55 protein-coding genes (1 of these 55 cut by a window edge) are annotated in these 55,268 nt (G+C 73.4%); 24 read left to right on the forward strand and 31 right to left on the reverse strand.

The window, feature by feature from the left end:
- Positions 1-34: 34 nt before the first annotated feature.
- Together IT780_RS02955 and IT780_RS02960 are read right to left on the reverse strand one after the other, a co-directional pair.
- Positions 35-913 (reverse strand): hypothetical protein, encoded by an 879-nt coding sequence (locus IT780_RS02955; protein WP_199509784.1) that lies wholly within the window; start codon positions 911-913, stop codon positions 35-37.
- On the reverse strand, positions 910-1,254 hold the full coding sequence (locus IT780_RS02960; RefSeq protein ID WP_199509785.1) for a PadR family transcriptional regulator: 345 nt from the start codon (positions 1,252-1,254) through the stop codon (positions 910-912). Before IT780_RS02960 ends, IT780_RS02955 begins: the two co-directional genes overlap by 4 nt.
- A 218-nt stretch (positions 1,255-1,472) precedes the next feature.
- Here IT780_RS02960 and IT780_RS41520 point away from each other — a divergent pair, with 218 nt between their 5' ends.
- Both IT780_RS41520 and IT780_RS02970 read left to right on the forward strand, forming a co-directional pair.
- Entirely contained in the window at positions 1,473-2,987 is a 1,515-nt protein-coding gene (locus tag IT780_RS41520) for a GAF domain-containing protein (protein WP_199509786.1), read from the forward strand.
- Between the two features lie 53 nt (positions 2,988-3,040).
- A complete protein-coding gene (locus IT780_RS02970) occupies positions 3,041-3,922 on the forward strand; it encodes an LLM class F420-dependent oxidoreductase (RefSeq protein ID WP_199509787.1) in 882 nt (293 codons plus the stop codon).
- Between the two features lie 44 nt (positions 3,923-3,966).
- On the opposite strand, the gene IT780_RS02975 is transcribed toward IT780_RS02970, so the two are convergent.
- Together IT780_RS02975 and IT780_RS02980 are read right to left on the reverse strand one after the other, a co-directional pair.
- A complete protein-coding gene (locus IT780_RS02975) occupies positions 3,967-4,659 on the reverse strand; it encodes a DivIVA domain-containing protein (RefSeq protein ID WP_199509788.1) in 693 nt (230 codons plus the stop codon).
- A gap of 136 nt (positions 4,660-4,795) precedes the next feature.
- The gene (locus IT780_RS02980; protein WP_307831005.1) at positions 4,796-6,223 is read right to left on the reverse strand and encodes a nitroreductase family protein; all 1,428 of its coding nucleotides are present in this window, start codon (positions 6,221-6,223) and stop codon (positions 4,796-4,798) included.
- 128 nt (positions 6,224-6,351) lie between these two features.
- On the opposite strand from IT780_RS02980, the gene IT780_RS02985 reads away from it, so the two are divergent.
- A complete protein-coding gene (locus tag IT780_RS02985) occupies positions 6,352-6,795 on the forward strand; it encodes a nitroreductase/quinone reductase family protein (protein WP_199509789.1) in 444 nt (147 codons plus the stop codon).
- Positions 6,796-6,836: 41 nt separating this feature from the next.
- A complete protein-coding gene (locus IT780_RS02990; protein ID WP_199509790.1) occupies positions 6,837-7,457 on the forward strand; it encodes a GNAT family N-acetyltransferase in 621 nt (206 codons plus the stop codon).
- Here IT780_RS02990 and IT780_RS02995 read toward each other — a convergent pair.
- Positions 7,414-8,037 (reverse strand): TetR/AcrR family transcriptional regulator, encoded by a 624-nt coding sequence (locus IT780_RS02995; RefSeq protein WP_199509791.1) that lies wholly within the window; start codon positions 8,035-8,037, stop codon positions 7,414-7,416. The genes IT780_RS02990 and IT780_RS02995 overlap by 44 nt on opposite strands.
- Positions 8,038-8,116: 79 nt before the next feature.
- Between IT780_RS02995 and IT780_RS03000 the strand changes: the two genes are divergently transcribed.
- Positions 8,117-9,058 carry an LLM class F420-dependent oxidoreductase gene (locus IT780_RS03000; RefSeq protein WP_199509792.1) on the forward strand — a complete coding sequence of 314 codons (942 nt, stop codon included), beginning with the start codon at positions 8,117-8,119 and terminating at the stop codon, positions 9,056-9,058.
- A 49-nt stretch (positions 9,059-9,107) separates the two neighbouring features.
- Here the strand turns inward: IT780_RS03000 and IT780_RS03005 are convergent, their stop codons facing one another.
- Together IT780_RS03005 and IT780_RS03010 are read right to left on the reverse strand one after the other, a co-directional pair.
- Complete coding sequence (locus tag IT780_RS03005) at positions 9,108-9,365, reverse strand: hypothetical protein (RefSeq protein WP_199509793.1); 258 nt, start codon at positions 9,363-9,365, stop codon at positions 9,108-9,110.
- Positions 9,366-9,418: 53 nt separating this feature from the next.
- Entirely contained in the window at positions 9,419-10,150 is a 732-nt protein-coding gene (locus tag IT780_RS03010; protein ID WP_199509794.1) for a polyamine aminopropyltransferase, read from the reverse strand.
- 102 nt (positions 10,151-10,252) lie between these two features.
- Here IT780_RS03010 and IT780_RS03015 point away from each other — a divergent pair, with 102 nt between their 5' ends.
- Complete coding sequence (locus IT780_RS03015; RefSeq protein ID WP_233412055.1) at positions 10,253-10,660, forward strand: hypothetical protein; 408 nt, start codon at positions 10,253-10,255, stop codon at positions 10,658-10,660.
- Positions 10,661-10,663: 3 nt separating this feature from the next.
- On the opposite strand, the gene IT780_RS03020 is transcribed toward IT780_RS03015, so the two are convergent.
- From IT780_RS03020 to IT780_RS03030, 3 genes are read right to left on the reverse strand one after another with little or no spacing between them, the layout of a single operon-like run.
- Positions 10,664-12,064 carry a 4Fe-4S binding protein gene (locus IT780_RS03020; RefSeq protein ID WP_199509796.1) on the reverse strand — a complete coding sequence of 467 codons (1,401 nt, stop codon included), beginning with the start codon at positions 12,062-12,064 and terminating at the stop codon, positions 10,664-10,666.
- A gap of 12 nt (positions 12,065-12,076) precedes the next feature.
- Positions 12,077-12,538: a hypothetical protein gene (locus IT780_RS03025; RefSeq protein WP_199509797.1), complete on the reverse strand. Its 462-nt coding sequence runs from the start codon at positions 12,536-12,538 to the stop codon at positions 12,077-12,079.
- Positions 12,539-12,548: 10 nt separating this feature from the next.
- On the reverse strand, positions 12,549-13,151 hold the full coding sequence (locus IT780_RS03030; protein ID WP_199509798.1) for a hypothetical protein: 603 nt from the start codon (positions 13,149-13,151) through the stop codon (positions 12,549-12,551).
- A 253-nt stretch (positions 13,152-13,404) separates the two neighbouring features.
- On the opposite strand from IT780_RS03030, the gene IT780_RS03035 reads away from it, so the two are divergent.
- The gene (locus IT780_RS03035; RefSeq protein WP_199509799.1) at positions 13,405-14,106 is read left to right on the forward strand and encodes a winged helix-turn-helix domain-containing protein; all 702 of its coding nucleotides are present in this window, start codon (positions 13,405-13,407) and stop codon (positions 14,104-14,106) included.
- Positions 14,103-15,209, forward strand: coding sequence for a sensor histidine kinase (locus tag IT780_RS03040; protein WP_199509800.1), 1,107 nt, complete (start codon positions 14,103-14,105; stop codon positions 15,207-15,209). Before IT780_RS03035 ends, IT780_RS03040 begins: the two co-directional genes overlap by 4 nt.
- Positions 15,210-15,342: 133 nt before the next feature.
- On the opposite strand, the gene IT780_RS03045 is transcribed toward IT780_RS03040, so the two are convergent.
- The 3 genes from IT780_RS03045 to IT780_RS03055 are packed head-to-tail and all read right to left on the reverse strand — an operon-like array spanning position 15,343 to position 17,759.
- Positions 15,343-16,512, reverse strand: a complete 1,170-nt coding sequence (locus tag IT780_RS03045) for a baeRF3 domain-containing protein (protein ID WP_199509801.1) — start codon at positions 16,510-16,512, stop codon at positions 15,343-15,345.
- Positions 16,509-16,751: a hypothetical protein gene (locus IT780_RS03050; RefSeq protein ID WP_199509802.1), complete on the reverse strand. Its 243-nt coding sequence runs from the start codon at positions 16,749-16,751 to the stop codon at positions 16,509-16,511. Before IT780_RS03050 ends, IT780_RS03045 begins: the two co-directional genes overlap by 4 nt.
- Before the next feature lie 39 nt (positions 16,752-16,790).
- On the reverse strand, positions 16,791-17,759 hold the full coding sequence (locus IT780_RS03055) for a TerC family protein (protein WP_199509803.1): 969 nt from the start codon (positions 17,757-17,759) through the stop codon (positions 16,791-16,793).
- A 293-nt stretch (positions 17,760-18,052) separates the two neighbouring features.
- Between IT780_RS03055 and IT780_RS03060 the strand changes: the two genes are divergently transcribed.
- A complete protein-coding gene (locus tag IT780_RS03060; RefSeq protein ID WP_307831006.1) occupies positions 18,053-18,373 on the forward strand; it encodes a helix-turn-helix transcriptional regulator in 321 nt (106 codons plus the stop codon).
- Positions 18,374-18,508: 135 nt separating this feature from the next.
- On the opposite strand, the gene IT780_RS03065 is transcribed toward IT780_RS03060, so the two are convergent.
- The 6 genes from IT780_RS03065 to IT780_RS03090 are packed head-to-tail and all read right to left on the reverse strand — an operon-like array spanning position 18,509 to position 23,982.
- Positions 18,509-19,204: a DUF429 domain-containing protein gene (locus tag IT780_RS03065; RefSeq protein WP_233412057.1), complete on the reverse strand. Its 696-nt coding sequence runs from the start codon at positions 19,202-19,204 to the stop codon at positions 18,509-18,511.
- Positions 19,144-19,764, reverse strand: a complete 621-nt coding sequence (locus IT780_RS03070; RefSeq protein WP_233412058.1) for a hypothetical protein — start codon at positions 19,762-19,764, stop codon at positions 19,144-19,146. Before IT780_RS03070 ends, IT780_RS03065 begins: the two co-directional genes overlap by 61 nt.
- 5 nt (positions 19,765-19,769) lie before the next feature.
- Positions 19,770-20,600 carry a carbohydrate ABC transporter permease gene (locus IT780_RS03075; RefSeq protein ID WP_199509806.1) on the reverse strand — a complete coding sequence of 277 codons (831 nt, stop codon included), beginning with the start codon at positions 20,598-20,600 and terminating at the stop codon, positions 19,770-19,772.
- Positions 20,600-21,571, reverse strand: coding sequence for a carbohydrate ABC transporter permease (locus tag IT780_RS03080; RefSeq protein ID WP_372443593.1), 972 nt, complete (start codon positions 21,569-21,571; stop codon positions 20,600-20,602). The genes IT780_RS03075 and IT780_RS03080 overlap by 1 nt, the downstream gene beginning before the upstream one ends.
- Positions 21,572-21,583: 12 nt before the next feature.
- Positions 21,584-22,927, reverse strand: a complete 1,344-nt coding sequence (locus tag IT780_RS03085; RefSeq protein WP_199509808.1) for an ABC transporter substrate-binding protein — start codon at positions 22,925-22,927, stop codon at positions 21,584-21,586.
- A gap of 14 nt (positions 22,928-22,941) precedes the next feature.
- Positions 22,942-23,982 (reverse strand): LacI family DNA-binding transcriptional regulator, encoded by a 1,041-nt coding sequence (locus IT780_RS03090; RefSeq protein WP_199509809.1) that lies wholly within the window; start codon positions 23,980-23,982, stop codon positions 22,942-22,944.
- 175 nt (positions 23,983-24,157) lie between these two features.
- Here IT780_RS03090 and IT780_RS03095 point away from each other — a divergent pair, with 175 nt between their 5' ends.
- The 5 genes from IT780_RS03095 to IT780_RS03115 all read left to right on the forward strand — a co-directional run bounded on the left by IT780_RS03095 (position 24,158) and on the right by IT780_RS03115 (position 30,765).
- Complete coding sequence (locus tag IT780_RS03095; protein ID WP_199509810.1) at positions 24,158-25,471, forward strand: Gfo/Idh/MocA family protein; 1,314 nt, start codon at positions 24,158-24,160, stop codon at positions 25,469-25,471.
- Positions 25,468-26,889 (forward strand): glucuronate isomerase, encoded by a 1,422-nt coding sequence (gene uxaC / locus IT780_RS03100; RefSeq protein ID WP_307831007.1) that lies wholly within the window; start codon positions 25,468-25,470, stop codon positions 26,887-26,889. Before IT780_RS03095 ends, uxaC begins: the two co-directional genes overlap by 4 nt.
- Positions 26,886-28,172 (forward strand): enolase C-terminal domain-like protein, encoded by a 1,287-nt coding sequence (locus tag IT780_RS03105; protein ID WP_199509811.1) that lies wholly within the window; start codon positions 26,886-26,888, stop codon positions 28,170-28,172. The genes uxaC and IT780_RS03105 overlap by 4 nt, the downstream gene beginning before the upstream one ends.
- Positions 28,169-29,557, forward strand: a complete 1,389-nt coding sequence (locus tag IT780_RS03110; protein ID WP_199509812.1) for a mannitol dehydrogenase family protein — start codon at positions 28,169-28,171, stop codon at positions 29,555-29,557. Before IT780_RS03105 ends, IT780_RS03110 begins: the two co-directional genes overlap by 4 nt.
- Before the next feature lie 83 nt (positions 29,558-29,640).
- Entirely contained in the window at positions 29,641-30,765 is a 1,125-nt protein-coding gene (locus IT780_RS03115; RefSeq protein WP_199509813.1) for a Gfo/Idh/MocA family protein, read from the forward strand.
- Here IT780_RS03115 and IT780_RS03120 read toward each other — a convergent pair.
- The 3 genes from IT780_RS03120 to IT780_RS03130 form a co-directional block, all read right to left on the reverse strand.
- The gene (locus IT780_RS03120; protein ID WP_233412059.1) at positions 30,722-31,519 is read right to left on the reverse strand and encodes a DUF6807 domain-containing protein; all 798 of its coding nucleotides are present in this window, start codon (positions 31,517-31,519) and stop codon (positions 30,722-30,724) included. The two genes, IT780_RS03115 and IT780_RS03120, sit on opposite strands and share 44 nt — an antisense overlap.
- The gene (locus IT780_RS03125) at positions 31,509-32,672 is read right to left on the reverse strand and encodes an arabinan endo-1,5-alpha-L-arabinosidase (protein WP_233412060.1); all 1,164 of its coding nucleotides are present in this window, start codon (positions 32,670-32,672) and stop codon (positions 31,509-31,511) included. Before IT780_RS03125 ends, IT780_RS03120 begins: the two co-directional genes overlap by 11 nt.
- A gap of 100 nt (positions 32,673-32,772) precedes the next feature.
- Positions 32,773-33,768, reverse strand: coding sequence for a pectate lyase family protein (locus IT780_RS03130; protein ID WP_199509815.1), 996 nt, complete (start codon positions 33,766-33,768; stop codon positions 32,773-32,775).
- Between the two features lie 446 nt (positions 33,769-34,214).
- On the opposite strand from IT780_RS03130, the gene IT780_RS03135 reads away from it, so the two are divergent.
- Positions 34,215-35,408 carry an HD domain-containing phosphohydrolase gene (locus IT780_RS03135; RefSeq protein ID WP_199509816.1) on the forward strand — a complete coding sequence of 398 codons (1,194 nt, stop codon included), beginning with the start codon at positions 34,215-34,217 and terminating at the stop codon, positions 35,406-35,408.
- A gap of 15 nt (positions 35,409-35,423) precedes the next feature.
- Here the strand turns inward: IT780_RS03135 and IT780_RS03140 are convergent, their stop codons facing one another.
- Together IT780_RS03140 and IT780_RS03145 are read right to left on the reverse strand one after the other, a co-directional pair.
- Positions 35,424-36,620 (reverse strand): HDOD domain-containing protein, encoded by a 1,197-nt coding sequence (locus IT780_RS03140; protein WP_199509817.1) that lies wholly within the window; start codon positions 36,618-36,620, stop codon positions 35,424-35,426.
- Entirely contained in the window at positions 36,617-38,788 is a 2,172-nt protein-coding gene (locus tag IT780_RS03145; protein ID WP_199509818.1) for a two-component system sensor histidine kinase NtrB, read from the reverse strand. Before IT780_RS03145 ends, IT780_RS03140 begins: the two co-directional genes overlap by 4 nt.
- A gap of 192 nt (positions 38,789-38,980) precedes the next feature.
- Here IT780_RS03145 and IT780_RS03150 point away from each other — a divergent pair, with 192 nt between their 5' ends.
- The 5 genes from IT780_RS03150 (at position 38,981) to IT780_RS03170 (ending at position 46,169) form a co-directional block, all read left to right on the forward strand.
- Positions 38,981-40,522 carry an ATP-binding protein gene (locus tag IT780_RS03150; protein ID WP_199509819.1) on the forward strand — a complete coding sequence of 514 codons (1,542 nt, stop codon included), beginning with the start codon at positions 38,981-38,983 and terminating at the stop codon, positions 40,520-40,522.
- Positions 40,519-41,697 carry a response regulator gene (locus tag IT780_RS03155; protein WP_199509820.1) on the forward strand — a complete coding sequence of 393 codons (1,179 nt, stop codon included), beginning with the start codon at positions 40,519-40,521 and terminating at the stop codon, positions 41,695-41,697. Before IT780_RS03150 ends, IT780_RS03155 begins: the two co-directional genes overlap by 4 nt.
- Before the next feature lie 39 nt (positions 41,698-41,736).
- Positions 41,737-42,120 carry a response regulator transcription factor gene (locus IT780_RS03160; RefSeq protein WP_199509821.1) on the forward strand — a complete coding sequence of 128 codons (384 nt, stop codon included), beginning with the start codon at positions 41,737-41,739 and terminating at the stop codon, positions 42,118-42,120.
- Positions 42,121-42,258: 138 nt separating this feature from the next.
- The gene (locus IT780_RS03165) at positions 42,259-43,929 is read left to right on the forward strand and encodes a S8 family peptidase (RefSeq protein ID WP_199509822.1); all 1,671 of its coding nucleotides are present in this window, start codon (positions 42,259-42,261) and stop codon (positions 43,927-43,929) included.
- Positions 43,926-46,169, forward strand: a complete 2,244-nt coding sequence (locus IT780_RS03170) for an ATP-binding protein (protein ID WP_199509823.1) — start codon at positions 43,926-43,928, stop codon at positions 46,167-46,169. The genes IT780_RS03165 and IT780_RS03170 overlap by 4 nt, the downstream gene beginning before the upstream one ends.
- Before the next feature lie 18 nt (positions 46,170-46,187).
- Here the strand turns inward: IT780_RS03170 and IT780_RS03175 are convergent, their stop codons facing one another.
- The 6 genes from IT780_RS03175 to IT780_RS03200 all read right to left on the reverse strand — a co-directional run bounded on the left by IT780_RS03175 (position 46,188) and on the right by IT780_RS03200 (position 50,737).
- A complete protein-coding gene (locus tag IT780_RS03175; RefSeq protein WP_307831008.1) occupies positions 46,188-47,327 on the reverse strand; it encodes an acyltransferase family protein in 1,140 nt (379 codons plus the stop codon).
- Positions 47,328-47,615: 288 nt separating this feature from the next.
- Positions 47,616-47,930, reverse strand: coding sequence for a hypothetical protein (locus IT780_RS03180; protein WP_199509825.1), 315 nt, complete (start codon positions 47,928-47,930; stop codon positions 47,616-47,618).
- Positions 47,931-47,935: 5 nt separating this feature from the next.
- Entirely contained in the window at positions 47,936-48,937 is a 1,002-nt protein-coding gene (locus IT780_RS03185; RefSeq protein ID WP_199509826.1) for an Acg family FMN-binding oxidoreductase, read from the reverse strand.
- 45 nt (positions 48,938-48,982) lie between these two features.
- Positions 48,983-49,885, reverse strand: coding sequence for a universal stress protein (locus IT780_RS03190; protein ID WP_199509827.1), 903 nt, complete (start codon positions 49,883-49,885; stop codon positions 48,983-48,985).
- A 65-nt stretch (positions 49,886-49,950) separates the two neighbouring features.
- A complete protein-coding gene (locus IT780_RS03195; protein ID WP_199509828.1) occupies positions 49,951-50,457 on the reverse strand; it encodes a Crp/Fnr family transcriptional regulator in 507 nt (168 codons plus the stop codon).
- Between the two features lie 10 nt (positions 50,458-50,467).
- Entirely contained in the window at positions 50,468-50,737 is a 270-nt protein-coding gene (locus tag IT780_RS03200) for a DUF1876 domain-containing protein (protein WP_199509829.1), read from the reverse strand.
- A 187-nt stretch (positions 50,738-50,924) separates the two neighbouring features.
- Between IT780_RS03200 and IT780_RS03205 the strand changes: the two genes are divergently transcribed.
- On the forward strand, positions 50,925-51,818 hold the full coding sequence (locus IT780_RS03205) for a class I fructose-bisphosphate aldolase (protein WP_199509830.1): 894 nt from the start codon (positions 50,925-50,927) through the stop codon (positions 51,816-51,818).
- A 9-nt stretch (positions 51,819-51,827) separates the two neighbouring features.
- Complete coding sequence (locus IT780_RS03210) at positions 51,828-52,343, forward strand: flavodoxin family protein (protein ID WP_199509831.1); 516 nt, start codon at positions 51,828-51,830, stop codon at positions 52,341-52,343.
- Positions 52,344-52,398: 55 nt separating this feature from the next.
- Here the strand turns inward: IT780_RS03210 and IT780_RS03215 are convergent, their stop codons facing one another.
- Entirely contained in the window at positions 52,399-53,334 is a 936-nt protein-coding gene (locus IT780_RS03215; protein WP_199509832.1) for a universal stress protein, read from the reverse strand.
- A 162-nt stretch (positions 53,335-53,496) separates the two neighbouring features.
- Between IT780_RS03215 and IT780_RS03220 the strand changes: the two genes are divergently transcribed.
- Both IT780_RS03220 and IT780_RS03225 read left to right on the forward strand, forming a co-directional pair.
- The gene (locus IT780_RS03220; protein ID WP_199509833.1) at positions 53,497-54,825 is read left to right on the forward strand and encodes a wax ester/triacylglycerol synthase domain-containing protein; all 1,329 of its coding nucleotides are present in this window, start codon (positions 53,497-53,499) and stop codon (positions 54,823-54,825) included.
- A gap of 33 nt (positions 54,826-54,858) precedes the next feature.
- Positions 54,859-55,268, forward strand: partial view of a hypothetical protein gene (locus IT780_RS03225; protein ID WP_199509834.1) — the 5' end (the start) only. 802 nt of this gene lie beyond the right edge of the window; the window shows 410 of its 1,212 coding nt (coding positions 1-410); it begins with the start codon at positions 54,859-54,861; its stop codon lies off the right edge, out of view.

Below are 55,268 nucleotides of genomic sequence, written 5' to 3' on the forward strand. Positions count from 1 at the left end.
AACCCGCAGGGACAGGTCCGTCACGCCGATCCGGTTACCGGCTGTGCTGGGAACCCCTGCCTTGCTCGGCCGGAGCGTGACCGGCGACGCCCGTCCGGGTGAGCCGCAGGTCGGCCATCGCCCGCCGGGCGGCGACGGCCAGGCCGAGCGCCAGCAGCGGCAGGCCCACCATGACGGCCACGTCGGCCAGGACGATCCCGGCCGTGACCGCCGGCGCCGTGTGGATGCCGATGACCGTTTCCAGGACCGGCTGCGCCACGGGTACGGTCACGAGCGGTGCGAGCAGCACGGCGACCCGGCCCCGCGCACCGGCCGGCGCCCGGCGCAAGCCCAGCGTGGCCGGCACGGAGCCCAGCACCGGCCGCCGTGCCCGCCGGGCGACGACCAGGAACGCGGCCGTCAGCAGGGACAGCGCCAGCGCCCACGACATGCGGATCGGGCGGAACGCCTCGACGGGCAGCCACACGACGATCGCCGCCGCCTCCACCAGCACCCCCAGCACGGCCAGCGCCGCCGCGGAGCGCCGCAGCCCCACGAGCACGAGGACCGCCACGACCGTCCACACGAGCGCGCGGACCGCCACGTCGCGGACCGGGGCGCCCTCGGCGAAGCCCATCGAGGATGCCAGGTAGAGCCGGCGAACGGCGACGGCGGCGAGCATGACGGCGCCGATCAGCCCGGCGATCGCGGCCGCCTCTCGCCGGGCCGGATCCGGCGACCGGACGGCGCGGCGGGCGCGGGCGCGGGCGGCGAAACCGCACCACAGCAGGTCCGCGGCCTCGCGCAGGGACGGAAGCCGCTGGCCGGGCCGGGCACCGTCCATGAGTACGGCCACCATCTCGTCGGCGTACGCCGACCGGTGCCGCGCCGGGTACACCGCGAGCAGCCGGCGGTACCGCGTCTCCAGGTTCATGAGAAGGCCTCCCCCGGGGTACGGCGCGTCCGCAGCCGGCTCTCGGCGAGCGTGGCCTGCCGGTGCAACCGGGCGGTCTCGGCGGCCAGCCGCTGCTCGCCGACCCCCGTGAGCCGGTAGTAGCGGCGCAGCCGGGACTGCACGACCTCCTCGCGGTCGACCTCGATGAGGCCGTCGGAGCGCAGCCGGTCGAGGGCGGCGTACAGCGTGCCGGCGCGCAACCGCACACGGCCGTCCGTCATGCGGGCCACGTCCTCGATCACGGCGTACCCGTGCTGCGGGGTGGCGGCCAGCGCGGTGAGCACGAGGAAGGTCGGCTCCCGCATCGGTGCTTCGGTCATGCGCGGCAGCATATACCGATCATCGGCATATACGGCAACCCGTCGGCAACGCGGGCGGTTGAGGCTGCGGAGCTTCCGGCGGCGATCCGTCAAGCCCGCGCCCACGCGACCGATGAAGCCCCTCCGACAGGGGAAGAGATCGAAAAAGTCCGACACAAGGAGCGCAGATCAAGGGGTTGTTCGGCCGGCAGACGACAGGCGGCGAGGGCGGGGACGCCGTGGCTGAGGCACGGCAGAACGCCACCGCCGTCAGTACCGTGGTGCGCGCCCTGCAGGGGGCCACGACCCCCGCCGAGGCGGCCCGCGCGGCGCTCGACGCCGTACGGGAGTGCTTCGGCTGGGTGTACGGCTCCTACTGGCGTGTCGACCCCGCGGCGAACGTCCTGCGCTTCGCGGTGGAGTCGGGCGACGCCGGCCCGGAGTTCCGCAAGGTCACTCTCGCCGCGTCCTTCGCCGAGGGCGTGGGCCTGTCGGGCCGGGCCTGGCGCGCCCAGGACCTGATCTTCGTCGCCGACCTGGGCGAGATGCACGACTGCGTCCGGGCGCCCGTGGCGCAGAAGGTCGGCGTGCGGAGCGGCATCTGTTTCCCGCTGACCGAGGACGGCCGGGTGGTCGGCACGATGGACTTCTTCGCCACCACCACGCTCGAGCCCTCCGAACAGCGCCTGGAGACGCTGCGCAGCATCGGGCTGCTCGTGTCCCAGGCCCTCGAACGGGTCAGCGCCGCCGAGCGGCAGGCGGACGCGGCCGCCGACGTCGCCGCGGTCAACACGATGCTGCGCCACCTGTCGCAGGCCACCGTGGAGTCCGACGCGATCCGGGAGGCGCTGGAGACGGTCCGCACCGGGTTCGGCTGGGCGTACGGGTCCTTCTGGAGCGTCGACGAGTCCCGCGGCGTGCTCACGTTCGGTGTGGAGTCGGGCGACGCCGGTACGGAGTTCCGCCAGGTGACCCGCTCGGCGACCTTCGCCCGCGGCGTCGGCCTGGCCGGCCGGACCTGGCAGGCGCAGGACATGATCTTCGTCGAGGACCTCGGTACGGTGACCGACTGCGTCCGCGCGCCCGCCGCCCAGCGCGCCGGTGTCGTCTCCGGCGTGTGCCTGCCGCTCGTCGTGCACGGCACGGTGATCGGCACGCTCGACTTCTTCGCCACCCAGCGGCTGTCGCTGTCCGAGAGCCGGTCCAGCGCGCTGCGCAACACCGCGTTCCTCATCGCCCAGGCGGTGCAGCGGATCCGGGAGAGCCGGCGGCTCAGCGCGGCCGGGGCCGAGCTCGTCACCTCGATCGAGGAGGCCGAGCGCAACGTCCTGCAGGCCACCCTGGTGGCCGGCCGCGCCACCGAGGTCACCGGCGAGGCGAACACCGTCGTGGGGCGGCTGTCGGAGTCCAGCAGCAAGATCGGCGACGTGGTCAAGGTGATCACCTCGATCGCCGGGCAGACCAACCTGCTGGCGCTGAACGCGACCATCGAGGCGGCCCGCGCGGGCGAGTCCGGCAAGGGCTTCGCCGTGGTGGCCACCGAGGTCAAGGAGCTGGCGCAGAGCACCGCCCGGGCCACCCAGGACGTGGCGACGCTGATCGCGGCGATCCAGCACGACGCCGGGAACGTCGTGCACTCGCTGGGCGCCATCGGCGAGATCGTGGGCGAGATCAACGAGACCCAGACGATGATCAGCAGCGTGCTCACCGAGCAGGCGGCCGTGACCCGCGACATCGTCGGTACGCAGGCCTGAGCCCGCCACCGCGCGGGGCGCACGGCGCGCACAAGATCCGGTACGTTGCGGACATGAGTGTGCGCTTCGGGGTGTTCGTGCCGCAGGGCTGGAAGATGGACCTGGTCGAGATCGCCGACCCGGTCGAGCAGTACGAGGCGATGACGGCGGTCGCCAGGGCCGCCGACGCCGGGCCGTGGGACTCGGTGTGGGTGTACGACCACTTCCACACCGTTCCCGAGCCGACCGTCAACACCACGTTCGAGTGCTGGACCGTCACCTCGACGCTGGCCCGCGACACCAGCCGGGTCAACATCGGCCAGATGGTCGGGTGCAACGGCTACCGCCAGCCGTCCCTCTACGCCAAGATCGCGTCCACCGTCGACGTGGCCAGCAACGGGCGCCTCTACGCGGGGCTCGGCGCCGGCTGGTACGAGCACGAGTGGAAGGCGTACGGCTACGAGTGGAAGGAGGTCCCGCAGCGCATGGGCGAGTTCCGCGAGGCCGTGGAGATCGTCCACCGCATGTGGACCGAGGAGCGGCCGGTGTTCCAGGGCAGGCACTACTCCATCGACGGGCCGATCAACGAGCCCAAGGGCGTCCGCAAGCCGCACCCGTCGTTCTGGCTGGGCGGCGGCGGCGAGAAGGTGACGCTCAAGCTCGTCGCCCAGTACGCCGACGCCTGCAACGTGGGCGCCGGCGACCCCGACCTGATCCGCCACAAGCTGGGCGTGCTGCGCGCGCACTGCGACAAGCTGGGCCGCGACTACGACACGATCATCAAGTCGACCACGCTGGAGCTGAACCCGGCGGCGCCGATGTCCGAGACGGCCGGGCGGGTCGAGCGGGCCGTCGAGGCGGGCGCCGACTACGTCATCCTCTACATTCCGCGGGTCGCGTACGACCACGAGCCGATGCTGCGCTTCGCGCAGGAGGTCATCCCGCAGTTCTCCTGACGCGACGCCGGCCGCGTGTGCGGCCGGCGCCCGTCATGCTCGCGCTAGTCGGCGGGCTGCGGGTCGCTGTCGAGGTCCTGCAGCTGGTGCGTGACGTGGCTGTGCAGGGCGGCCTGATAGCTCTGCGCGAGCTGGCCCAGCCGGTCGATCTCGTCGAGCAGCGCGGCCCGCTTGGCGCCCAGGCTGTTCATCGCGTCCGTGTGGTTGCGGCGCGCGTCGCCCTCGATCGTGCCCGCTTTGAGCTGCGCCTCCCCGGTGATCTGGCCGGCCTTGTCGCGGGCCTCGCTCAGCAGCGACTCGGACTCCAGCTGGGCGTCGCGCATGTGGTCGTCGGCGGTGCGCTGGGCCATCATCAGTACCCGGGCGGTGCGCTCGTCGTCGGCCGGCGCGGCGGCCGGCGGCGCGGACCGGGCGCTGCTGCGGGCGCGCTCCAGCTCGGCCTGCAGGTTGCGGGCGTTCTGCTCGGCGCGGGCCCGCGCCTCCTGCAGGCGCTCCAGCCGCGCGGCGACGTCGGCGAACTCGGAGTCCAGCACCATGGTGGACGCGGCGGACGGCGGGCCGCCCGGACCGCCCCGCTGGACCTGCTGGTGCAGCGCGCCGTTCTCCTCCAGCAGCCGGATCAGCTCCTGCTCCACCTCGTCGAGGAAGGCATCGACCTCGTCCCCGTCGTAGCCCCGCTTGCCGATCGGGGGCTTCTTGAAGGCGATGTTGTGGATGTCCGCCGGTGTGAGCGGCATTGCGTTCCTCGATTCACAGGGTGGGACTCGGTCGTGAGGGTCGATCCTATGCAACGCCCGCGAGCCGCCGGCGTGAGCGTGATCACCCCGGCGGGGACAATGCCCCTGACCAGCCCGAACTCGCCCGGCTCCGCGGTCAGCGGGGAGCCACCGGCCTGACGGCGGTGGGCCGTCCCGGCGGGCCGCCCCTGGCCGACCGGTACGCCGGCACCCCCACGCAGGTGAACAGCATCGCCTCCAGCGGCTCCCCCAGCAACGCCGGGATGTCACTGTCGAGGAACGTCATCCCGCTCGCGCCGGCGCCCAGGGCGTACGCGAGCAGGTGCAGCCGCCCCTCGACCAGCCCCGACGCCAGTTGCGCCGCGCGGTAACCGCTGTCGTCCAGCGCGGCCACGTCGGCGGCGGTGATGACGACGAAGGCGGCGTCCCGGGCGAGGGCCTGGTCCAGGCAGACCCGGTACAGCTCGTCGCGCAGGTTGCCGGCCCGCACCGGCTTGTCCAGCGCCGGCCACCGGTAGAGGCCCGGCTCGATCCCGCCGACGTCGTGCACCACCACGAAGTGCGGCAGGTCGACGCCGCGTACCGCCACGGCCATGCTGTCACGCAGGGCCTGCTCCGGAAGCCCGCGCCCCGGGTCCATCAAGCGCTGCGACCCGCGGGTCAGCACGACGGCCTCGAACGGATCGGCCGGCTCGGCGGGCACGCGTACGGCCGCGCCGGGCTCCCACGGCTCCCCCAGCGTATCCCCGGCACCCGCCCGCTGCGCCGCTGTGACCAGCGGAAACTCCAGTGGCGCAGCGTCAACCGCGCCCGCGACGGCGACTCCGGCCGGCCGCAGCACGGGCGCTCGCCCGCCGAGGGAGACGACCGCGACCGGGAATTCGTGTACGCCGTCAGCACCCACCAGCTCCGTCACGACGGCGTCGGGGAACCGGCTGTACAGCGCCGCGGGAATACCGGCCGAGGCGGCGGCCCCGGTCAGCTGCGACAGCATCGTGCCCAGGTCCCAGTAGACGTGCCGGTAGCCCCGCTCGCGGTAGCGCCAGCCGGTGCGCCACGGGACACCGGTGACGACCACCGTGACGTCCCCATTCCGCGGCGGCGGTCCTACCTGGACCAGTGCATGGCCCGCGGGGTCGTACCAGTGCACACCGGCCGGCAACGCTTTCCCATCTGGTACCGCTACGTACAGCTCCAGGGGGAACCGTCCGCCCGCGGACCCTGCGGCCCGGAACGGGTGGGTGCCGTACGCCCGCTCAGCGGTGCGCACGACGCCCGCGGACAGGAACAGGATCCGCGCGAGGTGGCCGAGGCTCAGCTCGGCCGGCTCGACCACGGCGGTGCCGGCGAGCACGCCGACGGCTGGGGCGGTGGTGGCGGGCAAGTCGCGGGGCAGCTCGACCCGGGGCAGATCGTCCGGATACCGCTTGACGAACCACGGCAGCCGGCTCAAATCGTTGACCTCGAGGTCCTGCACCACCGCCGGGTCGTCGGCCGGGTCGGTCCAGGACCGGGAGGGCTCGTACGAGGTCAGCCGGTGCAGCCGGTGCGTCGCGAGTTCCACGCCGCCGACTCTGCCGGATCACCGTCCCGCCGCGCCACCCGTGGGCCGTTCGGCCTCTGGCCCCGCGCTCCCGGTGTGGCTAACGTCCCTGTCGTCCCCGCAGACCACCGTCCCTACGGGAGGCCAAGATGTCCACGGCCCAGGTTCCGCCCCGCTGGTTCGTCCGGTCCGCCTGGGTGGTGCACCGGTTCCTGTACCGCGTCACCGGCGGCCGGCTCGGGCTCTGGCAGCCCCGGAAGGGCTGGGGCGCGCTGCGGCTGACCACGGTCGGGCGCCGCACCGGCGAGCCGCGCAGCGTGATCCTCGGCTACCTCGAGGACGGCTCCGATCTGGTCACGCTGGCGATGAACGGCTGGGGGCCCGCCGAGCCGGCGTGGTGGCTGAACCTGCAGGCCAACCCGGACGCCACCGTGGAGATGGTGGGCCTGCGCCGGCCCGTACGCGGGCACGCCGCGACCGGCGAGGAGCGGGAGCGGCTGTGGGCGCGCTGGCGGGAGGTCGACACCAAGCTGGACGCGTACGCGGCCCTGCGCCCGTCGGAGACCGCGGTGGTGGTGCTGACGCCGCGGTAAAGGCGTCGCCCCGGTGGTCATCGTCGTGTGAGGGTGGCCGGATGCCTCAACCTGTGCTGCGGACGACGCGGCTGCTGCTGACCCCGCTGGCGGACCGTCACCTCGAGCTGGAGGTGGAGCTGGACTCCGATCCCGAGGTGCTGCGGTATCTCTTCCCCGGGCCTCGTACCCGGGAGCAGGTGGTCACCTCGCACGCCGGGCGGATGGCGCTGGGCCGCAACGTGGACGGTCTCGGGTTCTGGATGGCGTTCGGCTCCGACGGTGCCCGGCCGGGTTCCGCGGCCCCGGAGAGCGAGGACGGCGCCGACTTCGTCGGGCTGATGATGCTGCCGCCCGCCCACGGTCCCGACCAGCCCGACGAGCCCGGGGTGTGCGAGCTGGGGTACCGCCTGGCCCGCCGGTTCTGGCGGCGGGGCCTGGCCACCGAGGCGTCCCGGGAGCTGCTGCGGCACGCCTTCGAGACGGCCGGCCAGGACCGGGCGATCGCGCAGACCATGGCGGTGAACCGGGGTTCGCAGGGTGTCATGAAGGCCGTCGGCATGCGCTACGTGCGCACGTTCTTCCCCGTCTGGGACGACCCGCTGCCCGGCTCCGAGGAGGGCGAGGTCGAGTACGAGATCACCCGGGAGGGGTGGGCGGCCGCTGCCGGCCGGCGGCCGTGACGAGCGCCCGGGCCGCCGCGGTGGCCCGCGCGGCGATCGCGTCGACGGTGGTGGACGTCCGCGAGAAGAAGCCGTCCTGCACCAGCGACGTGTACCCGTGCGCCACCGCGATCGTCTCCTCGACCAGCAGCACGGCCTCCTGATAGGACGCCGAGCCGGTCGCCGTGGCCAGGTCGAGCAGGGTGGTCATGAGCGCCCGGGTGTGCTCGCGGCGGGCGTCGCCGGGCAGGCCGTACAGCTCGGCGGCGTAGATGATCTGGAAGCCCGCGCCGGTGCGGACCACGTACCGGACGTAGGCGCCGGCGACCGAGGCCAGGCGCGCGTCCGGGTCCGGGCCCACCGCCTCGGCCGCGGCGGTGATCGCCTCCCGCAGGTCGCGGGCAGCCTCCGCCGAGACGGCGCCGAGCAGGTGCGCGCGGTCGGGGAAGTGCCGGTACGGAGCGGCGGAGCTCACCCCGAGCCGGCGCGCGACGGCGGCGACGGAGAAGCCGCGCAGGCCTCCCTCGGCGAGCAGCTCGAAGCTGGCCCGTACGAGCGCCGCACGCAGCGACCCGTGGTGGTAGCCCCGTTGCGCCGACACGTCCGCCCTCTCGCTTGCCCGGATGTAAGTGGAGTCTTACATTAGCAGGTGATAGCCCTCTTACATTGGCGGAGGCACTGTGAGCATCCGGCTCGGGTACCAGATCCCGAACTACACCTACCCCGGCGTCCCGGTCGAGAACCTCTTCGACACCGTCGTCGCGCAGGCCCGCGAGGCCGAGGCGGCGGGATTCGACACCGTCCTGGTGATGGACCACTTCTACCAACTGCCGGGCATCGGCGCGCCGGAGAACGCGATGCTCGAGGCGTACACGACGCTCGGCGCGCTGGCGTCGGCCACCTCGACGATCCAGCTGTCCGCCCTGGTCACCGGCAACACGTACCGCAATCCCGCGCTGCTGGCGAAGACCGTGACCACCCTGGACGTGGTCTCCAAGGGCCGGGCGATCCTGGGCATCGGCGCGGGCTGGTTCGAGCGCGAGCACCACGACTACGGCTTCGAGTTCGGCACGTTCGGGCAGCGTTTCGAACGGCTCGAGGAGGCGCTGACGATCATCGCCCCGATGCTGCGGGGTGAGGCGGCGAGCCTCGACGGGAAGTGGTACACGGCCCGGGGCGCCATGAACAACCCGCGGCTGCGCCCTTCCATCCCGATCATGCTGGGCGGCAGCGGGGAGCAGAAGACCTTCCGCCTGGCCGCCCGCTTCGCCGACCACATGAACATCATCTGCGACGTCGCGGACCTGGCGCGCAAGGTGGCCGTGCTGCGCGAGCGGTGCGAGGAGATCGGCCGCGACCCCGCCACGCTGAAGACCAGCTACCTGGCCATGGGCATGGTGGGCGAGACCGAGCAGGAGGCGAAGGAGCTCGGCGAGAGCATCCCGGAGGACCGCCGGAACCGCGCCTTCCTCGGCACCGCCGAGCAGGTCGCCGAGCAGCTGCGGGAGCGGGTGCTGGGCGCCGGCATCGAGGGCCTCACCATCAACCTCATCCGCAACGGCCACCGTCCCGGCATGGTCACGCGGGTGGGCGAGGCCCTGAAGCCCCTGGTCAGCGCCTGAGCTGCCGTCCCGCGGCCGGGCATGGACCCGCCGGCCGCGGGACGGGGACTCAGGAGTCCTCGGGGTCGTCCGGCGGGAACGACGGCCACGGCGGCGGCGTGACCGACGGATCGGCGGTCGGCGGCGTCCCGGTGACCGGCCCCGACGGGATGGGATGCCCCGGCGGCAGCGGCACGTCGTCGCTGCTCTGCACCACCGGCGGGCGGCCGGGCGGCGTGGTGTCGGCGAACGCCGGCCAGGCGGTGGCGGCGACACCGATCGCTACGGCCGCCGCGGCGGCGACGGACAGGACATGGGTACGGTGCATGGCGATCCCCCGTGGTTCACGCGGCCCCGGCGGCCGCTCGACGCGGGACGCTATCAACGATCGACGGCGGCCGCTGTCCCGACGTACACCGTGTTGGTCGAGGTGCGCCCCTGCAGCGGGTTCGGGAACTCCACCACCTCGGCACGGGCCGTCGCGAACACCTCCCCCAGCAGGGCGGTGAAGGCGTCGTCGGGCGGATCGTTCGACCAGAGCCCGAAGACGCCGCCGGGATGCAGGTGCGCGGCGAGCCGGCGCAGGCCGTCCGCGGTGTAGAACGCGGCGTGCCCGGGATGCAGCAGGTGGCTCGGGCTGTGGTCGATGTCGAGCAGCACCGCGTGCACCCGCCGGCCGGGGGCCGCGGGGTCGTACCCGGCCGGGTCGGCGGTCACGGCGAAGAAGTCGGCGTGCACCAGGCGGCACCGCGGATCCTTGGCCACCGCGTCGGCGAACGGGAGCAGCCCGCGCCGGTGCCACGAGATCACCTCCTCGATGGCGTCCACCACCACCAGCGAGCGCACCCGTGGATCCTCGAGGACGGTACGGGCCGTGTACCCCAGCCCGAGCCCGCCGACGACCACGTCCAGCCCGTCCCGCTCCGCCACCTCGGCCAGGCCCAGGCGGGCGAGCTCGATCTCGGCGACCGTGAACAGGCTCGACATGAGGAACTCGTCGCCGAGCTTCACCTCGTACACCTCGGCGCCGAGCATCGGATCCCGCCGCCGGCGCAGGCTGATCTCGCCCATCGGGGTCTCCCGCCAGGCCAACTCCTCGAACCGCAGACTCATGCGGCCATGCTCCACCCCGGACGCCCCCCGCGCCGTCCGCCACGGCGGTGACATCCGGGCGATGGCCGCCACTTCACCGCTGGGTGCGCGCATGATGACCTTATGTGCGGTTCGGTGTCCGCGATCGGCCTCCACGACCGGGAACGGCTGCTGTGGCCGTACCTGCGGGAGCGCCTGCGCGTGCCCGGGCAGCTCATGTCCCTGCAGCGTGGCGTCCTCGGCGATGCCGAGGTCGCCGTCGTCGCGGCCGTGACCCCGCAGGGCCGGGCGACGATCCTCGCGCTGCTGGCGAGCACCGAGGAGATCGCGCAGGAGATCCTGCTGCCCGCCGGGCTGGTGGTGCCGCCCGGTCAGGATCGGATCGTACGGGCGAAGGTCGGCGACTACGACGCGGACATCCTGGTACGCACCGGCCCGCACGGCGTGCCCGAGCCACTGGCCGTCCTCGCCACGCCGTGGATCGAGCAGCACCTGCTGCTGTACGCCCGCGACCTCTGGCACCGGCGCTGAACGCTACATCCGCATGGCCATGGGCAGCGCGAACAACGCCAGGTTGGCGGCGGCCAGGACGATCACGATCCCCAGGTACGGCGTGAGCGTCGCGGTCATGGTGGCGCCGTCGCCGCCCCACCGGCCCCGGGCGATCCGGTACACCGCATAGGCCGACCCGGCGATGCCGAGGGCGAGGATCGCGTACTGGAGCACCTGGATCGTGCCGGTGCCGACGAGCGCCGGGGAGCCGTCGCCGTGCGCCCCGCCCAGCGCCGCGACCGCCGTGTAGTAGACGGACTTGCCCTCGGCCAGCAGGTGGAACAGGTTGTGCGCGATGTGCCCGGCGACGTCCAGCGGGATCAGGGCGTACCCGAACCGCGCGAAGTTGCGGGCCACCGACTCGTCGTTGCGGCGCGCGGCCACGGTGGAGCCCAGCCACAGCAGGGTGACCGGCGCGCCCACGGCGACCACGAACGCGATCGTGAAGATCACCGGGTAGCTGCCGATGCCGGTGGTGCGCTCGATCCAGGCCAGCACGTCCTGCCAGACCCGCAGCATGGTGAGGTTCTGGATGAGCACGATGCCCATGATGGCCATGGCCAGGAACGACTGTTCGATCTTCGGGTCGCGGATGAACCACAGCTCCCTGCTGGGCAGCCGCGGGGTCAGCCGGATCGCGTCGTTCGGGCAGTTGACGATGCAGTTGGCGCACAGGTTGCAGTTCGCCGACGAGTCCATCGTGCGCGGGAACTCGAAGAGCGGGCAGGCCGGCGCCTTCTCACCGCCGTTGAAGCAGACCGCCCGGGACGTACAGGTGGCACAGACGGACGCGTCCGCGCGCAGCTCGAGACCCCCGACGCGGGCATAGTTGCCGGACAGGCCGCCGAGGAAGCACAGGTACCGGCAGAACGTGCGCCGGGTGAAGAACGCGCCGGACGCCACGACCGCGGTGATGAGCAGCAGGAGCAGCACGCCGGTGCCCCACGGCGACTCGACGATCCCCCACACGTGGTCGGACCAGGTGATCAGGATGAACTGCGCGTCGATGATCCAGATGCCGTACCGGCGGAGGAACCGCGGCACCGGCCGCTGCGCCCCGACCAGGCCCTGAACCAGGTCGGACAGCTTGCCGAACGGGCAGACCGCGCACCAGAACCGGCCCACCGCGACGAACACGATCGGGATCAGCGGCCACCACAGCACCCACACCAGCGCGGTGCCGAGGTTGTCGTGGGCGGTCTGCGGGCCGGCCAGCAGCTGCCAGACCACGAGGGCGAACACGGCGACCGCGATCCACTGGAACAGGCCGGGATACCAGCGGCTGCGGACCGCGCGGGACACGAGCGGCACGTCGAGCAGGTTGCGCGGCCGCGGGGCCGGTGCCTGCGAGCGGTCGCGGGGCGGGGCGGTGGGCAGGCTCATGAGGTCGTCCCCTCAGAGGGCCGGTACGGCCGGGCGGCGGACAGGACGGCCGCGGCGGGTGCGGCGGCGGACGAGCGCGGCGGCGCCCAGGATCGCGACGTTGACCGCGGCGAACCCGGCGACGACGGCGGTACGGGTGGCGGCCGGCGTACCCGGCCCATCCCCGCCGTCCTGATGCGACACCGCGGCGGCGGCGTGCTGATGGGTCGCCGCGGGTGCCGGGGCGGCCATGTCGGCATCGCTCATGCCGGGCATGTCGTGGGTGTGCCCCGCCGAGGTCGCCGGGGCGGGGCTCGTCTCGTGCTGGTGGCCCGGCGTGGCGTGGTCGTGCTGGCTGCCCGGGGCCGCGGCGTGCGTGTGTGCGGCCGGGGTCGCCGTCCCGCCGCCGGCGAACCCTGCGACGGTGTACCCGACCGCCACGCCGAAGGCCACCATGAGGGGGACCACCGCGCACATCACGAGGTTGCGTCTCATCGGGCGGCCGTCACTCGCCGGCCGGGAACGCGTACGACGCCGGCGGGCCGGCGTGCTGCGCCGCCGTGCCAAAGATCAGCGCGATCTCCTGGTGCTCGGCCAGCACGATCGCCGACGGGTCGCCCTCGACCGGCGTGCCGTCGACGTACGCCCGGAACTGCCGGTCGCCGCCGGCCCGCAGCCCGCCGAGGTGGTCGGCGCCGGCCGACACCTGCCACTCGGTGAGGAACTGGCCGAGGGTGAACGTGGCCTGCACGGGCGACTCGACGTGGATGATCGCGTCGTCGCCGTGGGTGTGCAGCGGGCTGATCCGCTGGTTGACGTCGTCCACCCCGATCCCCGCGGGTACGGGCACCGCCCGCCCGTCGACGATGACATCGAGGTGGGCGTGGAAGTGCGCGACCGTCCCCTCCTCGCCGAGCATCGGCAGGCCGGCGGCCTTGACCGCGGCGGCGACGTCCGTAGGGGCCGGCCACGGCGGTGCGGAGGTACGGCCCTGCGAGTCGGTCCGCGGCGCGGCGGGCATGTCGTGGCTCGCCGGTGTCCCGCCGCGGCCGCTGAAGACCACGACCGCACCGATGATCACGCCGAGCAGCAGGGCGGCGCCGGACACCGCGGCCCACCACCCCCATCCGTTCCGCGTGTCCACGGCGGCCGGCGCCGGCCTGCCCCGCGCCGGCGGCCGTGCGCCACCGCCTGTGGTCCGGTGACTCTCTCGGGTGCGAGTGGTCGGCATCACAACTCTCCAGCCCCGGACCGTTCCGTCAGGTCCGCCATCCCCACGGTCGGCTCCGGGCGTCAAGATCTACCCGGGCGCTCCATGAAGATTCACTGAAGCCGCCCCGCGCATTGGGAAGGATGAGGGCATGAACGCACGGGTCCTGGTGGTGGAGGACGAGCGCAGCCTCGCCCGGGTCGTGGCCAGCTATCTGCGCAGCGACGGGCACGAGGTGGACTGCGTCTTCGACGGCCCGGCGGCGGTCGCCACGGCGCGGGAACGGCCGCCGGACGTGATCGTGCTCGACCTGGGCCTGCCCGGCCTGGACGGCGTCGAGGTGTGCCGGCAGGTCCGCACGTTCAGCGACTGCTACGTCGTCATGCTCACCGCGCGCGCCGACGAGGTGGACAAGCTCGTCGGCCTCGGGGTGGGCGCCGACGACTACCTGACCAAGCCGGCCAGCCCCCGCGAGCTGGTCGCACGGGTACGCGCCATGCTGCGCCGCCCCCGCGGTCCCGGCGCGGCCGGCACCGGCGGCGAGCCCGACCCCACCCGGGTCTTCGGGGCGTTGCGGCTCGACCCGCTCGCCCGGGAGGTGCGGGTGGACGGTACGCCGGTCGAGCTGACCCGTACCGAGTTCGACCTGCTCGCCGCGCTGTCCGGGCGCCCGCGGATGGCGTTCTCGCGCCGGCAGCTGATCGAGGCGGTGTGGGGTGAGGGCTGGGTCGGCGACGAGCACCTCGTCGACGTGCACGTCGGGCATCTGCGGCGCAAGCTCGGCGACGACCCGGCAGCGCCGCGCTTCATCCGTACCGTGCGCGGGGTCGGGTACCGGATGGGTGAGGGATGAGGCGCCGGAGGATCGGGCTGGCCGCCCGCCTGTTCGCCGCACAGACCCTCGTCGTGCTGGTCGGCGTGGTCACCGCCAGCCTCGTCGCCGCCGTGGTCGGCCCGGCCATCTTCCGCGGGCACCTGCACCACGCCGGTGAGATCAGCGCGGAGACCGGACGGCACGTCGAGGAGGCGTACGGCTCGGCGAACGCGGTGGCGCTCGGCGTGGCGCTGCTGTGTGCGCTCGTCGCCGGCCTGGCGGTCAGCGCCTTCGTCGCCCGCCGGGTCGCGCATCCGATCGGCCAGCTCGCCCACATCGCCGGGGAGATCACCGACGGCCGGTACGAGGTCCGCGCGCCGGCGCCCGGGATCGGCGCGGAGTTCGACACCGTCGCCGAGGCGTTCAACACGATGGCCGGCCGGCTGCAGGACATCGAGACGACCCGGCGCCGGCTGCTCGGCGACCTCGGGCACGAGATGCGTACGCCGCTGGCCACGATCGAGGCGTACCTGGACGCCGCCGAGGACGGCATCGGCGTGGACGACGAGGACACGCTGACCGTGCTGCGCACCCAGACCGGCCGGCTACGGCGCCTCGCCGAGGACCTCGCCGCCGTCTCCCTCGCCGAGGAGCGCCGCGTCGACCTGCACACGGAACCGGTCGCACCGGCCGAGCTCGTCGGGGCCGCGGTGGCCGCCGCGGCTCCCCGCTACGCCGCGGCCGGCGTGGCCCTCGACGCCGGCGCCGCGGCCGGGCTGCCGAGTGTCGACGCGGATCCGCAACGGCTCGGCCAGGTGCTGGGCAACCTGCTGGACAACGCCCTGCGCCACACCCCGGCCGGTGGGAGCGTCACGGTCACCGCGGACCTGGCCGGCGACCGGCTGCGCCTGCGGGTGGCGGACACCGGCGAGGGCATCCCCGCCGAGCACCTGCCGCACGTGTTCGAACGCTTCTACCGCGCGGACTCCGCCCGGGACCGCGCGCGGGGCGGCTCGGGCATCGGCCTGGCGATCGTGCGGGCGATCGTGTCAGCGCACGGGGGCGGGGTCTCCGCCCACAGCGACGGGCCTGGCCGGGGCGCCACCTTCACGGTGACCCTGCCGCTGGCCGCACCGCGCTGATGACAGGCCGGGCTTTGCCGACGCCACGGCGACCAGGACATCTCGGTGTCACCCGTCCTGGTCACCGACGGCGCCGCACATCAGGCGCGGCCGTGCTGGGCGATCATCAGCCGTACCCGATGTCTGCCCGCTTTCAGGCGGGCCGAGACACCCACCCTGTTGTGATCCCGGCTGCAAGTTCACGGCGGGTGGTCAGGGCGACGCCGTCGTGGTGGTCGAGGCTGCCCGGGTCGGTGAAGGCGATCCAGCCGCCGCGGGTCAGGACGAGTTCGATGAGTTCGTCGACGGCGTCGTCGATGACGTCTGGGGATTCAGGGTCGTCGGCGGAGGTGAGGGTGTCGCCGTCGTCGGACAGACGGGCCGGGTAGAACAAAGTTTCGTCGACGGCGAGCATTTCCGGATGGTGGGTACGGGCGGTGAGCCAGGCGGCGGGCATGCCGGATGCCACTCGGCCGGCCGAGGTGCGCTGGTCGATGAGAGCAAGTGCTTCCTGCTGGCGGCGGTGCAGGTAGTCCTCCAGCACGGAGCGGATGCGGGTGCTGAGCAGGCCGCGGTGGGCGTGGGTGAGGTTCGCGGTGACGGTGCCGGCGAGGCGGGCGCAGTTGGTGGAGATGCGGCGAAACGTCGCGATGGCGCGGTCGCTGCCGACCAGTACCAGCGGTGCGGGGTGCAGGCGCAGGTAGGTGCCCAGGGCGGCGTCCACGTGCCGGTAGAACTCGAGGTCGTCGTGGTCGCTGCCACGCGCGGGCCGGTCGCCGCGCCCGCGGCTGCGACCCTCGGGTCGTGGGATGGCGGTCAGCGGGAAGGTGGCGCCCAGCGCGGGGACCAGAGTTTCGCCGACGGCGTCGAAAAGGCGGGCGTTGCCGGAGTTGAGTGCCAGGACCAGGTGGCGCGGTGTGCGGTGCAGGGCGCGCACGAGGTCGCGGGTGGCGAAAGTCGGATCGATGACGGCGCGCTCGCGCACGGCGATGGGCAGGCGGATGAGCGCGCCGGTGCTCGCGGAGGCGTACAGGGCCAGCGCGTAGGTGGTGGGGCCGCGGCGGGCCTGGGCAACGAGGTCGTGCAGGCGGCGCACGGCGGGGGCGGCGGCTTGGGGTTGAAGTTCGGCGCGGACCCGGTCGACGGCTTGGGTGGTCAGGGAGTCGAGGCGCAGCGCGTCGGCGCGGGTCAATTGCGCCGCGGGTGTGGTGGACAGCAGGACGCTGACGGCGGGGTATTCGCGTACCTGCTGCAGGGCGGTGATCTGCGCGGCCGTGGGGACGGTGGCGGTAGGCGCCGACGGCGCGGTGGCGGGCGGTGTCACGGGTTCCTCCATCTCGACGGGGCGGGCGGAGCCGGCGCGTCGCCGATGAGCGCTGCGGCGGCAGTCAGGGTGGCGGGGGTGCTGAGGTGCAGCAGCGGGGCGGCTCGGGCGACGGTGAGCCGGCCGGTGACGATTTCGACCAGGCGCAGATCGGCGCCGATGATGGTGGGGAGCCCACCGACGCTGGTGGCTGCGGTGGTGCGCGGGTCGGTGAGCAGCGGCAGCACAGTCGCGGTCATCGGTGGACTCCCATCGGATGCGAGCTCGGTATGGCTGGGTCAGCTGCGGGACGACGGTGCGCCGGACGGGGCGGCCGGGTCGCCGAGCGGGGTGGTGGCGCGGGTGGCGCGCAGGCTCCACACGATCGAGGTCGCGATCGTCACGACGATGACGCCGAGGGTGACCGGGATGGGGAGTTTGCCGATCGGGGTTTCGGACAGGATGAGTTTGACGCCGGCGAAGGCCAGCAGGACGGCGAGCCCGTAGTGCAGGTGCACGAAGCGGCGCAGCAGTCCGGCGAGGCAGAAGTACAGGCTGCGCAAGCCGAGGATGGCGAACGCATTGGCGGTCCAGACGATGAAGGTGCTGGTGGTGATGGCCAGGATCGCCGCCACACTGTCGATGGCGAAGATCAGGTCGGTGGCCTCGACCGCGATCAGGACGACGAACAGCAGCGTCGCGACGCGTTTGCCGTTGGCCTTCGTGAAGAACTTGTCGCCGTGGTAGTCCGCGTCGGTGGGGATGATCTTGCGGACGAGGCGGACGACGGGATTGCGGTCCGGGGGAGTCTGGGCGCCGTGGCGGAACGCCATTTTGTAGCCGGTGTAGATCAGGAACGCGCCGAACAGGTAGGCGGTCCAGAAGAACGTCTCGAGCAGTTCCGCGCCGACGAAGATGAACACGAGCCGGAAGATCAGGGCGCCGATGACACCCCAGAACAGCACCTTGTGCTGGAACGCGGGCGGTACGGCGAAGTAGGTGAAGATCAGCGCGAAAACGAACACGTTGTCGATCGACAGGGCTTTCTCGATGAGGTAGCCGGCGTAATAGGTGCCGGCGACATCACCGCCCTGCCAGGCCCAGAGGACGACACCGAACAGCAGGCCGGCGGCGATCCAGATACCGGACCAGATGGCGGCTTCGCGGAAGCCGATGACGTGGTTGTCGCGGTGCAGGAACAGGTCCACCGCGAGCATCGCGGCGACCGCCAGCATCACTACGGCCCAGATCCACCAGGAGACAGACAACGGGGAGACCTTTCGTCCAGCCGAACCCAGGGGTGGGCCGGCGCTGCTGGACGAAGGTCTCCCCGGGCCACCGCAACCGGTGGCTGCGCCGCCGGGGCCTGGATAGCCGGGCCCGTACTGACGACGGCGCGTCGAGCGTCTGGGTACTCCCCCTCGAACTACGTACTAGTATTCATGAAATATGCTTCGCACGTCAAGGGCTTCGACGTAAAAGGGCGATGCTGCTTTCGTGTGTCCGGTTGCGTACATTGAGGGCGCACACCGCTGCCCCGACCCGTACGGATGGTGATCAGGTGCCTCTGACAGCGCAGGCCCGCACGACGCGCGGGGTGAAGGAGTGGACGTTTCTGACGAACCACGCCCACGTCCTGCTGGCCATCGCCCGGGAGCCGACGGCGCGGCTGCGGGATGTCGCAGAGGCAGTAGGCATCACCGAACGCGCCGCGCAGGCCATTGTCGCCGACCTCGAAGCGGCCGATTACCTCACCCGTGAACGCGTCGGGCGCCGCAACCAGTACACCCTCAACCCGGCCGGTCGGTTCCGGCACCCGGCCGAAGCGGACCGTAGTATCGGTGACCTGCTCCAGCTGTTCACCGGTTTGTCGAATCCCTGATCCGCAGCGCCCCGTCATCCGACCGTCTCGTCCCCGCCCATCGGCCGGTGCCCTGCCCAGCGAGATATCGGCGGGCCGTCGGACGGCCGGCTCCTCAGCCGAGCAGCAACTCGAGCGGCCCGGACGGCAGCGCGATCAGCCCTCCGTCCGGGCCACGCCGCGGTCCGCCGTCGTGGCGCGCCCGAGGGCGACCGCGCGGGCCGCCAGGGCCGCCACCACCGCGTCGAGCGCGTGGTCGCTGCGGCGGCACACCGCCTCGTGCTCCCCCAGCCGCAGCCACGGTGCCGCGGCGAGGAGGCCGTCGACGACCGCGCGGAGGGCCTGCCGGTTCCGGGCGGTCTTGTAGCCGCGCCACGGCAGCCCCCACAGCTTGAGGGACGCCGCCGGGTAGACCTCGGCGATCGCCCCCGCGCCGGTACGGTCCACGTCGACGCCGTCCGCGGCCAGCGCCGCCTGCAGGGCGGCGCAGCGCATCGCCGTGTGGCCGATCCGGTCGGCCGACACGCTCAGCGGCACGAGGCCGGTCGCGGCGCGCACCACCTCGTCGGTGTGCCGCCAGGCGAGGCCGCGCCGCCAGGCCCGGTCCGCCGGCCCGGCCGGGACGGGGACGGGTCCCGCCCGGTGCGCGCCGACGAACGACACGAACGCCTCCGGCCAGCCGAGCGGGCAGTCGATCCCGGTCTTCGCCGCGCCCCGCACCGCCGCCAGCACGGCGTCGTCGCCGGCCGGGCACACCAGGCCGGTGACCTCGGCGCCGTCCGCCGCCCAGGTCAGGATCGCGACCGCGGTGCCGTCCGGCTCCGCGGCGAGGTCGACGCCGGCTGTTCGCATCCCGGCACGGTAGCGCCGGTCCGCCGGGCGAGGACGTGCAGGGCGAACAGGCCGTACCCGATGAGCGGCGGGATGAGGACCGGGTGCACCAGCGCGGCCAGCAGCAGGGTGAGCATCACCACCGCGGTCGCCGCGGCGAGCGGGGCGGGCCGGGCCATGGTCCGGGCCGTCGCGAGCGGGGCGGGCCCGGATGCGGCGACGGCGAGCAGGCCGGCGAACCCCAGGCCCGCCGCCGCGACCGCCAGCAGCGGGACGATCAGGACCGGCGCGCCCGGCACCGCGCCCGAGAGCAACGCCAGGACGTCCACGATCACCAGGGCGACGAGCAGGACCGCGGCGGCCGACGCTGCCAGGCCCGGCAGCAGTGCCCGGCGGAAGGTCCGCAAGCATGCCCGGGGCGCCGGCCAGGTGTCGTGGTCGAGGTGGTGGCGGATCGCGGCGCTGCCGGTGGCGACCGCGGCGCCCGCTGTCACCACCGGAAGCGCCGCCCCCGTGACGAGGAAGCCCAGCAGGGCCATGTCCGCCGCCGCGCGGACGGTGTCGCGCCAGCCGTGCCGCACGCCGGTCACCCCTTCAGCCCGCTGGTGTTGATGCCCTCGACGAGCAGGCGCTGGAAAGCCACGAAGAACAGGAACACGGGTACGAGCGACAGCAGCGACATGGCGAACATGGGCCCGACCGCGCTCTCGCTGGTGGAGTCGATGAACAGGGTGAGCGCCACGGGGACGGTGTAGTCCTTGAGGTCGGACAGGTACACCAGCTGGCGGAAGAAGTCGTTCCAGGTCCAGATGAACGAGAAGATCGCCGTGGTGACCAGCGCCGGGCGGCTCAGCGGCAGGATGACGTGCCGGAACACCCGGTACGGCGAGGCGCCGTCGATGATGGCGGCCTCGTCGAGCTCGCGCGGGATCCCCCGCATGAACTGGACCATGAGGAAGACGAAGAACGCCTCGGTGGCCAGGAAGTGCGGGACGAGCAGCGGCAGGTACGGCCAGTCCCCGCCGACCCAGCCGAGGTTCCGGAACAGGATGTACTGCGGGATGATCAGTACGTGCCCGGGCAGCAGCAGGGTCCCGATCATCACCGCGAACCACATGCCGCGCAGCCGGAACCGCAGGCGGCCCAGGGCGTACGCGGCCAGCAGGCACGACACCACATTGCCGGCCACGGTCAGCAGCGACACCATGGCGCTGTTGACGAAGAACCGGCCGAAGCCGACGTCGAACTTGTGCCAGCCCTCGGCGAAGTTGCCGGGCGTCAGGTGCTCCGGCACGAGCCCGATGTTGTTGACGATCTCCTCGGGCGACTTGAACGACGTGCCGACCATCCACACCAGCGGGTAGAGCACGACGGCGACGATGAGGATCAGCGCGGCGTAGCGCAGCGGGCGGCGCATCACTGTCCCTCGCTGTCGGAGTAGTGGACCCAGAAGCGGCCGGTGCGGAACAGCACCGCCGTGATGAGGCCGATCGCCAGCAGGAACACCCAGGCCATCGCCGAGGCGTAGCCCATCTCCAGCCGGACGAATCCGTTGATGTACAGGTTCAGCGTGTACATCAGGGTGGAGTCGACCGGGCCGCCGGTGCCGTTGCTGAGCACGAACGCCGACGTGAAGCCCTGGAAACCGTGGATCGTCTCCAGCACCAGGTTGAAGAAGATCACCGGGGACAGCATCGGCAGCGTGATGTGCGCGAACTGCCGCCACGCGCCGGCCCCGTCGACCGCGGCGGCCTCGTACAGCTCGGCGGGCACCTGTTTGAGCCCGGCCAGGAAGATGACCATCGGCGCGCCGAACTGCCAGACCGCCAGCAGCATGAGGGTCTCGAGGGCCCATGTCGGATCGTTGACCCAGGGCGCGCCGTTGACGCCGACGAGGGCGAGCAGCGAGTTGAACGCGCCGTCGCGGTTGAACATGCTGACCCAGACGATGGCCAGGGCGACGCTGCCGCCGAGCAGCGACGGCAGGTAGAACAGGCCGCGGAACAGGCCCACCCCGCGGAACGCCCGGTTGAGCAGCAGGGCCACGCCGAGCGCGGCGGCGAGTTTCACCGGTACGGCGATCAGCGCGAACGTCACGGTGACGCGGACCGCGTGCCAGTACGCCGGGTCCGAGGTGAACATCCGCTCGTAGTTGTCCCAGCCCACCCACTGCGCGTCGGACAGCGGCGTGAGCACGTCGTAGTCGGTGAAGCTGAGGTAGAGCGAGAGCAGCATGGGGATCGCGGTGATCGCCATGAGCCCGAGCAGCCACGGGCCGAGGAACAGGTACCCGGGCAGGTTCTCGCGCCGCCGGGCCCGCACGGAGCCCCGCCGGCCGGCGGCGGGACCCCGGGGTGCGGGCGGTTCGGTGCGCGCGGGGGTGTGCACCGCGGTCAAGGCTCAGCCCTGACCGATCGCGGCCTTGGCGGCGGCGTGGAATGCGGCGCCGGCCGCGGCCGGGGTCTGGCGCCCGTACTGGACCTCCTCGGCCGACTTGGTCAGCTCGGTCTTGATCTTGCTGTGCCCGGGCAGCGGCACGGCCGGCGGCGGGCCGAACGTCTTCGCGAGCTCGGCCTCGACGGCGATGGACTGCTTCATCGCGGGGTCGTCGACGGAGTCGGCCACCTGCTTGCGCACGTCCAGGTTGGACGGCAGCCCGCGGTCGGTGCCGAGGATCTTGCCGGCCTCCGGGTCGTTGGCGAGGAAGTTCATGACGTCGACGGCGACGTCCTTGTGCGGGCTGCCGCGGAACACCGAGAAGTACATGGAGGCGCGGGCCCACTGGGCGCTCGGATCGCCCGGGTACGCGACCACGCCGAGCTCGTTCTTGGTGTTCTTCTTGAGCTCGGGCATCTGGTTGGCCCACACCCAGCTGGTGGCGGCCTTGCCGGTGACCACGAGCTGCTTGCTGACGTCGGTGACGTTGCCCTCGTGGATCACGTCGGCGGTCGGCGTGGCGCCCCGGTCGCGGGCGCCCTTCCACAGGTCGAACCACGCCGTGGCGTCCTGCTCGGTGAAGCCCAGGTCCTTGCCCTTGTAGAGGTCCTTGCCCTGCTGGCGCAGCCACACCCAGAACGCCTTGTAGTCGGCGCTGGGGTCCTGCGTGCCGGGCACCTTCGCGGTCTTCGAGACGTTCTCGGCCCAGGCGATGAACGCCTCCCAGCTCATGCCGGTCGTGGGTGCGGGCAGCTTGAACCGGTCGAGCAGCGTCTTGTCGTAGACCAGCCCCTGGGTGTTCTCGCCGGACGCGACACCGGCCAGCTTGCCGTCGACGACGCCGTACTGCCACAGGCTCTCCGGGAACTTGGACAGGTCGAGACGCCCGTCGTTCTTGTACGGCGTGAGGTCCAGCGTGACGTTGCGGGTGGCGTACTCGGCGATGTAGTTGTCGTCGAGCTGGAACAGGTCGGGGGCGTTGCCGCCCGCGGTCAGCGTGGCGAGCTTGTCGAAGTAGCCCTGGTTGGCCTGCCACGTCTTCTTGAACGTCACCTCGGGGTGCCTGCGGGTGTAGAGGTCGAGGGCCTGTTCGGTGAGGGCGGCGCGGGCCTCGGCGCCCCACCAGAACACCGACAGCTCGGTCTTGCCGCTGCCGGAGGAGTCGTCGCCGCAGGCCGCGGCGCCGATCAGCAGGGGCAGGGTCAGCGCCGCGGCGAGCAGGCGCCGCCGCGAGGTGTGCCCGGTCGGCGGGGTACGGTGAGCGCGCGTGGGCCGCGCGTCCCCCCGCGGGGTCGTGGTGCGAGACATGGCACTTCTCCTCGTCAGTGGGAGGCGACTCCGGGTGCCGGGGCGGCGACCACGTCGCCCGGGTCCGCAGGGCAGTGCGGGCCCGGGCCCGGGCCCGTCGAGTCACGGATGACCAGTTCGGTCTGCAGGTTCACCAGAGCGGTGGTGCGGCGGTCGTCGCCGTGCGCGAGCAGCATGTCGACGGCCGCCCGACCGGCGGCGGCGGTGGGGGTCGCCACCGTGGTCAGCTTGGGGCGGGTGAGGCGGCTCAGCATGATGTCGTCGATCCCGACGACGCTGACATCCCCGGGGACCCGCAGGCCGCGCTGCTGCAGTCCCTCGATGAGCCCGAGGGCCATCAGATCGTTGTACGCCAGCACCGCGGTGACACCGGGCCGGACGTGGTCGGCGACGGCGAGCCCGCCGTCCTCGGTGGGCGGGTTGGGGCCGAGCACGGTCAGCTCCGCCCCGGCGGCGCGGGCGGCGGCGGTGGCCGAGCGGCGGATCTCCTTGCTGGTCCACGAACCGCGGGGGCCGGCCGCGAGGGCGAGCGTGCGGTGCCCGAGGCCGGTGAGGTGCTCGATGGCGAGGCGGGCGCCCCGGGCGACGTCCATCACGACGGCGGGCAGGCCGGCGATCTGGCGGTTGACGACGACCAGCGGCACCTCGCGGCTGAGCTGTTCGATGAGGCTGTTGCTCATGCGGGGGCTGCACAGCAGGATGCCGTCGACCTGTTTGGCCAGCGCCCGGACGAGCTCCTCCTCGGCGGCCGCGTCCTCGTTGGTGTCGGCGACGAACACGTGGTGGTCGTGGCGGCGGGCCTGGCTCTCGGCGGCCTTGATCAGCGGCGGGAAGAACGGGTTGGCGATGTCGGCGACGATCAGGCCGATGTTGAACGTCCGGCCGGTGATCAGCGCCCGGGCCGCCCGGTTGGGCCGGTAGCCGAGCTGTTCCGCGCAGGCCAGCACGCGGGTCCGGGTCTCCACGTTGACCAGGTGCGGGGCGGAGAAGGTCCGGGACACCGTGGAGATGTGCACCCCGGAGGCCCGGGCGACGTCGCGGATCGTGGCCGGCACGTCCGCCTCCTCTCCGCCTCGCCAAGACAGTGACGACGGTCACTGCGTGCGACTATTAATGCAAGCGGTTGCAGCACTGTCAATGCCTCAAACCCAATGCATCGCTCGGTTTTGTTGACGCCCGGACATCGACATGTCTAACTATGGTGCAAACGTTTGTAGTGCGGAGGTCCGCATGACCCGACGCTTCGCCCTGGTCGGCACGGGGGCCCGCGCCGAGATGTTCGTCCGGGCGATCCACGACCATCCCGGCACGGCCGAGCTGGTCGCGTTCGCCGACACCAACCGGCACCGGATGTGGGTGCACAACGAGTGGCTGCGCGCGGCCGGCCACTCCCCCGTCCCGGAGTACCCGGCCGCCGGCCTGGCCGCGCTGCTGGCCCGTGAGCGGGTCGACGAGCTGATCGTGACCAGCGTGGACGACACCCACGCCGGGCACATCGTGACCGCGCTCGAGGCGGGCTGCGACGTGATCACCGAGAAGCCGATGACCGTCGACGCCGAGGGGTGCCGGCGCATCCTCGACGCGCAGGCACGCACCGGGAAACGGGTGTCCGTCGCCTTCAACTACCGCTTCAACCCCGTGCACGAGCAGGTACGCCGCCTGCTGGCCGAGGGCGCGGTCGGCGAGATCGGATCCGTGCACTTCGAGTGGCTGCTCGACGTACGCCACGGCGCCGACTACTTCCGTCGCTGGCACCGCGACAAGGCGCACTCCGGCGGGCTGCTGGTGCACAAGGCCGGCCACCACTTCGACCTGGTCAACTGGTGGCTCGCGGCCGCGCCCGCCGAGGTGTACGCCCACGGCCGCCTGTTCTTCTACGGCGAGAACGGCCGCCGCCACGGGTACGCCCGCGAGTACGACCGGGTGCACGACTCCCCCGCCGCCGAGGACGACCCGTTCGCCCTGCACCTCGCCGGCAACCCCCGCCTGCACGCCCTGTACCTGGACGCCGAGGCGGACGACGGCTACGTGCGCGACCGCAACGTGTTCGCGCCCGGCGTCAGCATCGAGGACGACCTGGCGGTGCTGGTGCGCTACGACACCGGCGCCACGATGACGTACCACCTCACCGCGTACGCGCCGTGGGAGGGCTACCGGCTGATGGTCAACGGCAGCCGGGGCCGCCTCGAGCTGGAGGTCGTGGAGAGCGACCACGTCAGCCCGGCCGCCGCCGGGGAACTCAAGGGCGCCGCCGTGCACGGGGTCACCGGGAACCCGGAACGCGGCCACCCCCGCCTCACACTGCACCCGTTCTGGGAGCCCCCGCGCGAGGTACCGCTGCCCGAGCGCCCCCGCGGCGGGCACGGTGGCGCCGACGCCCGGATGACCGCCGTCCTGCTCGGCACGCAGACCGACCCGATGAACCGCTCCGCCACGGCCCGCGACGGCGCGCTCGCGCTGCTCACCGGCCTCGCCGCGAACCGCTGCCTGCAGACCGGCGCACCCGTGCGGGTCGCCGATCTGCTCGACCTGAACCCGAGGTGACCGTGCCCGACCCCGTCTTCGCCACCGACCCCCGGCAGCGCGACCTCGCCCGGGAGCTGCACGCCCTGGTCCGCGACCTGCCGCTGATCTGCCCGCACGGGCACGTCGATCCCGGGCTGCTCGCCGAGGACCAGCCGTTCCCCGACCCCGCCCGGCTGCTGGTCGTACCCGACCACTACGTCACCCGCATGCTGTTCAGCCAGGGCATCCCGCCGGCCCGGCTGGGCGTGCCGTCGCGCACCGGCGAGCCGGTCGAGACCGACGGGCGGGCGATCTGGCGGCTGCTGGCCGCCCACTGGCACCTGTTCCGGGGTACGCCGTCCCGCCTGTGGCTGGAGCGCACCTTCGAGACCGTGTTCGGCGTCGGCACCCCGCTGCGCGCGGAGACGGCCGACGAGGTGTACGACGCCATCACCGCAAGGCTGGCCGAGCCGGCGTTCCGCCCCCGGGCGCTGTTCGAGCGCTTCGGCATCGAGGTCCTCGCGACCACCGAGTCGCCCCTGGACGACCTGTCCCGGCACGCCAAGCTGGCCGCGGACGGCTGGGGCGGCCCGGGCGGCCGGGTCATCACCACGTTCCGCCCCGACGACGTGGCAGACATGGAGTTCCCCGGCTGGGCGCGGTCCGTGGCGCGCCTCGGCGAGCTCACCGGCGAGGACACGGAGACGTACGACGGCTACCTGGCCGCGCTGCGCTCACGCCGGGAGGCCTTCATCGCCGCCGGGGCCACCTCGTCCGACCACGGGCACCTGACCGCCCGTACCGAAGACCTGAGCCCGGCCGAGGCCGCCGCGCTGTTCACCCGCGCGTTGCGCGGTGAGGCGTCGGCGGCCGACGCCGAGACGTTCCGCGGCCACATGCTGATGGAGTTCGCCCGGATGTCGCTGGACGACGGCCTGGTGCTGCAGCTGCACCCCGGCGCGGTGCGCAATCACAACACGTGGCTGCACGACGCGCACGGGCGCGACGTCGGCGGCGACATCCCGCAGGCCACCGACTACGTGCACGCGCTGCGCCCGCTGCTGGACCGGTACGGCAACGACCCGCGCCTGCGGATCGTCCTCTACACGCTCGACGAGGACGCGTTCAGCCGGGAGCTGGCCCCGCTCGCGGGCGGGTACGCGGCCCTGTACCTGGGCGCGCCCTGGTGGTTCCTCGACTCCCCCGACGGGCTGCGCCGCTTCCGCGAGGCGGTGACCGAGACGGCCGGCTTCTACAACACCGCGGGCTTCGTCGACGACACGCGCGCGTTCTGCTCCATCCCGGTCCGCCACGACATCGCCCGGCGGGCCGACGCCGCGTACCTGGCCTCGCTCGTGGTGCAGGACCGGCTGCCGGTCGACGAGGCCGCCGAGACCATCGCGGACCTGGCGTACCACCTGCCGAAACGCATCTTCCGACTCGAGGGGGCCCGATGACCCGGATCACCGGCGTGGACGTGCACGACGTGCGGTTCCCGACCGCGGCGGCCGGCGACGGCTCGGACGCGATCAACCGGGGCGACTACTCGGCCACGTACGTCGAGCTGCGCACCGACGGGCCGCACACCGGCGCGGGCTTCACCTTCACGAACGGCCGCGGCAACGAGCTGACCTGTGCCGCCGTACGCGCCCTCGCGCACCACGTCGAGGGCCGGCTGCTGGACGACCTGTGGGCCGACCCGGTGGGCTTCGCGCGCTCGCTCAGCGCCGACGTGCAGCTGCGCTGGCTGGGCCCGGAGAAGGGCGTCATCCACATGGCGACCGGTGCGATCGTCAACGCCGTGTGGGACCTGCACGCGAAGACCGCCGGGAAGCCGCTGTGGCGGTTCCTCGCCGAGCTGCCCACCGAGAAGCTGATCGCTTGCGTGGACTTCCACCACATCACCGACGCGCTCACCCCGCAGGACGCGGCGGCCATCCTGGACAAGGGGCTGACCGGGCTCGACGATCGCCGCGCCGAGCTGGAGCGCGACGGGCTGCCGTCGTACACCACCAGCGTCGGGTGGCTCGGCTACCCCGACGACAAGGTGCGCGAGCTGGCGCGGGCCGCGTACGCCGACGGCTGGCGCGCGATGAAGATGAAGGTCGGCGGGGACCCGGCGGACGACGAGCGGCGGGCCCGGATCATCCGTGCCGAGATCGGGCCGGACGCGCTGCTCATGATGGACGCCAACCAGGTGTGGGACGTCGACGAGGCGATCGCCCGGATGGCCACGCTCGCCGCGGCGGACCCGTACTGGATCGAGGAGCCGACGCACCCCGACGACGTGCTGGGCCACGCGCGGATCCAGCGGGCCGTCCACCCGATCCGCGTCGCCACCGGCGAGGTGGCGGCCAACCGCGTGATCTTCAAGCAGCTCCTGCAGGCGGACGCGGTCCGGGTGGTGCAGATCGACGCGTGCCGGGTGGGCGGCGTCCCCGAGGTGCTCGCCGAGCTGCTGCTCGCGGCGAAGTTCGGCGTCCCGGTGTGCCCGCACGCCGGCGGGGTCGGCCTGTGCGAGCTGGTGCAGCACCTGTTCGCCTTCGACTACCTGCGCGTCGGCACCAGCCTCGAGGGCCGCATGGTCGAGTACGTCGACCACCTGCACGAGCACTTCACCGACCCGGTACGCACCCGCGGCGGCCGGTACGTGCTGCCCGACCGGCCCGGCTACAGCGCCACCATGAGACCGGAGTCCGTCGCCGAGTTCCGGTTCCCCGACGGGCCGGTGTGGCGATGAGGCTGGGCGTACCGGCACTCGCGCACCTCCCGCAGGAATGCCGGCCCCTCATCGCGCCGGGCGCCGTGCCGACCGGCATCGTCCACCTGGGCCTCGGCGCGTTCCACCGCGCCCACCAGGCCGTCTACACCGAGGAGGCGGTCGCGGCCGCGGGCGGCGACTGGGGCATCGCCGGGGTCGCCCCGCGCTCGGTGACGGTGCTCGACGCACTCCGCGAGCAGGACCGCCTGTTCAGCGTCACCAGCGTGTCCGCGCGGGGGAGCGCCACCCACGTGGTGGGCGCCTTCTCCGCTCTCGTGCACGCGGCCTCGGACCCGGAGGCGGTGGTCCGGCTGATCGCCGACCCGGCGGTCCGGGTGGTGACGCTGACGATCACGGAGAAGGGGTACGCCCCCGGCTCCGCGGCGCTGGGCCTGCTGGTGCGCGGGCTGCTCGCCCGGCGGCACGCCGACTCCGGTCCGGTGGCCGTCCTGAGTTGCGACAACGTGCCCGCGAACGGCCGGCACCTGCGCGGCCTCGTGCACCGCGCGGCCGGGGACGACGCCCGGGAGTGGTTGTCGGACCAGGTCACGTTCCCCGGCACGATGGTCGACCGGATCGTGCCGGCCGCCACCGCCGGCAGCCTCGCCCGGGCCGCGGGCGCGCTCGGCGTGGAGGACCGCGCGGCGGTGAGCGGGGAGCCGTACCGGCAGTGGGTGATCGAGGACGACTTCCCCGGCGGACGCCCGGCGTGGGAACGCGCCGGGGCGGTGCTGACCGTCGACGCCCAGCCGTGGGAGCGGTTGAAGCTGCGCTCGCTCAACGGGGTGCACTCCGCGATCGCGTACCTCGGCGCGCTCGCGGGGTGCGAGACGATCGCGCAGGCGCTGACCCTGCCCGGGCTGCGGGCGCTGCTGACCCGGCTCATCACCGAGGACATCGCGCCCAGCCTGCGGCCGCCCGACGGCATCACCGTGGCCGGGTACGGCGAGTCCGTCCTGACCCGCTTCGCCGATCCCGCGCTGGGTCACCGGACGGTCCAGGTGGCGATGGACGGGTCGCAGAAGCTGCCGCAGCGGGTGCTGCACACGATCCAGGACCGCCGGGCGGCCGGGTCGATCCCGCGCTGGGCCGTCCTCGTGGTCGCCGCGTGGATGCGCTTCGTGCAGGGGCGCGCCGACGACGGCCGGGAGCTGCCGCTCGACGACCCGATGGCCGCCGAGATCCGCGACCGGCTCGCCGCCGCGCCGGGAACCCCGGAGGGCGTGGTGGACGCGTTGCTCGGGCTCCGCGCGATCTTCCCCGCGGACCTGGCGGAGGACGACGTGGTGCGGGCGCTGCTGGTCGACTGGCTGACGGCGTTGAGCAAGCACGGCGTCGAGGCCACCCTGGCCGGTACGGCATGAGCGACTGCACCGAACCGCGCCTGCCGCTCGCCGCACACGGCCGCGACCGTGAGGGCCAGGAGGGCATGCCAGGACGACACAGCATGACGACGACCGTCGCGCTGATCGGCGCCAACGGGCACGGGCGGCACCACCGGCGGCAGCTCGCCACGCTCGACGGCGTACGCCTCGTGGCGCTGGCCGACCCGCGCCCGATCGAGCCCGACCCGCCCGTACCCGACGGCACGGAAGTGTTCACCGACCACCGTGAGCTGCTCGCGAAGATCGAGCCCGACGTGGTGGTGATCTGCACGCCGCCGCACACCCACCTGCCGATCGCCGCCGACGCCCTGCGCGCGGGTTGCGACGTGCTGCTGGAGAAGCCGCCGGTGCAGACGCTCGCCGAGCATCGGGAGCTGGCCGCGGTGCTCGAGGAGACCGGGCGGGCGTGCCAGGTGGGGTTCCAGGCCCTCGGCTCGCACGCGGCCGCCAGGTTCTGGGACGCGGTCGCGCGGGAGAGCGTGACGGGCATCGCCGCGGTCGCCTCCTGGCAGCGCGACGACGCCTACTACGCGCGGGCGCCGTGGGCCGGGCGGCGCAGCGTCGACGGCCGGCCCGTGATCGACGGCGTGCTGGTCAACCCGCTCGCCCACGCGGTCATGCAGGCCCTCGCCACGGCGGCGTCCGCGGGGGCGGGCCCGCCGGTCGGGTGCGAGGCCGAGCGCTACCGCACGCGGCTGATCGAAGCCGACGACACCGCGGTCGCCCGCCTCACGCTGGAGAGCGGCCTGCGGATCCTGGCCGCGGCGACGCTGGCGGGCGAGGACTTCATCGCCGGCGAGATCATCGTCGACGGTACGGCGGGCCGCGCGGTCCTCGAGTACCCCACGAACCGCCTCGCGCTGCCGGGCGAACCGCACCTGCGCGAGGTCGCCGGGCGGACCGGGCTGCTGGAGAACCTCATCGCGCACCGGGCCGACCCGTCGGTGCCGTTGCTGGCGCCGCTGTCGCGTACCGAGCCGTTCACCGCCGTCGTGGAGTGGCTGACCGCGCCGGACGCGCCGCCGCCCGTGCTGCTCGATCCGCGGCACGTCGAGGACCACGCCGGCGTCCGGGTCATCCCCGGCATCAACGCCGTTCTGCGGCGCTGCGCGGAGGAGATGGCGCTCCCCTCCGAGCTGGGGGTCATCTGGGCGGCACCGCCGTACCGTCGGCCACCAGCACGGTGAGATCGCGTTCCAGGGTGGTGCCGGCGGCGATCACCAGTGGCCGCTCGAAGGCCAGCGCGGCGCACACCCCGACGTAGTCGCCCGTGCGCACGAACCAGCGGTCGTCGTCGCGTAGACCCCGGAAGACCAGCGTGTAGGCGTCCCCGCCGGTGACCGCCAGCCACGGTTCCGCGCTGCCGTTGACCGCGGTCTCCCCTTCGGCCGAAGACGTGTACGCCACCGCATCGCCGTCCGGGGCGCGCCAGAAGAAGCCTCCGTACCCCGCGCCGCCGGTGCGCCCGTTGGTGGCCGGGCTGCCCAGGGTCACGTCACGGCCGGCGGGGGCGCTCAGGGCGTACGAGAAGGTCAGCTCCCATCCCCCGGGCGCGAGCCGGGCCGCGATGCGTCTCCGCTCGGTGAGCAGAACCCGGCCGGTCCGGTCCTGCCAGCGCAGCCGGTGCCCGATGCCGTCGCCGGCGGGCAGCCGGCCGGCGGGCGCGACCCGGCCGTGGTCGTCGAGCCAGACATAGCCCTCGCCACGCCGGTACGTGCGCCCGCCCCAGAAGTTCACGCCGTCGACGTCCTGCATCGCCACGGACACGCCGAGGTGCCACGGATGGTCGAAGCAGAGCGCGTCCGAGACCCGCACCCCGCCCAGCGTGCGGACGGGGTGCAGGTACGGCCGCGGACCGAGCCGGATGTCGAGGTCCGGGTGCGGCACGTAGGTTGCCACCTCGGCACCGCCGGCGAGCAGCCGTTCATCCTCAGTAGACAAAGGGCCATCCCGCGGAGTCGTAGCCGATGAGGTTGATGCCGAGGTAGGACGCGCCACTGTCGGCGTAGTAGTGGTACACCAGCACATCGGCGTCGCTGTCGGTCAGGACCGCCTGGTGCCCGGGCCCGTGGATCGAGCCGTGCCCGGCCAGCACCTGCGTCCCGCCGCCCGAGGTCATCGCCGTGCCGTTGCGATCCACGAACGGGCCGGTCACGCTGCTCGACCGGCCCACCATGACCCGGTACGTGCTGGACGCGCCCCGGCAGCACAGGTCGAACGACACCCACAGGTAGTAGTACGAGCCGTGCCGGGTCAGGTACGGCGCCTCGATCGCCCCGCCGCCACGCCCGGCCACCGAGCGGATCGTGCTGTCCGAGCGCTTCCCGGTCGCCGGGTTCAGCGCGACCATCTTGATGCCCGACCAGAACGAGCCGAACGTCAGCCACCAGCGGCCCTGCGGATCGACGTACAGGTTGGGGTCGATGGCGTTGTAGTCGTTGCCGCTCGACGACTCGATGACCAGGCCGTCGTTGCTCCACGACCCGGACGCGCCCGTGGTGCTGGTGGCCAGGAAGATCGCCGAGCGGTTCGAGCCGAACGTGGAGGCCGAGTAGTAGAGGTGGTAGCGGCCGTTGCGGTACGAGATGTCCGGGGCCCAGAGGTTGCGGCTGCCGCCGGTGTACGCGGTGGTCCAGGGCGCGCCGTTCGGGAACACCGCGCCGGCGTTACGGAAGGCGGTGCGGTCCTGCGACGTCTTGAGCTGGATGTTGTCGCCGGTGTACGCGGCGAGGTACGTCCCGGCCGGGGTCTTCACCATCGACGGGTCGTGGATGCCGGTGTCCCCGGTGACCCGGCCGGGGTTCGGGTAGGCGGCCGGCGGCACGGTCGGCGTGGCGGCCACGAGGGGCGGCGCGGCGGCGCCGGCCCGGACCGCGGGCGGCGCGGCCACGCCCGCCCGGCCCGCGGGCGGCGCGGCTACACCCGCCCGGCCCGCGGGCGGTGCGGCTACACCCGCCCGGCCCGCGGGCGGTGCGGCGGCGCCGGCCCGGACTGCGGACGCGGCGGCGCGGGACTGCACCGCGGGCAGTGCGGCGGCGGTCAGCGTGATGGTGACGGCGGCGGCGAGGACGCTAAGAGCTCTCCGAGGTGTCATTCCCGAACTGTGACCGTTCACAATTGCCTCCGCAATAGATGTTCATCAATTGAATGGGATCCCCGCCGCTGCGGGGCGACGGGGATCCCGGGTGCGAGGTTCAGAGCGAGATGCGCCCCGCGCCGGCGTTCGCCGTGACGATGGACTTCACGTTGCTCGCCGGGTCGGCGGTGTACGCGTACGGGATGCTCTTCACGCTGCCGCCGGTCTGCCCGCCGCCGGAGCCGACGAGCAGGTTGCCCCGCGCGACCAGCGAGCCCGGGCCCGAGTCGCCCTCACCGAGGTGGTACGGGTCCGGCACGCTCTCGAACGAGTTGTTCTCCACGAGCACGCCGGCGCCCTCGGTCGAGGCCACCCCGTACCCGCTGTTCTTGTAGTAGTAGTTGTTGTAGACGTGCACCGGGTTGCCGAAGCGCACCCGCGGGTGGCGCTGCGTCGACGCGTCGAACCAGTTGTGGTGGTACGTCACGCGCAGGTGCCCGGTGTCCTGGCTGGCGTTGTCGTCGCTGTGGCCCAGCAACATGGACTTGTCGTGGTTGAACACCCGGTTCCACGACACGGTGACGAAGTCCGACCCGCGCTTGATGTCGACCGCTCCGTCGTAGCCGTGGCTGAACGTGTTGTGGTCGATCCAGATGTTCGTGGCCGAGGACTGCACGTTGACCGCGTCGTCGTTCCAGTCGCGGAACGTCAGGTTGCGGATGATGACGTTGCGGTCGCCGTTGACGTTCAGGCCGCAGCCCACGATCGTCGCGCCCGCGTTGCCGATGATGGTCTTGTTGGAGCGGACCCGCAGCATGCCGGAGCAGCTGATCGTGCCGGAGACCCGGATGACCGCCGCCGAGCTCGAACCGACCGCCGAGGTCAGCGCGGAGGCGCTGCTCACCGTGGTGGCCGAGGCGCTGCCGCCGCCGGTCGTCCCGCCGTTCTGGGTCGCCCACCCGACGAGGTCGGTGACGGCCGCCGCCCGAGGCGCCGCGGCCGGTGCAGCCGCGGGCCGGTCGGCGGCGAAGGCGGAGCCGGCTCCGGCGAGTCCGGCGCCCACCAGAACGAGCGTGGCCGCGCCGGCGGAGGCGCCGAGCAGTTTTGTGCGCATGGTCTTCTCTCCCTTTCCAGGGGTCGGGTGCCGCCGCGCGATGGATCGCGGCGACGGGGTCATGAGGTGTGCGGCGGGTGACGGCCCGCCGGTGGGCAGTACGCGGTGCACCGCGGTGGCCTGCCCGGGTCGCCGCGAGGCGGCGTCGCTGCGGCCGGCTCGCGCCGTACCGGTGACGCCTGGCGGCGGATCGGAAACGGGAGTACGCCGGATCGGCACGGGAACCCCGCGGCGGCCGGCCGGCGGTGTTCTCGCGTGCGGTGGATGTCTGGCTCCCGCGCCCGCTTTGCCCTGAAGCAAGCGCTTTCCTGGTACCAGAACAACACAGACGGATGTCGATGTGAAGACAAAACCGCTTGCAGGTTGTTTGCAGGATCGGGCGTATCGCCCGCCGGCCCGGCCCAGAAAGGGATAATTCGGTCTGGCCGCGGGATGAGGGGACGACGATGACGGTTTCCGGAAACCGTCCACGGGTGCTGCTCGTGGACGACGAAGCCAACCTGCTCGACGGCATGCGCCGGCAGCTGCGCCGCGAGTTCGACGTGGAGACCGCCGTCGGCGCGGCGAAAGGGCTCTTCGCGCTGCGCCAGCCCGAGCCGTTCGAGGTGATCGTCTCCGACTTCCTGATGCCGGGCATCAACGGGGCCGAGTTCCTGGCCGCCGCCCGCAAGGTCGCCCCGGACACCACCCGGATGCTGCTGACCGGGCACACCGACCTGGAGGACGCGGCGGCGACGGTCAACCGGGGGCAGGTGTTCCGGATGCTGCTCAAGCCGGTCGACACCGAGACCATGAGCGCCGCCCTGCGCGACTGCGTGGCCCAGCACCGGCTCCTGGTCGCCGAACGGGAGCTGCTGGAGCAGACCCTCAACGGCAGCGTCAAGGCGCTGACCGACGTGCTGGCCCTGGCCAGCCCGGACGCGTTCGGGCGGGCCAACCGGATGTCCCGGCTGGCGGCCCGGATCCTGGACGCGCTGGAGGAGGAGATCCCGGACCGGTGGGCCGTCGAGCTGGCGGTCATGATGTCCCAGATCGGGATCGTGTCGCTGCCGCCCGCGGTGGCCGAGAAGCTGGCCGTCGGCTGCGAGCTGACCCCGGCCGAGCAGGCCATGGTGGACGCGCTGCCCACGGTCGCCGGGCAGCTCGTCTCGGCCATCCCGCGCCTGGCACCGGTCGCCGAGGCGATCCGGTACTCACGGAAGAACTTCGACGGCTCCGGGCAGCCCGAGGACGGCGTCGCGGGAGCGGCGATCCCGCTGGGGGCGCGGCTGATCCGCATCGTCGAGGACTACGACCGGCTGCTCATCGAGGGTGTGACCCCGGCCGTCGCCGCGGCCACGGTCGATTCACGGAGCGGGACCTACGATCCCACGCTCTCCGCCGTGCTCCGGACGGCCGCGGCCGCGACCGGCGGGGAGACCGTACGCGCGGTCTCCCTGCAGGATCTGCGGCCCGGCATGGTGCTGGCCGCGCCGGTGACCAGCAGGTCGCACGTGCGACTGGTCAGCGCCGGGCAGGAGGTGACGGTCGGCCTGCTCACCCGGCTGCACAACTTCGCGGCGCTGGAGGACGGCGTCGCCGAGCCGGTCGTCGTGACAGAGACCGCCGCGGCCCTCGCGAACGAGCCCAGCGTGTCATGACCGGGACCGCCGCGGTCAGGTCGGAGGGGCCGCCAGTCCGCGCCGCCACCGGGTGACCGCCTCGCGGGCGGACCCGCTGAGCTGGTCGTCGGCGACCGGTGCCGTCTCGGGCGACCCGCAGACGAAGCCCAGCTCCGCCTCGACGAGGTGATGGGCGAGCGCGACCGCGGCCGCTGCGTCGGTGACGTCGCCCGATGCCACCGGCTCCTGGTGGGCGGCCGCCGCCTCGATCACCGGTTCCGGCAGGGACCACAGGCGTAGCAGGCGTGCCCCGATCTGACGGTGGTCGATGCCGAACGTGGCGGACTCGATCTGGCAGAGCGGCGCCCCGGGGTCCTCCCGCCACCGCTCGAGCAGCCCGGCGAACTCGGCGGGCCGCGACGACGCCAGCACCAGTTGGCCCACCTCGTGCAGCAGCCCGGCGGTGAAGGCGTGGCCCTCCCACTCCCGGCCCGCCGCGAGCCGGCCCGCGAGCCGCGACGTCTGCACCGCGTGGGCCGTCAGCGCCTCGATCCAGGCCACGGGGAGCGCGCCGGCCGGATCGAAGGTCTGCACCAGGTCGTGCATGAGCACCAGGCCCCGTACGGTCGGCACGCCCAGCAGCGCGGTGGCCTGCACCACGCCGTTGACCTTGTGCCCCATCGCGTACGCCGAGGAGTTGACCAGGTGCAGCACCTTGGCGGCCACCGCCGGGTCGCCCTCGAGCACGTGCCCGACCGACTGCGCCGTGGCGTCCTCCGCCGCGAGGGCGGTGGTCAGCTGCACCAGCGCCTGCGGCGCGCTCGGGAGCGACTCGATCACGGCGATGTCGCCCTGCACCGCGTCGTCGGCCGCCGACGGGTTGTCCGGGATGAGCCGCTGCACGGCCCGGACGATCTGGTCGGGGGTGCTGGGCTTGTGCAGGAACTCGTGGGCCAGCACCATGATCCGCATCAGGTTGTCCTCGTTGGCCTGCCCGGAGAGGATCACCCGGGCCATCGCCGGGAATTCCGTACGGACGCGTTCCAGCAGCTGCGCGCCGTCCATGCCGGGCATGCGGTAGTCGGTGACGATCACGTCGCAATGCCGGCTGTGCAACGTCTCCAGCGCCGCCTGGCCGCCCTCCACGAACGACATGTCCCACTGGTCGCGGTGGGTCCGCAGCATGCGCCGCAGCCCGCTGAGGATGCGCGGCTCGTCGTCGACGAACACGATGTGCGGCCGCCGGGTCATGCGCCCACCTCCGCCATGTCGCTGCCCTGCGCCAGGTCGGCGGGGAGCCGTACGGTGAACACCGTGCCGACGCCCGGCTCGCTGGTGAAGTCCACCTCGCCGCCGTGCCGGTCGACCACGAGGGTGCGGACCAGCGCCAGGCCCTGACCGGTGCCGGTGCCGACCTCCTTGGTGGTGAAGAACGGGTCGAAGAGCTTGTCGGCGATCTCCGGCGGTACGCCCGTGCCCGTGTCCGCCACCTCGATCACCACCTGGGAGTCCTCGAGGCGGGTGCGCACGGTGATCGTGCCCCGGCCCCGGTCGGCGGCACTGATGGCGTGCGCGGCGTTGACCACGAGGTTCAGCACCACCTGGTTGATGTCGCCGAGGTGGCAGTGCACCAGCGGCAGCTCCGCGAAGTCGGTCACCACGTCGGCCACGTACTTGATCTCGTTGTTGGCCACGATCAGCGTGTTGGCGATCGCCTCGCCGAGGTCGGCCTGGGTCTTCTCCTCGCTGCCCGGGTGGCCGAAGGCCTTCATGGCCCGCACGATCCCGGCGACCCGGTTGATCCCCTCCAGGCTCTGCTGCAGCGCCATCGGCACCTCCTCGAGGAGGAAGTCGATGTCGATCTCGTCGGCGATCCGCTCGACCGTCGCCGCCAGCGCGGCGTGGCCGGCTTCGTCGGCCGCCGGGGAGGCCAGCTCCCGGTACGCCTCGTGCAGCCGGTTGAGGTCGGCGAACGCGGTCTCCAGGAACCGGGCGTTGTCGCCGACGAACTGGATCGGCGTGTTGATCTCGTGCGCGATGCCCGCCGCCAGCCGTCCCACCGACTCGAGCTTCTGCGCGTGCCGCAGCTCCAGCTCCAGCCGCTGGCGTTCGGAGACGTCCCGCGCGTTGAACACGATGCTGCGGGAACCGTCGTGCTCGTTGACGTAGTCGAGGACCGCCTCGACGCTCGTCCACTGCGCCCGGTCGTCGGTACGCATCCGGCACGGCCGGGCCACCGGCGGGCTGGAGCCGGCCGCCGCGGCGACGATCCCGTCCAGGTCCTCCGGGTGCAGCAGCGACCAGAGCACCCGGCCGGACAGCGAGGACGCGGGCACGCCGAGGAGCTTCTCCGTACCCGGATTGGCGAAGCGGATGATCCCCGCCTCGCTGGCCAGCACCAGAGCGTCCGGGGAGTGGTCCACCACGGCGCTGAGCCGGGAGCGGTTGAGCAGCTGGTCCAGGGTCAGGGCCGCCTCGTCCGCGAGCGTGGTGACCGACGACGAGAGGTCGTCCTGGGAACGCCGGTTCAGGGCGAGCACCAGCAGGCCGAAGCAGGCGCCGTGGACAGCCAGCGGGGCGAGCACGATGACCGGGTACTCCCGCAGCCGGAACACCGCGCTGGCCTCCTCCGCGTCGCCGTCGGTGAGCTGCACGAAGCCGCCCGGCACCAGCGCCGCCCGGGCCGGCTCGGGCAGCGCCTCGCGTTCGGCGACCCAGCCGGCGGCCTCCGTACCCACCTCGCCCGCCGCCGCGACGACGTGCAGGGCCGGACCGGCGATGGTGACCACCAGCGCGGCGCTCACCTGCGCGTCCATGCTCAGCGCGGCGCCCAGGGTGACGTCCATGGCCTCCTGGCGGGTGGTCGAGGCGACCAGGCCCGCGCCGGCCGACGCGGCGGCGCGTTCCCGGGCGGCGGCGCGGTCCCGCGCGGCGGCGGCCCGGGCAAGGACGTGGTTCACCACGAGCGCGATGAAGGCGGTGATGAGCAGCGACACGACGGAATCGCCCGAGGCGTCGAAGACGCCGAGGCCCAGGGCCATGATGGCGGTCAGCGTGACGACGGCGACCGCCTTCTCCCGCAGGCCGCCGTAGAGGGCCCGGAAGTTGACCCACATGAAGCACACGCCGACGGTCGTGCCGTACCCGGAGGCGCCCGCGATGAGCACGACACAGGCGCCCTCGGGCAGCCAGCTCCAGGCCGGGAACCGCTGCCACCGGTACCCCAGCAGGAGCCAGCCCGTGAGGAGCAGCGTCGCGGCCACGGCGGCGGTCTCCAGGGGTGCCGGCGCGACCCGCACCCCCCACAGGCCGAAGCACGGCCAGATCAGCACGAACAGCAGGAAGAGCGTACGGACCTGGCCGAGCATGGTGTCCGTGCCGCGGAACCACCGTCGTACCGGTGCCGGAAAACCGTCCATCTCATGACTCCCCGCCGGTTGGCGCCTGCGCTACCTCCTCCCTATCGGCGTTTGGCGCCCACGGTGCAGATTTCCCGCAAATGCTCCGGCCTGCGATCCGGCCGTACGGTCGCGGGTTGCCTCAGATGTGCCGTCGCGGTGCCGATGGGGAGCAAGGGAGCATGCCGCGCCGGGCACGCGAAGGGGTGAGGCGTGACAATTGACCGGACGGCCGAGGTCTCGGCCTTTCTGGAGGCGGCGGAGGCCGCGGTGCCCGGCGGGATCGCCTTCCTCGACGGGGATCTGCGGTTCGTCCGGGTCAGCCCGGCGTTCGAGGCGGTCGTCGGCGAGCCCGCGGCCGCGCTGATCGGACGGCCGGCGTCCGGCGCGCTGACCGCCGCACCGGGCCGGCTTCTGGACGTGCTGCGGGAGGTCCGCGGCGGCGGGGCCCCGGTCAGCGATCTCCGGATCGACGCGGCCCCGGTCGCCGGGCGGCGGCGCAGGTGGCGGATCGACTGCCGGCCCACGCCGGACGGCGTCTGCCTCCTGCTGTCGGACGTCACCGAGGAGGAGACGGCCGCGGCGCTGCGCAACGCCTTCATGCGGGACATGCCCGAGGGCCTCTACACCGTCGACGACGCGGGCCGGCTGACCTCGCTCAACCGGGCCGCGTCGGAGATGCTCGGGTGGGCCGAGAGCGAGCTGCTGGGCCGCAGCATGCACGACACCGTGCACCGGCCCGCCGCGGACGGCAGCCCGGCGGGCGTCGACCAGTGCGCCCTGCGCCGGCCCGCGGCGATGACCGAGGAGGTCTTCGTCCGCAGGGACGGGACCCCGTTCCAGGTCGTGTGCTCGGTCGCCCCGCTCCACGAGGGCTCAGGCGTACCCGGGGCGGTGGTGACCTTCCGCGACGTCACCGAGGCACGGCGGGCCGACCTCGAGGCGCACCACGACCAGAAGCTGGAGTCCCTGGGGCGGCTGTCCGCCGGGCTGGCCCACGAGATCAACACGCCGATCCAGTTCGTCGGCGACAACACCCGGTTCCTGGCCGACGCGTACGAGGACATGTGGCAGCTGCTGATGGTCTACCGCGGCTGCCTGGCGCCGGAGCTCGGCGAGATGGCCTGGGACGAGCGCACCGCCCGGGCCCGCGAGGCCGAGGAGAAGGCGGACGTCGAGTACCTGGTCGCGGAGATCCCGGCGGCGGTACGGCAGACCCTCGATGGCGTCGAGCGGGTGGCGTCGCTGGTCCGGGCGATGAAGTCGTTCAGCTACAAGGACACCGCGGAGCAGTCGTACGCCGACCTCAACGAGGCCATCCGCACGACCCTCACGGTGGCCCGCAACGAGGTCAAGTACGTCGCCGACGTGGAGCTGGACCTCGGCGACCTGCCCGAGGTGCTGTGCCACCGCGGCGACCTCAACCAGGTGTTCCTGAACCTGCTCGTCAACGCGGCCGACGCGATGGAGGGCCGGGAGCAGCGCGGCCGGATCGAGATCAGCACGCGGTCGGAGGGGCCGGAGGTGGTCATCCGCTTCACCGACGACGGCTGCGGGATCCCCGAGCACATCCGCCAGTCCATCTTCGATCCGTTCTTCACCACCAAGGGCGTGGGCAAGGGCTCCGGTCAGGGTCTCGCCCTGGCCCGGGCGGTCCTCGACCGGCACGGCGGGTCGATCGACGTGCAGTCCGAACCGGGCCGGGGCAGCACCTTCACGCTGCGGCTGCCGGTGAACGGGCGCCCGGACGCATGAGCCGGCCCCGGGTCCTCTTCGTCGACGACGAGCCGCGCATCCTCGACGGGCTGCGCCGGTCGCTGCGCGCACGCCGGCACGACTGGGACATGGAGTTCGCCACCTCCGGCGCGCAGGCGCTGGAGATGCTCGCCGCCGCGGCGTACGACGTGATCGTCTCCGACATGCGGATGCCCGGCATGGACGGCGCCGAGCTGCTCACCGAGGCCGGGCGGGCGTACCCCGGGCTGGCCCGGGTGGTGCTCTCCGGCCACATCGAGCCCGAGGCGATCGTCCAGGTGGCGATGGCGGGCCACCGCTTCCTCACCAAGCCGTCGGACGCCGACAGCCTGACCGCCGTCGTCGATCAGCTCCTGCTGCGCACCTCCAGCCCCGATCCGGCCCACGCCCGCCGGCTCGCGGGCGCCGTACGGTCCATCCCGGACCTGCCCGGCCACGCCGGCGCTGTCGCCGCGCTGCGGGCGCCCGACGCGACCGTGGAGACCGCGGCGCACGCCGCGGTCGAGGACATCGGGCTCGCCGCCAAGCTGCTCCAGCTGTCCACCTCGCGGTTCTTCGGCGGCCGCCCGCGCAACTACTCGATCGGGTCGATCGTGCGGGCGATGGGCGTGCCGATGGTCCAGGCCGTCGCCGAGGCCGGGCACCGGTCCTGGTCCCCGGCCGGCTGGTACCCGGGCAGCGAACCCCTGCTGGAGGCGGTGTGGCGGCACGCCCGGGCGACTGCGCGGCTGGTGGAGCAGGTGGCCTCCCCCGCGAACCGGCCGCACGCCGAGGCGGCGGCACTCCTGCAGGACGTCGGGCACCTGATCTGCCTCGCCGGGGCGGCGGGACCTGTCGACCTCGCGGCCGGCACGCGCGACGGCGTGCCGTTCCGGGACGTGGCGGTCGAGATGCTGCACCTGTGGGGCGTACCGGCTCCCATCGCCGTCGCCGTCGCCCAGCGCGACACCCCGCACCGGCCGGACCCGGCCGGGCTGGGCGTGGCCGGCGCCGTACGGGCCGCGCACCTGCTCGTCACCCGGGCCGAGTCGGGCTCCCTGACCGGCCCGCAGCAGGAGGAGCTCGCGCTCCTGCTGGCTCATCCGCAGTTGCAGGCACAGCCGGTCGACTGGCACCGGGCGGCCGAGGAGGCGGCGGCGCAGGCCGAGCCCACGGCTTGCGGCGCCGCGTCATGACCGCGTCCGCCGCCGGCGGGCGCCGAGAGGAGGGCACCGATGGCACGCATCCTGGTGGTCGACGACGACCCGGGCATCCGCAGCCTGCTGACCGACGTGCTGGAGCTCGAGGACTACGAGGTCAGCGTGGCCGTGGACGGCGTGGCCGCGGTGCAGGCGGTGCAGACCGTGTCACCGGACTTCGTCGTCCTCGACGTGATGATGCCGGGGCTGGACGGCTTCGCGGTGCTCGCCGCGATCCGTGACCTGCCCGGCGAACCGATCCCGGTGCTGATGCTGACCGCGGCCGCCGAGCCGGGCACCGGCTCCCGGGCGTGGGCCGGCGGGGTCGACTACTACCTGGCCAAGCCGTTCTCCGCGGACGCCGTCCTGGACCTGATCGACGGCGTGCTCAGCCAGCAGGTCCCGGTGAGCGAACGGTGAACCCGCCGGACCTACCTCAATTTCAGCTCAAGTCCTCCGCAGGCGCGCCGATGCTCTTCAACACGCCGGCCCTGGCGAGATTCCGGGTGCGGGCGAGCAAGACGAAGACGTCCCGCCGATAAGCGAGGTGCACAGGTCATGAGGAACAACCGTCGCCGCCGGATCGGGCTGGCCGCGGCCGCCGCGGTCACGGTGGCCGCCGTGCCCGTACCCGCGGTCGCGCAGCCGGTCGCGGTCTCCTGGCGTGAGGTCGTGGTGACCGGCTCCGGCGCGGAAGCCGCGGCGAGCGCCGTCGAGACCGCCGGCGGCCGGGTCGTGGCGTACCTGCCGGTGACCCGTGGCGTCGCGGCCGTGCTGCCGCGGGGCGCCGCGCTCGGACCGGGATGGACCGTGGCGCCGCAACGCGAGCTCAGCGTCGCCGGCGCCACGTCCGACAGCGACGGCAGCGCCACGACCGTACGCCGGATGCTCGGCATGCCGGCCGACGGCAACGAGGGCGCGGGCGTGACTGTCGCCGTGGTGGACACCGGCATCGCCGACGTCGCCGACCTCAGCGGGCGCGTGGCGGCCCGGGTGGACCTGACCGGTACGGGCGCCGGCGACGGGTACGGCCACGGCACCTTCATGGCCGGGCTCATCGCGGCGTCGGGTGCGGCCTCCGGCGGCGCCTACCGCGGTGTCGCCCCGGGCGCGGACCTGGTCGACGTGAAGGTGGCCGACGCGGACGGGCGTACCGACCTGATCACCGTGCTGCGCGGCCTGCAGTGGGTCAGCGACCACCGCAGGGACGTCCAGGTCCTCAACCTCTCGCTGTCCTCGGCCAGCCCGCTGCCGTACCAGGTCGACCCGCTGAACCAGGCCCTCGAGTCGCTGTGGCGCCAGGGCGTCACGGTCGTGGTGCCGTCGGGCAACGAGGGCCCGGACGCTGGCTCGATCACCGCTCCGGGCAACGACCCCGTCCTGCTCACCACCGGCGGGCTGGACGCGGCGGGCACCGCCGGGCGCGGCGACGACGTGGTCGGTATCTGGTCCGGGCGCGGCCCCACCTCGCAGGGCGACGCCAAGCCGGACCTGGTCGCCGCCGGCGGTCACGTGGTCAGCCTGCGCTCGCCGGGCAGTGCGGTCGACCGGGGCAACCCGCAGGCCCGCGTCGACGAGACGTACTTCCGCGGGTCGGGTACCTCGATGGCCGCCGCGGTCACCTCCGGCGCCATCGCCGCGACGCTGGAGGTGCAGCCGAAGCTCGGCCCCGACGCGATCAAGAACCTGCTGGTCGGCACCGCCTACCGCAGCGCGGGCCTGACCTCCGAGGCGGGCGCGGGCGCCGGTGGCCTGGACGTCGCCGCCGTGCTCGCCGCCGCACCGAAGTGGCGTACCAGCGGCGCGCAGAACCGCTACGAGCAGGACACCGAGACGGTACGCCGCGACGCCAAGCGCTGGTCCGCCTTCACCGAGGCCGTGGTGGCCGGCGACGGCGCGGCCGCGGAGCGGGCCTGGGCGCGGCTGAGCCCGGCGTCGCAGGACTGGGCGGCGCGCGCGTGGGCGCAGCTCGACCCGGCCGCCCGGGCATGGGCGGCGCGGGCGTGGGCCGCGCGGGCCTGGGCCGGCGCGGACGACGGCTGGGCGGCACGCGCCTGGGCGGCCCGGGCATGGGCGGCGCGGGCGTGGGCGTCCACGGACTGGGCGGCCCGCGCCTGGGCCGGCGAGGACTGGACCGCCCGCGCGTGGGCCGGCGAGGACTGGGCCGCGCGGGCCTGGGCCGCCGACCGGTGGAGCGCCACGTCCTGGGCCTGGTTGCCTCAGCAATGACCAGCCCGTCGCACGAGGCCGGCCGCCCGCTCCCGCAGCGGGCGGCCGGTGCCGTGCGCGGGTACGCCGCGGATCCGATCACCCGCCGGGTGGCCGCGGTCGTGACGCTGGGCGCCGCCCTCGGTGCCGTCGTGGTCGTCGTTCTGCCCGGCCGGGCGAGCGTGCTGGCCGGGGTGGGCGTACCGGCGGCGTGGCTGGTACCCGGCCTCGTCGTGCTGACCTGCCTGGCCGAGATCACGGTGGTGCGGCTGCGCCACGGCGAGGCGGTCGAGGAGCTGAGCCTCTACGAGGCCGCGCTGATCATCGACGTGCTGCTGCTACCGCCCCGGGACGCGCTGCTGGCCGCCGTCGCCGGGCTGGTGCTGGCGAGCGTGGTGCAGCGCCGCCCGGCGGTGAAGGCTCTGTTCAACCTCGGTACGTACACCGCCGCCGTGTCCGTGCTGATTCTGCTGGCCCAGCTGGTCGGCGGCGCGGGAGGCGCCCTGACGGTGCGGGTGCTGGCCGGCGTCCTGATCGGCACGCTCGCCTTCACGATGGTGAACCTGTGCTGCCTGGCCCAGATCCTCGCCGTCATCAACGGCGTGCCGGCGTGGTCGATCGTCCGCGACGAGGCCCGGCTGTCGGTGTCCATGGCGCTCGGTACGGTCGCGACCGGGCTCACCACGACCGCCGTCGCCCTGCACGCGCCGGTGCTGCTGCCGTTCATGGCCATGCCCGCGATCGCGGTCACATACGCGTACCGGGCCGCCGCGCGCGAGGCCGATGAGCGGGCGCGGTCCTCGGCACTGCTGCGGCTCTCCGAGGCACTCGCGGGGCGCGAGGACGTCATCCGCCGGTTCCTGGTGCTGGTCCGCGAGGCGTTCGACGCGGAGGTGGGGGTGATCGTGCTGTCCGGCTCCGACGTGGCGCTGTCGGTCGAGGCGGATGAGCCCTCCGCGGTGCGCACCGGCCCGCCGCCCGCGTACCTCGCCGGGCTGGTGGAGGCGGACGCTCCCGTGCAGCTCACCGAGAACCTGCCGGCGGGCCTGCGGCACGCGGTCGTCATCCCGGTGGAGGGCGGCGGCGGCCGGTTCGGCGCCGCGGCGTTCGCCAGCCGCGGCCGGCGGCGGATGTCCACCGGAGACGTCACGCTGCTCGCCTCGCTGGGCAACGCGCTCGCGGTGGCCATCCGGGGCGCCGAGCACCTCGAGCGGCTCACCGAGGAGCGCAGCAAGCTGCAGGCCGTCGTCGAGCAGTCGGCCGAGGGCATCATGGTCGTCGACGGCGCCGGCCTGGTCCAGGTCTGGAACCAGGCGCTGGGCGAGATGGCCGGCATCCCCGCCGCGGAGGCGACCGGCCGGCCGCTGAGCGCGCTGCTGGAGGTGCCGGCCGACGAGGAGCGCGCGGGGCTGCTGCCGGTGGACGAGGAGACGCCACGGGTCGCCACCGAGCTGACCATACGGCGCCCGGACGGTGAGGAGCGGCGCCTGCGGCTCGCCCACTCGGCCATCTTCGCGGCCGGCGAGCTCGTCCGCGACGTCGTCGTGATCAGCGACCTGACCCGCGAGTACCGCACCGAGCGGCTGAAGTCGGACTTCATCGCGATGGTGTCGCACGAGCTGCGGACGCCGCTCACGCCGATCCTCGGGTACGTCGACCTGCTGCGTACCCGGGGCGAGCGGATGACACCGCAGAAGCGCGCCGATGCGCTGGCCCTGATCGGTGACCGGGCGGCGCACCTGTCCCGGCTGGTCGAGGACCTGCTGCTGGCGTCCCGGGTCGGCGACCGTCCCGACGAGGCGGGGCTGCAGGTCGCCGTGGCGACGCACGACCTCGCCGCGATCGTGCGGCAGGCCGTCGGCGACCTCAGCTCCGGCCGGGTGGTGCTGACCGGGTGCGACGAGGAGTGGCCGGCGCGCTGTGACCCCGGCCGTACGGTGCAGGTGCTCACGAACCTGATCGGCAACGGGCTCAAGTACTCCGCCGAGGACCGTACGGTCGAGGTCTCGCTGCGCCGCGCCGCGGGCATGCTGCACGTCGACGTCAGCGATCACGGGCGCGGCATCCCCGCCGACTCGCTCGAGAAGGTCTTCGAGAAGTTCCACCGCGTCGAGGACCCGATGACCATGAGCACCAGCGGTACGGGCCTCGGCCTGTTCATCGCCCGCCGCCTCGCCCGTGCCATGGGCGGCGACGTCACGCTCCAGTCCCGGATCTCGGTCGGTTCAGTCTTCACGCTGTCCCTGCCACCGCCGGACTGATCCCGCCCGCGCCGCCGGTCAGACGGTGGCGCCGACCCGGGCCCGGCGTTCCACGCGTGGCGCGCCCCGGCCGGCGGCGTGCCGGGGTGACGGGACCGGCCAGGGGCGCAGCCGCGGTGTGCGCCGGGCCGCCAGGTCCTCCACCCAGCCCACCGCGAGCACGGCGAACAGCAGCATGGACAGCGCGATGCCGGAGAAGGCCAGGTAGATGAGCAGGCCCTGGTGCCAGTCCCAGAGCTTGAGCTGGTCGCCCACGATGATGGCCGCGGTGATGACCACGTTGTGCCACAGGTAGATCGTGACGGCGCGGTTGTTGAGCGCGGCCACCAGGCGCTGCAGCAGCGGCAGCCGTCCGAGCCAGGCCATGTCCGGGTCGAGGCGCAGCAGGGCCAGCACGAAGCCCATCGAGTACAGGGCGTGGGCCAGCGGGAACGGCACGAGGTCGAGGCCTCCGGGGCCCGGGTGCTCGACGACCCAGCCGAGGCTGACCACGGTCAGCACGGCGGCGATGCCGGCGACCAGGGCGGGCCGGAGCCGGCGCAGGTCGCCGTCGCGGTGGGCGAAGCCGAGCAGCCAGCACGGCAGGAACGTCAGCACGTAGCCGGCGGTCTGCACGGCGTTGTTGCCGGTGACGATCGGCTGGCTGTGCAGGGCGGCCAGGATCAGCAGCGGTACGGCGATCGTGAGCACCCGCCGGCGCCGGTACAGGCGCAGCAGCACCGGGGACAGCAACACGAGCCACAGGTAGGTGGCCAGGTACCAGAGCACGCCGGCCCCCTCGGCGCCGACGTCACCGATCCCGTGGCTGGCCGGCGGGGTGGCCAGCGGCACGACCCAGAGCAGGAAGTCGGGCCACGCCGGGTGGTGCGCCCAGCCGCCGGCGAGCATCAGCGGTACCAGGACGAGCCCCATGACCCACAGCGCGGGCAGCAGCCGGCGGACGCGGCTGCGGATGACCTTCGGGCCGGGCGAGCGGTCGAGGGACTTCGCCATCAGCGAGCCGCCGAGGGCGAACATCACGCCCATCGAGGGAAAGAGCAGGGCGAGAACGGCGTAATGGAAGGCGTGGTACGCCACGACCCGAACGATAGCCAATGCACGGAGAGTGTCGAAATAGCGATCTCGGGCGGGCGCCTGTGCGCTCGTCACGTCCACCACCAGCGAACTCCTGCAGTCTAGGCCAATCGGTCATCACACACAGTAGCGGATCATGACCGGGAGCCGGTGAGCCGAACGGCTGGAATATTGTCCCCGCTCGGCGGCGCCGGGCGCTGTTGCGGGACCTTCGGCCCTGTCCCCCGGACCCCCGGCGGAGCGACATTGAGCGGGAGCCCACCGGCACTGGGATGGGAACCTCGGGCGGCGGAGCGACACGCTGACTGGTCATCATCGGTCGCACGAAAATCCGCCGCCGGATCTGCCGGTGGGCCACTAACTGCCCGCGTCTCAGGCGAACGGGGCCGGGTGCTCGCGCTCGTCCTGCGCCGCGAGCCGCGCCATGGCCGCCCGGTAATCCGTACGACTGATCGCGCCGGAGAACAACAGCTCCTGGAGAACCGCATCCGGCGAGGCCTCGGCCGGGGCAGCCGGGACGGGCTCGCGGCGCGGCGGCAGGCTCAGCACCGGTCCGAGGCAGGGGTCGACACGCGTCCCCTCGTCCCCGGGCCGGTCGGTTTCCCGCGGGCTCAGGATCGGCGCGAACGCCAGGGCCACCAGGTGCATCGCGATCAGCACCCACACCACGACGACGAGCGTGTTCACGGCCATCACCCCAGCAGAACGTCCTTCAGCGGCCGGCGTGGCGTGGCGGGCACCGGGCGGCCGTAGCCCACCCGGAGCACCATCTGCGCCCAGGCGCCCGTACCGGTGTCGGTGAGCAGCGCCCGGACCGCCGGCAGCTCCACCGGCTGGCTGATCGGCGTGGTCGCCAGCCCCAGCCCGGTCGCGGTCAGCAGCACCCGCTGCAGTGCCTGCCCGGCCCTGAGCCAATCCTCCGGCCCGTCACCGCGGGTCGCCAGCACGACGATCGTCGGGTGCGGCTCGAACTCGGCGGTCAACGGGTCACGGTCGCGGCGCGGCAGCGCGAAGTCGCGTACCGGCAGGACCTCCAGGGCGTCCCACGGGCCGATCGCGGTCACCGGCACGCCGTCCTGGCGGCCCCGGCCGGGCTTCGTCCACCGGGCCAGCTCGGCGTCGTAGCCGTCGCGCTCGCGCAGGCGCCGGTCGGCGGCCCGGGACATGCCCAGGATGGCGTCGCGGCCGACCGGGCTCGCCACGGCCAGCGCCGCACCCTCGAGGTGGGCGGCCGTGACGAGCCGTTCGACGGCGTCGGCGGGCAGCGCGGTGTCCGCGAACGGGTAGCGGTTCGTGTGCCGGCGGCCGACCGCCAGCGCCAGCGAGGCGACGCCGGGCGTCGAGGCCGCCGGGCGCCCCACCGAGACCCGGGCCACGAGGTCCGGCCGCTGCGGGTCCGGGAACAGCGTCAGCACCGGCAGGCAGCCGGCGTCGCGGATCGCCAGGCGCAGCGTGAACACCGCGGCGCCGACGCTGATCAGGAGCTCACGGCCGGTGGGGTCGAGAACGGTCAGCTGACGGCCGCGGTCGGCGTACACGTCGACGTGGTCGTCACCGACCCGGAAGCGCCACGGCTGGCTGTTGTGCAGCGAGGGCGCGGCGGTGGCCGTGCGGACGCACTCGGACAGGACCGTCCGCGGCAGCGTCCCGGCTGCCACGAAACTCCGGTTGCCTGCGGTGACGGTGCCGGTCATCGCCGTACCTCTCCTTCTCCTCGTCACATTGCCGACGGCCGGCGCTCAGCCGACCAGGAACACCGGGCACTGGGCCCGCTGCACCATGGCGCGGCTGACCGAACCCAGCAGCGCGCCCGCGAAACCGCCCGGGCCGCGCCGGCCGACCACGACGGCGGCCGCGCGTTCCGATGTGTCCAGCAACGCGGCCACGGGGTCGCCGGAGACCAGTCGCTCGTGCACGACGACACCGCCGGAGTCCGGCAGGTGTCCGGCCGGGACGGCGCCCGTGCCGGCGTGCAGGACGACGAGCTCGCAGCCGCGGGCCCGCGCCTCCTCGACGGCGAACCGGACGACCTCGGGCGGGGTCCTGGCGTCCACGCCGACGACCAGCGGCCGGGCGCCGAAGCCGGGTCCCGGCGGCCAGCCCGGCACGCGGACGACCATCGCCGGCCCGGTGTGGTGGGCGGCCACCCGCTCGGCCACGCTCAGCCCGAACGCGGTGCCCGTGGCGCGGTGCCGGTGACCGACGACGACCAGGTTCGCGTTGTGGGCGTCGGACAGCAGCAGCGGCGCGGCCGCACCGATGGCGATGCGGCTGGTCACGGGCACGTCGGGCATGTACGCGTGCACCCGGTCGGTCATGTGCTCCAGCAGGCGGGCGGCAGCTCCCCGGGAGGCCTCGCTGAGCTCGTACGAGTGCTGCACGTGCATCATGCGCAGGCCCCAGCCGCGGAGCTCGGCCTCGGCCGCGGCATGGTCGACCGCCGTGTAGCTGGTGGGCGTCTCGTCGACGCCGACGAGCACCGTTCCGGTGGCGAGGGCCATCCGCGACGGCGCGGCAGCGGGTTCCCGGTACCCGGTCACGCTGAGGTACCGGTTGATGACCTCGCCGTAGCGGGTGGGCGCCGTGGTGGCCGTACCGTGCCGGGCGTGGGCTTCCGTTCTTCTGTCCTCGAGGTGACTCATGGCGACCTCCCGGGGCTGCGTTCGCCTACCTCAACCACACCTCCTTCGCGGCCCGCGCTCCAGGGTCATTCGTCCCCGGGGGCACGGCTGAGGGTCCCGGCGACGCCGTCGGGAACCGCGCCGACGGGGATGAGGCCGCGGCGCGCCTCGCTCAGCCGCCGGCCCAGCACCCGCAGGAAGCGCTCGGCCAGGTCGGTGCCGGCGGCGCAGTCCTCGGCCATCAGGGCACGCAGGCCGCGCGCCTCCAGCTCGACGGCGTGGCACGGCGCGGTCGCCACCGCCCCGACCGACCACCGGCGCGGCGGCTGGAGCCAGGACAGACCCAGCAGCTCGCCGCCGCCGACGTGGCCGATGACCACCTCGCCGCGCCCGGGTACGCAGAAGTCGAGGTCCACCTCCCCCGCGGTCAGCAGCCACAGGTTCACCGCCGGCGCGTCCTCGTGGAACACCCGGTAGCCCGGCGGCCACACCACCGGACGGCCGTACGCGGCGACCTGGTGCAGCCGCGCGCCGGGCATGCCGGCCAGGAAGGGATGCAGCACGAGCAGGTCGAAGACGGTCAGCGAGGACACGGCCGGCCCATCAGGAGCTCAGGTGCACGGGCTTGTGGGTGAACTGCTCGATGTCGCCCGCGGCCACGTCGAGCAGCTGGTAAGCGAGGTCCGCGAGGGCGCGCGCGCTGGCCAGCTCGTCCCCGATCTCCGGCACCTCGCGGTCGGACGGCCGGCGCCTCGCCTCACCGCGGCCGCACACCGTACGGGAACCACGCAGGATCGCGTCGGCGTGGGTACGGCGCTCGTCCTCGTGCTCACTGATGTTGATCTCGACTGTCCAGGTCCGTACGTGTGTCATGACGGCACCTCCGTCGGTCGTGGAGCGTTTCCCCCATCCCAGCGCGCGGAGCTGCCCCGCCCCAGGGCCATTGGTCCCCGTCGCGCCGCCCGTTCCTCCCCGGCGGCGCCCGCCGCCGCGGGGCCGTTGGACTCTGGGCCGGCCGGGCCGTCCGGGGCGAGGGTGGGCGCAAGGAAAGGAGGCCGCCATGACAACGCGGCTGCGGCTGGCCGGATGCGGGCTCAGCGCGGGCAAGAAGGCCCGCCTGCACCGGATCCTCTACAAGCACGGACTGGGCAACGGCACGGCGCTGTTCCTGCCGTACGACCAGGGCCTCGAGCACGGACCCCGGGACTTCTTCGCCGACCCGATCGCCGCCGACCCCCGGTACATCGTCAAGCTGGCCGTGGAGGGCGGGTTCAACGGCATCGCGATGCAGGTGGGGCTCGCGGAGAAGTTCTTCTGGGACTTCGCCGGCGAGGTCCCGCTGATCCTCAAGCTGAACGGCAAGACCGACATCCCCTCCGACGAGCGGGCCCTGTCGCCGCTGCACGCCTCCGTGGAGGACGCCGTGCGCCTCGGTGCGGACGCCGTCGGCTACACGCTCTACGTCGGCAGCCCCGCCCAGGACGCCGACTTCGCCCAGTACCGCACCGTCCGGCAGGAGGCCCAGCGGCTGGGCATGCCGCTGATCGTGTGGGCGTACCCGCGCGGCGAGGCGATCGAGCACAAGGGCGGCAAGGACTCCTTCTACGCCGTGCACTACGCCGCCCGTACCGCCAGCGAACTGGGCGCCGACGTCGTCAAGGTCAACTTCCCGCACCCGGAGAAGAAGGCCGACGTGCCGCCGGTGTACGCCGCGGACTACAGCAGCCAGGAGGCGATCGACGCCGTCGTGCGGGCCGCCAACCGGACCATGGTGCTGGTCTCCGGCGGGTCCCGGGCCGGCGACGACGTGATGCTCGAGAAGGCACAGGAGTCGATGTCGGCCGGCGCCACCGGGCTGATCTTCGGCCGCAACGTCTGGCAGCGCGAGCACGACGAGTCCCTGCGTTTCGTCGACCGGCTGCGGGAGATCCTCGCCAAGTACCCCACGCCGTAGGAGGCGGGCATGAAAGCGCTGATCATCTTCGAGTCCATGTTCGGCAACACCCAGTCCATCGCCTGCGCCATCGCCGAGGGGCTGCAGGACACGTACGAGGTCAACGTCGCCGACGTGTCCGGCAGGCCCCGGGCACACGGCATCGACCTGCTGGTCGTCGGCGGCCCCACGCACGCGTTCAGCATGAGCCGGGCGTCCACGCGCGAGGACGCGGCCCGCAAGGGCACGGTACGCCAGGGCTCGACCGGGCCCGGCCTGCGCGACTACTTCGACTCGTCGCCGGTGCTGCACGGCATCGCCGCGGCTGCCTTCGACACGAAGATCAACAAACCGCTGGTCCCGGGCTCGGCGGCCCGCCGGGCGCAGAAGGAACTGCGCCGGCTCGGCTGCAGCATCGTGCTGCCGGCCGAGAACTTCCTGGTCACCGACACGACCGGCCCGCTGGTGGAGGGCGAGCGCGAACGGGCCCGGAAGTGGGGCGCAGCGCTGGCGGCCGCCGCCGCGGAGCAACGCCACAAGGTCTGACGCAAGAGGGGGCGGCGGCGCATCCGCGCCGCCGCCTTCGCATGTCCGCCGGTGGTCAGTGCCGGCGCGCCGCCGCGGGCCGCCGGGCGCCACGGCCGGCACGGGCCGGCTTGGGTACGGTCCAGCCGGGCGGGACGAGCAGGACCGGGCAGGCCGTCTGGCGCAGCAGCGTCCCGCCGAGGGAGCCGTACAGCAGCTCCACGAACCGTCCGCTGCGCCCCATGCCGGCGACCAGCAGCCGCCCGCGCCGCGACGCCCGTTCCAGGGTGTAGCCGATGTCCACGTCGTGCACGAGCAGCCGTTCCACCTCGACGCCGGGGAACCGCGCGTCCCAGCCCTCCAGCGCACCGGCGAGCCGGGCGTCGGCCGCGCGCCGGGCCACGGCGAACCCGCTCGACGGCGAGGCCACGGCCGGTCCCGCGCCGGTGTACGTCCACACGTGCAACGCCACCAGCCGGCTGCCCGTGGCGGCGGCCTCCTCGAACGCGTACCTCGTGGTGGCGGCCGCGCCGTCGCGCGTGGAGACGGCCAGCACCACCGGGCCGCGCCCGGGAACGACGCCACGGTGCACCAGCAGCGGGCAGGACCCGTGGTGGGCCAGGTACGCGGTGGTGGACCCCCAGCTCGGCCGGGTCAGGATCACGTCGCGGTGCCCGACCACGAGCAGCCGGGCGTGCTCGGACCGCTCGACCAGCACCTGGGCGGCGCTGCCGCCGGCCAGCTCGGTGCTCACGTCGAGGTCCGGGATCCGCAGCCGGGCCCGGCGCTCGGCGAGGTCCAGCAGGTGGACCCCGTCGTCCTGGGTGGGGAACGCGCCCCGGATCCGGAACGCGCCGGAGTAGTGGCCGGGCCACACGTGCACGATGAGCAGCGGTGCGCGCAGGCGGGCGGCCTGGTCGGCGGCCAGATCCACGGTCTCCGGATGGGAGCGCGATCCGTCGATGCCGACCACCACGGGCAGGTCTCGCTTCGACGACACGACGCTGTGCATATCCGGACCGTAGGCGCGTACGGCGACACGGCGGCACGGCCGGTGGACCGTGGGATACGGGTCTTTCGGCAGGGTCACGCCGCCTCTGTGCCCTGCTGCCCGGCATGCCCACCCGGTCCGGTGGCTCTGCCGGCGGCGCGCCGGCCCCGCGAGACTGGCGCCATGGCCGCGTACGCCGAGCCCGTGACCGACGCCGACCGGGCCTTCCTGGCCATGGACACCGGTTCGGTGCCCGTGCAGTTCGCCGCCGTGCTGGAGCTGGACCGGCGCCTCGACCCGGCCCTGGTCACGCGGTTGCTCGCCGAGCGCGTCCCACGCACCCGGCGGCTGACGCAGCGCATCGCCGCCCGGGGCCCGGTGCGGGGTCCGGTGTGGCAGGACGACGGGTCGTTCACCGTCGCCCGGCACCTGGAGGTGCGCTCCTGCCCGCCGCCCGGAGACGGGCCGGCGCTGACCTCGGTGGCCATGGAGCTCGTCATGCGCCGGCTGCCGCGCGACCGTCCGCTGTGGCGGGCTGCGCTCGTCGACGGCCTGGCGGGCGGGGGCAGCGCGCTGATCCTGGTGGTCCACCACGTCGTCGCGGACGGCATCAACGGGCTGGCCCTCCTCGCCGAGCTCGCCGACGGCCCGGATCCGGGCCCGGCGCCGGAACCCGGATCGCCGGCGGCGCCCGTTCGCCGTACCGCGCGTCTGCGGCGGCTCGTCCCCGCCATGGTGGCCGCCGGCGGGCTGGCACCGGACCGCGCCGAGCCCTGTTCGCTGACCGGCCGTACGGGCCCGGACCGTCAGGCCGCCGTGGTGAGCGCCGCCGTGCCCGGCCTGCGGGCAACCGCGCACCGCCACGGCGCCACGGTGCACGCCGCGCTCCTGGTTGCGGTGGCGAACACGCTGCACCGGGTCCTCGCCGGGCGCGGCGAGAGCGTCGGATCCGTGGTGATCGCGGTCCCGGTGGCGGGCGACCACGGCGGCCCCGGATCACCCGGAACCGTGGCGAGCCCGATGCTGGTGACGGCCGCGGCGGGCGGGTCCGCCGCGGAGCGGCTGCGGGCGGTGGCGGAGGACGTACGCCGGCGGCGCGCGCTCGCGGCCGGTCCCGCACCCGTCGCGCTGCTCGGCCGGTCGTTCCGGCTGTTCGCCCGGCTCGGCGGCTACGGCTGGTACATGCGCCGGCAACGACGGCTGCACACGCTGGTGAGCTTCATCCGAGGGCCCGACCGGCCGCTGCGGTTCGGCGGCGCCACGGTCCGCCGGCTCATCCCGCTGGTCGTCGGCGGCGAGACGAACCTGACGGTGACGTTCCAGGCCATCTCGTACGCCGGCACGCTCGCCGTCACCGCGGTGGCGGACCCGCGGGCCTGCCCGGACCTGCCGGTGCTGGGCGCGTACCTAGCGGAGGAGCTGGCGCTGCTCGGCGGCGCGGGGCCGCCCGGGCCGCCCGGGGCGACCATCGGCCCTGGCAGCGGACAAGGAGCGCGCGCACAGTCGGAGTGAGGTCATCGGCCGCCCTGATGCTGGAGGTGGACGATGTCCGAGCAACCGACGGTGCAGTTCCCCTCGGCGGCGGAGCCCGGGCCGCGGCGCCGCCGGCCCTGGCAGGTAGCCCTCATCGCGGCGGTCGCCACCCTCGTCCTGGTCCTGCCGATCGGGCTCTACCTGCTGCTACGCCACGACACCGGGCCGTCCGCGCAGCCGGGCACACCCGCGCCGGCCACCACCTCGGACGCCCCGCAGACCAGCGCCTCGCCGTCGTCCTCCGGCCCGGCCACCGGCACGCCGCCGACGGCGCCGGACGGGCGGATCAGCGCGCGGACGCTGGGCAACAGCATCCTTGACATCCCGCCGTGGCCCGTGGACAACGTCCGGGGCCCCTCCGGCAGACAGCATTTCCACGACGGCACGGTCACCCTGCCCGAGCGGATCGGCGCCTACAACAA

This window comes from Nucisporomicrobium flavum, assembly GCF_016464385.1.
Lineage (GTDB): Bacteria > Actinomycetota > Actinomycetes > Mycobacteriales > Micromonosporaceae > Actinoplanes > Actinoplanes flavus_A.

What these genes read in the sequence shown, in the direction of transcription:
- IT780_RS03135 (WP_199509816.1), top strand. Translation starts at nt 34,215, where the DNA reads ATGACGGTTTCCGGAAACCGTCCACGGGTGCTGCTCGTGGACGACGAA.
- IT780_RS02975 (WP_199509788.1), bottom strand. Translation starts at nt 4,659, where the DNA reads ATGCCGCTCACACCGGCGGACATCCACAACATCGCCTTCAAGAAGCCC.
- IT780_RS03215 (WP_199509832.1), bottom strand. Translation starts at nt 53,334, where the DNA reads ATGCACAGCGTCGTGTCGTCGAAGCGAGACCTGCCCGTGGTGGTCGGC.
- IT780_RS03010 (WP_199509794.1), bottom strand. Translation starts at nt 10,150, where the DNA reads ATGAGTCTGCGGTTCGAGGAGTTGGCCTGGCGGGAGACCCCGATGGGC.
- IT780_RS03020 (WP_199509796.1), bottom strand. Translation starts at nt 12,064, where the DNA reads ATGAGCCTGCCCACCGCCCCGCCCCGCGACCGCTCGCAGGCACCGGCC.
- IT780_RS03190 (WP_199509827.1), bottom strand. Translation starts at nt 49,885, where the DNA reads ATGAGTCACCTCGAGGACAGAAGAACGGAAGCCCACGCCCGGCACGGT.
- IT780_RS03165 (WP_199509822.1), top strand. Translation starts at nt 42,259, where the DNA reads ATGAGGAACAACCGTCGCCGCCGGATCGGGCTGGCCGCGGCCGCCGCG.
- IT780_RS03160 (WP_199509821.1), top strand. Translation starts at nt 41,737, where the DNA reads ATGGCACGCATCCTGGTGGTCGACGACGACCCGGGCATCCGCAGCCTG.
- IT780_RS03085 (WP_199509808.1), bottom strand. Translation starts at nt 22,927, where the DNA reads ATGTCTCGCACCACGACCCCGCGGGGGGACGCGCGGCCCACGCGCGCT.
- IT780_RS02985 (WP_199509789.1), top strand. Translation starts at nt 6,352, where the DNA reads ATGTCCACGGCCCAGGTTCCGCCCCGCTGGTTCGTCCGGTCCGCCTGG.
- IT780_RS03205 (WP_199509830.1), top strand. Translation starts at nt 50,925, where the DNA reads ATGACAACGCGGCTGCGGCTGGCCGGATGCGGGCTCAGCGCGGGCAAG.
- IT780_RS03185 (WP_199509826.1), bottom strand. Translation starts at nt 48,937, where the DNA reads ATGACCGGCACCGTCACCGCAGGCAACCGGAGTTTCGTGGCAGCCGGG.
- IT780_RS02955 (WP_199509784.1), bottom strand. Translation starts at nt 913, where the DNA reads ATGAACCTGGAGACGCGGTACCGCCGGCTGCTCGCGGTGTACCCGGCG.
- IT780_RS03125 (WP_233412060.1), bottom strand. Translation starts at nt 32,672, where the DNA reads ATGACACCTCGGAGAGCTCTTAGCGTCCTCGCCGCCGCCGTCACCATC.
- IT780_RS03015 (WP_233412055.1), top strand. Translation starts at nt 10,253, where the DNA reads ATGTGCGGTTCGGTGTCCGCGATCGGCCTCCACGACCGGGAACGGCTG.
- IT780_RS03220 (WP_199509833.1), top strand. Translation starts at nt 53,497, where the DNA reads ATGGCCGCGTACGCCGAGCCCGTGACCGACGCCGACCGGGCCTTCCTG.
- IT780_RS03110 (WP_199509812.1), top strand. Translation starts at nt 28,169, where the DNA reads ATGAGGCTGGGCGTACCGGCACTCGCGCACCTCCCGCAGGAATGCCGG.
- IT780_RS03155 (WP_199509820.1), top strand. Translation starts at nt 40,519, where the DNA reads ATGAGCCGGCCCCGGGTCCTCTTCGTCGACGACGAGCCGCGCATCCTC.
- IT780_RS03170 (WP_199509823.1), top strand. Translation starts at nt 43,926, where the DNA reads ATGACCAGCCCGTCGCACGAGGCCGGCCGCCCGCTCCCGCAGCGGGCG.
- IT780_RS03035 (WP_199509799.1), top strand. Translation starts at nt 13,405, where the DNA reads ATGAACGCACGGGTCCTGGTGGTGGAGGACGAGCGCAGCCTCGCCCGG.
- IT780_RS03130 (WP_199509815.1), bottom strand. Translation starts at nt 33,768, where the DNA reads ATGCGCACAAAACTGCTCGGCGCCTCCGCCGGCGCGGCCACGCTCGTT.
- IT780_RS03140 (WP_199509817.1), bottom strand. Translation starts at nt 36,620, where the DNA reads ATGACCCGGCGGCCGCACATCGTGTTCGTCGACGACGAGCCGCGCATC.
- IT780_RS03095 (WP_199509810.1), top strand. Translation starts at nt 24,158, where the DNA reads ATGACCCGACGCTTCGCCCTGGTCGGCACGGGGGCCCGCGCCGAGATG.
- IT780_RS03115 (WP_199509813.1), top strand. Translation starts at nt 29,641, where the DNA reads ATGACGACGACCGTCGCGCTGATCGGCGCCAACGGGCACGGGCGGCAC.
- IT780_RS03025 (WP_199509797.1), bottom strand. Translation starts at nt 12,538, where the DNA reads ATGAGACGCAACCTCGTGATGTGCGCGGTGGTCCCCCTCATGGTGGCC.
- IT780_RS03005 (WP_199509793.1), bottom strand. Translation starts at nt 9,365, where the DNA reads ATGCACCGTACCCATGTCCTGTCCGTCGCCGCCGCGGCGGCCGTAGCG.
- IT780_RS03105 (WP_199509811.1), top strand. Translation starts at nt 26,886, where the DNA reads ATGACCCGGATCACCGGCGTGGACGTGCACGACGTGCGGTTCCCGACC.
- IT780_RS03050 (WP_199509802.1), bottom strand. Translation starts at nt 16,751, where the DNA reads ATGACCGCGACTGTGCTGCCGCTGCTCACCGACCCGCGCACCACCGCA.
- IT780_RS03200 (WP_199509829.1), bottom strand. Translation starts at nt 50,737, where the DNA reads ATGACACACGTACGGACCTGGACAGTCGAGATCAACATCAGTGAGCAC.
- IT780_RS02970 (WP_199509787.1), top strand. Translation starts at nt 3,041, where the DNA reads ATGAGTGTGCGCTTCGGGGTGTTCGTGCCGCAGGGCTGGAAGATGGAC.
- IT780_RS02990 (WP_199509790.1), top strand. Translation starts at nt 6,837, where the DNA reads ATGCCTCAACCTGTGCTGCGGACGACGCGGCTGCTGCTGACCCCGCTG.
- IT780_RS03210 (WP_199509831.1), top strand. Translation starts at nt 51,828, where the DNA reads ATGAAAGCGCTGATCATCTTCGAGTCCATGTTCGGCAACACCCAGTCC.
- IT780_RS03075 (WP_199509806.1), bottom strand. Translation starts at nt 20,600, where the DNA reads ATGCGCCGCCCGCTGCGCTACGCCGCGCTGATCCTCATCGTCGCCGTC.
- IT780_RS03040 (WP_199509800.1), top strand. Translation starts at nt 14,103, where the DNA reads ATGAGGCGCCGGAGGATCGGGCTGGCCGCCCGCCTGTTCGCCGCACAG.
- IT780_RS03145 (WP_199509818.1), bottom strand. Translation starts at nt 38,788, where the DNA reads ATGGACGGTTTTCCGGCACCGGTACGACGGTGGTTCCGCGGCACGGAC.
- IT780_RS02960 (WP_199509785.1), bottom strand. Translation starts at nt 1,254, where the DNA reads ATGACCGAAGCACCGATGCGGGAGCCGACCTTCCTCGTGCTCACCGCG.
- IT780_RS03065 (WP_233412057.1), bottom strand. Translation starts at nt 19,204, where the DNA reads ATGCGAACAGCCGGCGTCGACCTCGCCGCGGAGCCGGACGGCACCGCG.